The 55,688-nt window shown below is 74.5% G+C and carries 54 protein-coding genes, 1 pseudogene and 1 CRISPR repeat array (1 of these 56 running past the window's edge); of the genes and pseudogenes, 29 read left to right on the top strand and 26 right to left on the bottom strand.

Translation table 11 applies throughout. The features are described 5' to 3' along the window. Window positions 1-295: 295 nt before the first annotated feature. The gene (locus ACL02R_RS10675) at window positions 296-847 is read left to right on the top strand and encodes an RNA polymerase sigma factor (RefSeq protein ID WP_412796606.1); all 552 of its coding nucleotides are present in this window, start codon (window positions 296-298) and stop codon (window positions 845-847) included. Window positions 848-936: 89 nt separating this feature from the next. Further along, window positions 937-2,058 (top strand): zf-HC2 domain-containing protein, encoded by a 1,122-nt coding sequence (locus ACL02R_RS10670; RefSeq protein ID WP_412796605.1) that lies wholly within the window; start codon window positions 937-939, stop codon window positions 2,056-2,058. A 21-nt stretch (window positions 2,059-2,079) separates the two neighbouring features. On the opposite strand, the gene purU is transcribed toward ACL02R_RS10670, so the two are convergent. The 4 genes from purU to ACL02R_RS10650 form a co-directional block, all read right to left on the bottom strand. After that, window positions 2,080-2,961: a formyltetrahydrofolate deformylase gene (purU, locus tag ACL02R_RS10665; RefSeq protein ID WP_412796604.1), complete on the bottom strand. Its 882-nt coding sequence runs from the start codon at window positions 2,959-2,961 to the stop codon at window positions 2,080-2,082. A gap of 43 nt (window positions 2,962-3,004) precedes the next feature. Continuing rightward, window positions 3,005-3,451: an SCO4402 family protein gene (locus tag ACL02R_RS10660; RefSeq protein WP_412796624.1), complete on the bottom strand. Its 447-nt coding sequence runs from the start codon at window positions 3,449-3,451 to the stop codon at window positions 3,005-3,007. 80 nt (window positions 3,452-3,531) lie between these two features. Beyond that, window positions 3,532-4,773: a hypothetical protein gene (locus tag ACL02R_RS10655; protein ID WP_412796603.1), complete on the bottom strand. Its 1,242-nt coding sequence runs from the start codon at window positions 4,771-4,773 to the stop codon at window positions 3,532-3,534. 354 nt (window positions 4,774-5,127) lie between these two features. Then, a complete protein-coding gene (locus ACL02R_RS10650; RefSeq protein ID WP_412796602.1) occupies window positions 5,128-6,561 on the bottom strand; it encodes a transcriptional regulator in 1,434 nt (477 codons plus the stop codon). Window positions 6,562-6,713: 152 nt separating this feature from the next. On the opposite strand from ACL02R_RS10650, the gene ACL02R_RS10645 reads away from it, so the two are divergent. Together ACL02R_RS10645 and ACL02R_RS10640 are read left to right on the top strand one after the other, a co-directional pair. Continuing rightward, window positions 6,714-7,421: a bifunctional DNA primase/polymerase gene (locus ACL02R_RS10645; protein WP_412796601.1), complete on the top strand. Its 708-nt coding sequence runs from the start codon at window positions 6,714-6,716 to the stop codon at window positions 7,419-7,421. A 45-nt stretch (window positions 7,422-7,466) separates the two neighbouring features. After that, entirely contained in the window at window positions 7,467-8,270 is an 804-nt protein-coding gene (locus ACL02R_RS10640; protein WP_412796600.1) for an ABC transporter ATP-binding protein, read from the top strand. A 24-nt stretch (window positions 8,271-8,294) separates the two neighbouring features. Here the strand turns inward: ACL02R_RS10640 and ACL02R_RS10635 are convergent, their stop codons facing one another. Both ACL02R_RS10635 and ACL02R_RS10630 read right to left on the bottom strand, forming a co-directional pair. Continuing rightward, window positions 8,295-8,444: a hypothetical protein gene (locus ACL02R_RS10635; protein WP_412796599.1), complete on the bottom strand. Its 150-nt coding sequence runs from the start codon at window positions 8,442-8,444 to the stop codon at window positions 8,295-8,297. A gap of 284 nt (window positions 8,445-8,728) precedes the next feature. Further along, entirely contained in the window at window positions 8,729-9,421 is a 693-nt protein-coding gene (locus ACL02R_RS10630) for a metal-dependent transcriptional regulator (protein WP_362963840.1), read from the bottom strand. Between the two features lie 212 nt (window positions 9,422-9,633). Between ACL02R_RS10630 and ACL02R_RS10625 the strand changes: the two genes are divergently transcribed. After that, complete coding sequence (locus ACL02R_RS10625) at window positions 9,634-10,395, top strand: SIS domain-containing protein (protein WP_412796598.1); 762 nt, start codon at window positions 9,634-9,636, stop codon at window positions 10,393-10,395. Between the two features lie 98 nt (window positions 10,396-10,493). On the opposite strand, the gene ACL02R_RS10620 is transcribed toward ACL02R_RS10625, so the two are convergent. Continuing rightward, window positions 10,494-11,867 (bottom strand): PAS domain-containing protein, encoded by a 1,374-nt coding sequence (locus ACL02R_RS10620; RefSeq protein ID WP_412796597.1) that lies wholly within the window; start codon window positions 11,865-11,867, stop codon window positions 10,494-10,496. A 320-nt stretch (window positions 11,868-12,187) separates the two neighbouring features. Between ACL02R_RS10620 and ACL02R_RS10615 the strand changes: the two genes are divergently transcribed. Beyond that, window positions 12,188-12,724, top strand: a complete 537-nt coding sequence (locus tag ACL02R_RS10615) for a hypothetical protein (RefSeq protein ID WP_412796596.1) — start codon at window positions 12,188-12,190, stop codon at window positions 12,722-12,724. A gap of 584 nt (window positions 12,725-13,308) precedes the next feature. Here the strand turns inward: ACL02R_RS10615 and pdxH are convergent. Next, window positions 13,309-13,938 carry a pyridoxamine 5'-phosphate oxidase gene (pdxH, locus tag ACL02R_RS10610; RefSeq protein WP_412796623.1) on the bottom strand — a complete coding sequence of 210 codons (630 nt, stop codon included), beginning with the start codon at window positions 13,936-13,938 and terminating at the stop codon, window positions 13,309-13,311. 252 nt (window positions 13,939-14,190) lie between these two features. Between pdxH and ACL02R_RS10605 the strand changes: the two genes are divergently transcribed. Beyond that, complete coding sequence (locus tag ACL02R_RS10605; RefSeq protein WP_412796595.1) at window positions 14,191-15,273, top strand: citrate synthase 2; 1,083 nt, start codon at window positions 14,191-14,193, stop codon at window positions 15,271-15,273. Beyond that, entirely contained in the window at window positions 15,273-16,148 is an 876-nt protein-coding gene (locus ACL02R_RS10600) for a PhzF family phenazine biosynthesis protein (RefSeq protein ID WP_412796594.1), read from the top strand. The genes ACL02R_RS10605 and ACL02R_RS10600 overlap by 1 nt, the downstream gene beginning before the upstream one ends. 32 nt (window positions 16,149-16,180) lie before the next feature. Here ACL02R_RS10600 and ACL02R_RS10595 read toward each other — a convergent pair whose 3' ends face one another. Both ACL02R_RS10595 and ACL02R_RS10590 read right to left on the bottom strand, forming a co-directional pair. Beyond that, window positions 16,181-16,582: a DUF1992 domain-containing protein gene (locus tag ACL02R_RS10595; RefSeq protein ID WP_412796593.1), complete on the bottom strand. Its 402-nt coding sequence runs from the start codon at window positions 16,580-16,582 to the stop codon at window positions 16,181-16,183. A 414-nt stretch (window positions 16,583-16,996) separates the two neighbouring features. Continuing rightward, window positions 16,997-17,893, bottom strand: coding sequence for an SDR family NAD(P)-dependent oxidoreductase (locus ACL02R_RS10590; RefSeq protein WP_412796592.1), 897 nt, complete (start codon window positions 17,891-17,893; stop codon window positions 16,997-16,999). Window positions 17,894-18,015: 122 nt separating this feature from the next. Here ACL02R_RS10590 and ACL02R_RS10585 point away from each other — a divergent pair, with 122 nt between their 5' ends. Then, window positions 18,016-18,666: a TetR/AcrR family transcriptional regulator gene (locus ACL02R_RS10585; protein WP_412796591.1), complete on the top strand. Its 651-nt coding sequence runs from the start codon at window positions 18,016-18,018 to the stop codon at window positions 18,664-18,666. Between the two features lie 65 nt (window positions 18,667-18,731). Continuing rightward, window positions 18,732-19,460: a class I SAM-dependent methyltransferase gene (locus ACL02R_RS10580; RefSeq protein ID WP_412796590.1), complete on the top strand. Its 729-nt coding sequence runs from the start codon at window positions 18,732-18,734 to the stop codon at window positions 19,458-19,460. 55 nt (window positions 19,461-19,515) lie between these two features. Here ACL02R_RS10580 and ACL02R_RS10575 read toward each other — a convergent pair whose 3' ends face one another. From ACL02R_RS10575 to ACL02R_RS10565, 3 genes are all read right to left on the bottom strand, one after another. Next, complete coding sequence (locus tag ACL02R_RS10575) at window positions 19,516-21,051, bottom strand: sodium:solute symporter family protein (protein WP_412796589.1); 1,536 nt, start codon at window positions 21,049-21,051, stop codon at window positions 19,516-19,518. Between the two features lie 27 nt (window positions 21,052-21,078). Continuing rightward, window positions 21,079-22,338: a glucarate dehydratase family protein gene (locus ACL02R_RS10570; RefSeq protein WP_412796588.1), complete on the bottom strand. Its 1,260-nt coding sequence runs from the start codon at window positions 22,336-22,338 to the stop codon at window positions 21,079-21,081. A gap of 197 nt (window positions 22,339-22,535) precedes the next feature. Next, window positions 22,536-25,376 carry an FAD-binding and (Fe-S)-binding domain-containing protein gene (locus tag ACL02R_RS10565; RefSeq protein WP_412796587.1) on the bottom strand — a complete coding sequence of 947 codons (2,841 nt, stop codon included), beginning with the start codon at window positions 25,374-25,376 and terminating at the stop codon, window positions 22,536-22,538. Window positions 25,377-25,577: 201 nt separating this feature from the next. On the opposite strand from ACL02R_RS10565, the gene ACL02R_RS10560 reads away from it, so the two are divergent. The 9 genes and pseudogenes from ACL02R_RS10560 to ACL02R_RS10520 all read left to right on the top strand — a co-directional run bounded on the left by ACL02R_RS10560 (window position 25,578) and on the right by ACL02R_RS10520 (window position 34,075). After that, complete coding sequence (locus tag ACL02R_RS10560) at window positions 25,578-27,095, top strand: sensor histidine kinase (RefSeq protein WP_412796586.1); 1,518 nt, start codon at window positions 25,578-25,580, stop codon at window positions 27,093-27,095. After that, on the top strand, window positions 27,092-27,562 hold the full coding sequence (locus ACL02R_RS10555; RefSeq protein WP_412796585.1) for a roadblock/LC7 domain-containing protein: 471 nt from the start codon (window positions 27,092-27,094) through the stop codon (window positions 27,560-27,562). Before ACL02R_RS10560 ends, ACL02R_RS10555 begins: the two co-directional genes overlap by 4 nt. Beyond that, window positions 27,559-27,918, top strand: coding sequence for a DUF742 domain-containing protein (locus tag ACL02R_RS10550; protein ID WP_412796584.1), 360 nt, complete (start codon window positions 27,559-27,561; stop codon window positions 27,916-27,918). Before ACL02R_RS10555 ends, ACL02R_RS10550 begins: the two co-directional genes overlap by 4 nt. Then, window positions 27,899-28,507 carry a GTP-binding protein gene (locus ACL02R_RS10545; RefSeq protein WP_412796583.1) on the top strand — a complete coding sequence of 203 codons (609 nt, stop codon included), beginning with the start codon at window positions 27,899-27,901 and terminating at the stop codon, window positions 28,505-28,507. Before ACL02R_RS10550 ends, ACL02R_RS10545 begins: the two co-directional genes overlap by 20 nt. Beyond that, window positions 28,504-29,697, top strand: a complete 1,194-nt coding sequence (locus ACL02R_RS10540) for a cytochrome P450 (protein ID WP_412796582.1) — start codon at window positions 28,504-28,506, stop codon at window positions 29,695-29,697. Before ACL02R_RS10545 ends, ACL02R_RS10540 begins: the two co-directional genes overlap by 4 nt. Window positions 29,698-29,778: 81 nt before the next feature. Beyond that, a complete protein-coding gene (serC, locus tag ACL02R_RS10535) occupies window positions 29,779-30,897 on the top strand; it encodes a phosphoserine transaminase (protein ID WP_412796581.1) in 1,119 nt (372 codons plus the stop codon). A gap of 176 nt (window positions 30,898-31,073) precedes the next feature. Next, window positions 31,074-31,590: direct repeats of the CRISPR family, unit length 29 nt; unit sequence CTCTTCCCCGCGCGAGCGGGGGTGTTCCG. A 28-nt stretch (window positions 31,591-31,618) separates the two neighbouring features. Then, window positions 31,619-31,966, top strand: a pseudogene (locus tag ACL02R_RS10530) (TetR/AcrR family transcriptional regulator); the annotation flags it as partial. Window positions 31,967-32,116: 150 nt separating this feature from the next. After that, window positions 32,117-33,325, top strand: coding sequence for an NlpC/P60 family protein (locus ACL02R_RS10525; protein ID WP_412796580.1), 1,209 nt, complete (start codon window positions 32,117-32,119; stop codon window positions 33,323-33,325). A gap of 3 nt (window positions 33,326-33,328) precedes the next feature. After that, window positions 33,329-34,075: a hypothetical protein gene (locus tag ACL02R_RS10520; RefSeq protein WP_412796579.1), complete on the top strand. Its 747-nt coding sequence runs from the start codon at window positions 33,329-33,331 to the stop codon at window positions 34,073-34,075. Between the two features lie 61 nt (window positions 34,076-34,136). Here the strand turns inward: ACL02R_RS10520 and ACL02R_RS10515 are convergent, their stop codons facing one another. Continuing rightward, window positions 34,137-35,585, bottom strand: a complete 1,449-nt coding sequence (locus ACL02R_RS10515; protein WP_412796578.1) for an MFS transporter — start codon at window positions 35,583-35,585, stop codon at window positions 34,137-34,139. Window positions 35,586-35,749: 164 nt separating this feature from the next. Between ACL02R_RS10515 and ACL02R_RS10510 the strand changes: the two genes are divergently transcribed. Further along, window positions 35,750-36,205 carry a MarR family winged helix-turn-helix transcriptional regulator gene (locus ACL02R_RS10510; RefSeq protein ID WP_412796577.1) on the top strand — a complete coding sequence of 152 codons (456 nt, stop codon included), beginning with the start codon at window positions 35,750-35,752 and terminating at the stop codon, window positions 36,203-36,205. A 24-nt stretch (window positions 36,206-36,229) separates the two neighbouring features. Here ACL02R_RS10510 and ACL02R_RS10505 read toward each other — a convergent pair whose 3' ends face one another. The 4 genes from ACL02R_RS10505 to thpR all read right to left on the bottom strand — a co-directional run bounded on the left by ACL02R_RS10505 (window position 36,230) and on the right by thpR (window position 38,557). Further along, window positions 36,230-36,352 carry a hypothetical protein gene (locus tag ACL02R_RS10505; protein WP_412796576.1) on the bottom strand — a complete coding sequence of 41 codons (123 nt, stop codon included), beginning with the start codon at window positions 36,350-36,352 and terminating at the stop codon, window positions 36,230-36,232. Window positions 36,353-36,425: 73 nt separating this feature from the next. Next, window positions 36,426-37,253: an alpha/beta fold hydrolase gene (locus ACL02R_RS10500; protein WP_412796575.1), complete on the bottom strand. Its 828-nt coding sequence runs from the start codon at window positions 37,251-37,253 to the stop codon at window positions 36,426-36,428. Continuing rightward, window positions 37,250-37,843 carry a TetR/AcrR family transcriptional regulator gene (locus ACL02R_RS10495; protein WP_412796622.1) on the bottom strand — a complete coding sequence of 198 codons (594 nt, stop codon included), beginning with the start codon at window positions 37,841-37,843 and terminating at the stop codon, window positions 37,250-37,252. The genes ACL02R_RS10500 and ACL02R_RS10495 overlap by 4 nt, the downstream gene beginning before the upstream one ends. A 180-nt stretch (window positions 37,844-38,023) precedes the next feature. Next, entirely contained in the window at window positions 38,024-38,557 is a 534-nt protein-coding gene (thpR, locus tag ACL02R_RS10490) for an RNA 2',3'-cyclic phosphodiesterase (RefSeq protein ID WP_412796574.1), read from the bottom strand. 42 nt (window positions 38,558-38,599) lie between these two features. Between thpR and ACL02R_RS10485 the strand changes: the two genes are divergently transcribed. Continuing rightward, window positions 38,600-39,118 (top strand): N-acetyltransferase family protein, encoded by a 519-nt coding sequence (locus tag ACL02R_RS10485; protein WP_412796573.1) that lies wholly within the window; start codon window positions 38,600-38,602, stop codon window positions 39,116-39,118. Window positions 39,119-39,167: 49 nt separating this feature from the next. On the opposite strand, the gene ACL02R_RS10480 is transcribed toward ACL02R_RS10485, so the two are convergent. Beyond that, on the bottom strand, window positions 39,168-40,499 hold the full coding sequence (locus ACL02R_RS10480) for an MFS transporter (RefSeq protein ID WP_412796572.1): 1,332 nt from the start codon (window positions 40,497-40,499) through the stop codon (window positions 39,168-39,170). 95 nt (window positions 40,500-40,594) lie between these two features. After that, on the bottom strand, window positions 40,595-41,038 hold the full coding sequence (locus tag ACL02R_RS10475) for a MarR family winged helix-turn-helix transcriptional regulator (RefSeq protein WP_412796571.1): 444 nt from the start codon (window positions 41,036-41,038) through the stop codon (window positions 40,595-40,597). A gap of 167 nt (window positions 41,039-41,205) precedes the next feature. Here ACL02R_RS10475 and ACL02R_RS10470 point away from each other — a divergent pair, with 167 nt between their 5' ends. Genes ACL02R_RS10470 through ACL02R_RS10460 form a run of 3 tightly spaced genes read left to right on the top strand, consistent with a single transcriptional unit; the run spans window position 41,206 to window position 44,590 of the window. Beyond that, a complete protein-coding gene (locus ACL02R_RS10470) occupies window positions 41,206-41,472 on the top strand; it encodes a DUF2530 domain-containing protein (RefSeq protein WP_412796570.1) in 267 nt (88 codons plus the stop codon). 27 nt (window positions 41,473-41,499) lie between these two features. Continuing rightward, complete coding sequence (locus tag ACL02R_RS10465; RefSeq protein ID WP_412796569.1) at window positions 41,500-43,875, top strand: HAD-IC family P-type ATPase; 2,376 nt, start codon at window positions 41,500-41,502, stop codon at window positions 43,873-43,875. A 10-nt stretch (window positions 43,876-43,885) separates the two neighbouring features. Beyond that, entirely contained in the window at window positions 43,886-44,590 is a 705-nt protein-coding gene (locus tag ACL02R_RS10460; RefSeq protein ID WP_412796568.1) for an alpha/beta fold hydrolase, read from the top strand. Between the two features lie 17 nt (window positions 44,591-44,607). On the opposite strand, the gene ACL02R_RS10455 is transcribed toward ACL02R_RS10460, so the two are convergent. From ACL02R_RS10455 to ACL02R_RS10445, 3 genes are all read right to left on the bottom strand, one after another. Then, window positions 44,608-45,429, bottom strand: a complete 822-nt coding sequence (locus ACL02R_RS10455; RefSeq protein ID WP_412796621.1) for an endo alpha-1,4 polygalactosaminidase — start codon at window positions 45,427-45,429, stop codon at window positions 44,608-44,610. Next, a complete protein-coding gene (locus tag ACL02R_RS10450; RefSeq protein WP_412796567.1) occupies window positions 45,426-48,551 on the bottom strand; it encodes a sacsin N-terminal ATP-binding-like domain-containing protein in 3,126 nt (1,041 codons plus the stop codon). The genes ACL02R_RS10455 and ACL02R_RS10450 overlap by 4 nt, the downstream gene beginning before the upstream one ends. Before the next feature lie 124 nt (window positions 48,552-48,675). Beyond that, complete coding sequence (locus ACL02R_RS10445; RefSeq protein WP_412796566.1) at window positions 48,676-49,422, bottom strand: DUF3027 domain-containing protein; 747 nt, start codon at window positions 49,420-49,422, stop codon at window positions 48,676-48,678. A gap of 349 nt (window positions 49,423-49,771) precedes the next feature. Between ACL02R_RS10445 and ACL02R_RS10440 the strand changes: the two genes are divergently transcribed. From ACL02R_RS10440 to ACL02R_RS10425, 4 genes are read left to right on the top strand one after another with little or no spacing between them, the layout of a single operon-like run. Next, a complete protein-coding gene (locus ACL02R_RS10440) occupies window positions 49,772-51,220 on the top strand; it encodes an MFS transporter (protein WP_412796565.1) in 1,449 nt (482 codons plus the stop codon). Between the two features lie 28 nt (window positions 51,221-51,248). Next, window positions 51,249-51,833, top strand: a complete 585-nt coding sequence (locus ACL02R_RS10435; RefSeq protein WP_412796564.1) for a hypothetical protein — start codon at window positions 51,249-51,251, stop codon at window positions 51,831-51,833. Between the two features lie 22 nt (window positions 51,834-51,855). Beyond that, on the top strand, window positions 51,856-52,602 hold the full coding sequence (locus tag ACL02R_RS10430) for a futalosine hydrolase (protein WP_412796563.1): 747 nt from the start codon (window positions 51,856-51,858) through the stop codon (window positions 52,600-52,602). Further along, on the top strand, window positions 52,599-53,450 hold the full coding sequence (locus ACL02R_RS10425; protein ID WP_412796562.1) for a 1,4-dihydroxy-6-naphthoate synthase: 852 nt from the start codon (window positions 52,599-52,601) through the stop codon (window positions 53,448-53,450). Before ACL02R_RS10430 ends, ACL02R_RS10425 begins: the two co-directional genes overlap by 4 nt. Before the next feature lie 158 nt (window positions 53,451-53,608). Here the strand turns inward: ACL02R_RS10425 and ACL02R_RS10420 are convergent, their stop codons facing one another. The 3 genes from ACL02R_RS10420 to ACL02R_RS10410 all read right to left on the bottom strand — a co-directional run bounded on the left by ACL02R_RS10420 (window position 53,609) and on the right by ACL02R_RS10410 (window position 54,929). Next, on the bottom strand, window positions 53,609-53,992 hold the full coding sequence (locus ACL02R_RS10420) for a cold-shock protein (RefSeq protein ID WP_398846157.1): 384 nt from the start codon (window positions 53,990-53,992) through the stop codon (window positions 53,609-53,611). Window positions 53,993-54,177: 185 nt separating this feature from the next. Further along, window positions 54,178-54,480, bottom strand: coding sequence for a hypothetical protein (locus tag ACL02R_RS10415; RefSeq protein WP_412796561.1), 303 nt, complete (start codon window positions 54,478-54,480; stop codon window positions 54,178-54,180). A gap of 38 nt (window positions 54,481-54,518) precedes the next feature. Then, the gene (locus ACL02R_RS10410) at window positions 54,519-54,929 is read right to left on the bottom strand and encodes a hypothetical protein (protein WP_412796560.1); all 411 of its coding nucleotides are present in this window, start codon (window positions 54,927-54,929) and stop codon (window positions 54,519-54,521) included. Window positions 54,930-55,328: 399 nt separating this feature from the next. Between ACL02R_RS10410 and ACL02R_RS10405 the strand changes: the two genes are divergently transcribed. Next, window positions 55,329-55,688 carry the 5' end (the start) of a helix-turn-helix domain-containing protein gene (locus tag ACL02R_RS10405; RefSeq protein ID WP_412796559.1) on the top strand. It continues 468 nt past the right edge of the window, so the window shows 360 of its 828 coding nt (coding positions 1-360); it begins with the start codon at window positions 55,329-55,331; its stop codon lies beyond the right edge, outside the window.

Genomic DNA, 55,688 nt, shown 5'->3' with positions numbered 1-55,688 from the left:
GCCCGTGCCGGGCCCACTCTATGTGCGGCCTGCCCACTTCTCGTGCGGCCACGCGTACGCCGCCGTACCGTCCGCGCAACGATCCGGCCATCCGGCCACCACGTCCGGGCACGGGATGACGGAAAGCGCCACGTTCCGCTCGTCTTCTCCCCGTTCTCCCCCGTCCCGCCCCCCTCACCGGGTCCCGCCGTCCGGATCCTCACGTGGGGGCGCGCGCGACGGGGCAGCCGCACTACATTTGACGCACGCACGGGGCCGAGCACGGCCCGCCGGGCGGACGGAAGTGGAGAGCCGGATGGCGCACCTGACGCCACCACAGTGGGACCGCGACATACGCCGCCGCCTCGGGGACGGCGACGCCGCCGCCCTGTCCGAGCTGTACGACCGCTTCGCCACCCTCGCGTACGGCATCGCGCAGCGCATCCTCGGCGGCGACGAGGAGGCGGCGGGCGAGGTGACGCGCGAGGTGTTCGCCCGCCTCTGGGAGCGCCCCGACCGCTTCGACCCGGCGCACGGGCCGCTGCGCACGTGGATCGCCGACGCCACGCACCGGCTCGCCGTCGCCCGGCTGCGCGACCGGCCCGGCCCCGGCACCCCCGAAGAGGTGGCCGACCGCATCCGCAACGCCTCCACGGCCGCCCGCGCCGACTACATCGTCGCCTCCATGCCCGCGCCGCTGCACGAGGCCCTGCGCCTCACCCGCTTCCGCCGCCACGACTGCCGCGAGACCGCGCGGCGCCTCGGCATCACCGAGGCGGAGACACGGCGCCGGCTGCGCCTCGGCCTCCAGCTGCTGTCCTCGGCGTCCCGGTACGACCCCGACGCGGCGGGCGGGGCCGTACGGTGACCGCGCGCCCCGGCGGCCCCGGCGGACCGCGTGGCGGGACCGGGCACCCGCCCCTCACCACACCCCGGCAGCGGAAGGCGAGCGAGCCGATGTCCCCACTCCCCCGCGGCGCCGCCCGCCCGGACGAGGAGCCGGACAGCCACCAGGAGGTGGCGGCCCTGCTCGGCGCCTGGGCCCTCGGCGCCTGCGCGCCGGGGGAGTCGGCACGCGTCGAGGCGCACCTGGGGACGTGCCGGTCCTGCGCGGCGGAGGCCCTGCGGTTCTCCGACGCCGTGACGCTGCTGGAGCCGCCGCGCGGCCTGGACATGGACCCGGGGCTGCGCGGCCGGGTGCTGGCGGGCTGCCTGGCGCGGCGGCCCGCCGCGCTGCCGCTGCCCGGCTGGGCGGCGCCGCTGGACGCCGAGGCCGCCAGGCTCGACGCGCTGCTCGACGACATGGACGAGCACGAGTGGGACACCCCGGTCGAACTGCGCTGGTACGAGGGCGGGCGGCGGCACGGCACGGTGACGACGGCCGCCGGTGTGCTCGACCACCTGTTCGCCGTGGACGGGCTGCTGGCGCGGCTGGCGGGCCTGCCCGACCCGCTGCCCTGGCCGGGCGGCGAGCCGCCGCTCGACCCGGCGGAGCGCACCGCCGCCCGGTGGGCCGCGCCGGGGCCGGACGCGCGCGGGCCCTGGCGGGAGCAGATACGGGCGCTGGTGCGCGCGGCAGCCGGGCGGGAGGACGGCGGGGACGGTGACCGCGCGCTGCCGGACGCGTACGTGAGCCGCGCGTTCGCCTGCTGGACGCACGCGCGGGACATAGCTGAGGCGGTGGACTACCCGTACGGCGCGCCGGACGGCCCACACCTGCGGCGGTTCGTCGACCTGGCGGCGCGGCGGCTGCCGGGCCGCATCGCGCGCCGCCGCAGGGCGGGCGACGCCGCCTCGCCCGCGCGGCTCGCCCCGGCCGGTACGCCGGGGCGCGCGCTGCACCTGGAGGTGGAAGGCGCGGGCGGCGGGGACTGGTTCGTCCCCGTGGACATGCCGGACGCCGCGGTGGCCGCGACGTGGGACGACAAGCCGGTAGCCCGCGTGGCGCTGGACGACGTGGTGTTCTGCCAGCTCGCGGCGGGACGTGTCGCGCCGGACGAGGTGGCGGCGGGCGGGTACGGCGACGCGGACGTCATACGGGACGTGCTGTGCGCCGCCGCCGAACTGTCGCGGCTGTGAGCGCCCGGCCGGCCTCCCGCGTCAGGCGAAGACGACGGTCCGCGTCCCGTTGAGCAGCACGCGCCGCTCGCTGTGCCACTTCACCGCGCGGGCGAGCGCCTGGCACTCCACGTCGCGCCCGGCCGCGACGAGCTGCTGGGGCGTGAGGCCGTGCCCGACCCGTTGCACCTCCTGCTCGATGATCGGGCCCTCGTCCAGCTCCGCCGTGACGTAGTGCGCGGTCGCGCCGATCAGCTTCACGCCCCGGGCGTGCGCCTGGTGGTACGGCCTGGCGCCCTTGAAGCTGGGGAGGAAGGAGTGGTGGATGTTGATGATCCGGCCGGGCAGGCGCTTGCACAGGTCGTCCGAGATGACCTGCATGTAGCGCGCGAGGACGACCAGTTCGACCCGTTCGTCGTCCACGATCTCCAGCAGCCGCGCCTCCGCCTCCGCCTTCGTGTCGGGCGTGACGGGGAGGTGGTGGAAGGGGATGCCGTAGGACGCGGACAGCTCGGCGAAGTCCGTGTGGTTCGAGACGACGCCGACGACCTCGACCGGCAGCGCGCCGAGCCGGGAGCGGAACAGCAGGTCGTTCAGGCAGTGCCCGAAGCGGCTCACCATGATCAGAACGCGCATCCGCTCGGCCGCCGCGTGCAGCTGCCAGTCCATGCGGAACGTGTCGCCGACCGCCGCGAAGCTCGCGCGCAGCTTCTCCAGCGTGACCGGCTCGGTGGCGGAGAAGAGGACGCGCATAAAAAAGAGTCCGGTGTCCCGGTCGCCGAACTGCTGGCTGTCCTCGATGTTGCAGCCGGTCATGAACAGGAAGCTGGAGACGCCGTGCACGATGCCCGGTTTGTCGGGGCACGACAGCGTCAGGACGTACTGGCCGGAACGCTCGGCCGGCTCGGCGGTCGCGGGACTCATGCCCCCTACCCTGGCACAGTCGGGCGGCGCGCCGCACCCGTGCTCACGCGGAGCGCAGGGCGGCGGCCAGGTCGTCCAGGGAGCGCGGCGGCACGTCCGGGTCGTCACCGTCGGCGGCGGCCAGCCGTACGTGCGCCTCCCGCGCGGCGCGTACGGCCTCGGGCCAGCCGTGGTGCCGCAGGTAGGCGGTCGCGGGGGCGTCGGCGCCGACCTGGTGCATGATCCGCAGCACCCGCAGCACGGCGACGTCCACCAGCGCGGCCTCCTGGGTGTCCCGGAAGACCGTGCCGATGTACTTCTCGGCCGACCAGTTGTCCAGCCACGTGTCCTCGACCAGCCGGTATACGGCGTCGGTCACGTCACCGTACCCGGGGGTGGCGGGGACCCAGTGCTCCTGGTGGAAGGCGGGGTCGGAGAGCATATGCAGCGCCGAGCGCACGTTGGCCCGCCAGCGCCACCACGGCATGTCGTTGAGCGGCATGCCTGCCATGGTGGGGGAACGGCGGGCGTGGCGGGAAGACTTCTCCTGACTTTGCGTGTGCACGGGTCCCGATCGTACGGGGCTCTCGGTCACAGTGCGCTCGGCTCCCGCTCGGGGAGGCCGTAGCCGGAGGCCAGCGGGTTCCACAGGCCGGCGGCGCGCTGCTTGGCCTCGGTGGCGCGGCCGCTGGCGGCGTCGCCCTGGTTGGCGCGGTCGGTGTGCTGGGCGGTGCCGCCCTGGCAGACCTGCGGGTTCGTCCGCGCCTCCTCGGCCCAGACCGCGTAGTGCTCGTCGGCCTCGGCGGACGCCTGCCAGGCCTCGGTGAGGGCCTGGGACAGCTCGGCGCCGTTCTCCAGCGCGCCGATGTCGAGGGCCTGGAGCTGGGTGACGAGGTTGTTGCGCTGGTCGCGGGCGGCGCGCAGGTCGGTGGTGGCGGCCCCCAGTTGGCGGCAGCCGCGGATGTTCTCGACGGACCTAATGACGGCGTCGCGGCTGCTGTTGCTCTGCGCCAGCAGGTCGGACAGCGCGGTGGCCTGGGCGCGGGCCTCGGCGTCGTCCGCCTCCTCGGTGGGCTCCTCGTCGCCGCCCTCCGCGTCGTCGCCGCCCTCCTCGCCCTCGGCGGGGGCGTCGCCCGACGGCTCGGCGGACGGGTCGGCGGACTCGCTGCCGCTGGGGGCGGCCTGGTTGCCGCCGCCGTCGTCACCGCCGCCGAGCAACGCGCCCGCGGCGAGGCCGACGACGGCCAGCGCCACGATCACGGCGACCGCGACGAGGACCTTGGGGGAACGGCGCGGCTCGTCGTCATCGTCGTACGGGTACGGGGGGCCGCCGGGTCCTGGCGGGCCGGGGGGCTCGGAGGCGGAGCGGAAGAGGTTGTCGAAGGCGCCGGGCGGGCCCTGGGGTGCGGGCTGCTGCGGGGACCAGGCACCGTTCTGCGCCTGGGGGTTCTGCGGGTACTGGGGCTCGTGGGGGCGCGGCGGTTCCTGGGGGTGGCCCGCGGCGGGGGGTGTGTGGCCGGGGCGGACGGCGCGCAGCTGGGTCGTCGCCTCGGGGTCGCCTGCGGCGATGGGCGGGATCATCTGCGTGGGCGCGGCGTCGTCCCGTACGGGCGGGATCATCTGCGTGGCGCCCTCGTCGTCCTGCGCGCCCTGGTTGTGCTGGTTGTGCTGGCCTGGCCGGGGGGTGTGCCGGCCGGACGCGGCGCGGTGCGGGACGGCGCGGATCTGCGTCGTCGTCTCGGTGTCGCGCTCACCGGGAACGGGGGGCGCGGCGTCGTCGCGGATCGGGGGGATCATCTGCGTGGGCGCCGCGTCGGCGGAGTCCGGGGGCACGGAGGGCCGCGGCGGTGTCGCCTGCGGGGGCAGGGCGGCGGGCGCCGGGCTCGTGGAGTCCGGGAGCGCGGGACGGTCGTCACCCTGGGCGTGCTGCGCCTCCGGCCCCCAGGGCCGGCCCCACGGGGTACCGGACGACGGCGGCGCGGCGGGGCCCTGCCCACCACCCTGCGGAGGCCAGGCGTCACCACCCCCGGACGGCAGTATTACTCCCTCGCGGGGCTCGTCATCCGCTCCGTTGTGGGTAGTCACCCGGGCTCCTCGATCGCTGCTGGCCGTGCACCGGAACGTCACGGTACCGGCTCGGCGGCGACGGCGGCGCGCCGCCCGCCCGCCGCCAAGTCCCGCCGCCCTTCAGGCCGTCTGCCACCGCGCGGCGAACTCGCGGACCCTCGGCTGGCTCCGGTGCGGCTCCAGACGTGCCCTGAAGTCCGCGAAGTACGCGGCGCCGCGCCGCGACCGCAGACCGTCGAGCAGCGTCCCCGCCTCGTCGGCGGTGTGGCAGGCGTGTTCCAGATCACCCTCCTGCAACTGCCCCGTGGCCATGATGAGCAGTCCTATGGCCCGGCGGCGCGCGCGGCCGTGCGGATGCGCGGCGAGCGCCTCGGCGGCGCGCTGCTGCGCGGCGCGGCCCTGGCCGAGGTCGCGGTGGCAGTGGGCCAGTTCGTCCGCCAGGTAGGCGGAGTCGAAGTGCCGCACCCACGCCGGGTCGTCGCCCGACCCGTCCGACCCGCCTTCCGCCCCTTCCGCGCCTGCCCGTTCCAGCGCGGTGACGGCGGCGCCCGCCGTGCGGCGGCTGCCCTCCTCGTCGCCGAGCTGGGCGTAGCCGCGCGCCTCGGCGGCGAGGAACAGCGCCTCGGCCCTGGGCGTGACCCGGCCGCGCGCGCCCTCCTGGGCGGCGCGTGCGAGCTGGATCACCTCGCGGGGATTGCCCAGTTCGGCCGCCAGGTGGCTCATCCCGGCCGCCAGCACGTAGCCGCCGAAGCCGCGGTCGCCCGCCGCCTGGGCGAGCCGCAGCGCCTGGATGTAGTAGCGCTGCGCCAGCCCCGGCAGGCCGGTGTCGATCGCCATGTACCCGGCCAGCTCGGTGAGCCGGGCGGCGGCGCCGAAGAGCTCGCGGCCCACCGCGTCACGGTACGAGCCGCCGAGCAGCCCGGCGACGACCGTGTCCAGGTAGTGGACCACCAGGGGCCGCACGTGGCCCGAGCCCCAGCGGCGGTCGAGGTCCACCAGCGCGGTGGTGGTCGCCGTCACCGCCGCGACGTCCGCGCTGCCGACGCGCGGCCCTGACGCGCGCGCCACCTCCGCGTCCGCCGGGGTGATCAGCCAGTCGCGGCTCGGCTCGACCAGCGCGGCGGGCGCCACCTGGGCGCCACCGGGGCCGTACGGGCTCGGCGCGCCGGACGTCTCGCCCGCCTCGCGCCGCGCCACGTCCGAGCGCCACAGCTCGGCGGCCTGCTCGACGCCCTCGGCGAGCCCGGCCGCGAAGTGCAGCCCGACCGCGGCGGTGAGCTGGCGTGACGCGCCCATGCCGATGTCGTCGGCGGTCACCGCGCGGCCCAGCTTGCGGCCCAGCGCCTCGGCGATGACCTCGGGCGCCCGGCCGCGCGGCTGCTGCCCGCGGATCCAGCGCGCGACGGAGGTCTTGTCGTACCGGAAGTCGAGCCCGCGCTCGGCCGCGCACATGTTGACACGGCGGGCGAGCCCCGCGTTCGAACAGGCGGCCTCCCGGATGAGGGACAGCAGCCGTTCGTTCGGCTGGCGGGCGATCAGTGGTCTCGCGGTCATGTCGGCTGCTCCTCGCTGATGTGCCCGGGGACGATCCCCCGTCATCACTGCCCGTCAGCCTCCGGCTCCATCCGGTATGCACCCTGGGTGCACCGGTGCGCCCCGCGTGCGTGACCCCGGCGCGCACACCGGTGCGCGCCGGGCCGTAACCCATGCGGAGCAGTCGAGTTGAGTCCGGCGTGGAGAAGAGCACCGGAGTTGCCCCGGCCCCCGTCACCGTCTCGCCCGTCGCCAAGATCCCTCCCCAGCGCGCCGCTTCACTCGTGGAGCACGCGATGCGCTACACCGGGGAGCGGCACTGGGACGTCTTCCCCGGCACCTGGCTTGAGGACGGCGGGGGCGTGCTGCGCTGCTCGTGCGCCGTCCCCGGGTGCGGGGCGCCTGGCGCGCACCCCACCCGCCCGGACTGGACCGTGCAGGCCACGGGCAGCGCGTCCACGGCGCGGCGGCTGTGGACGGAGGAGCCGCGCGCGGCGCTGCTGCTGCCCACGGGGCGGACGCTCGACGTGGTCGAGCTGCCGGAGGCGGCGGGCTGTCTGGCGCTGGCGCGGATGGAGCGTACGGGGGCGTCCCTGGGGCCGGTGGCGGTGACGCCGTTCGGCCGGATGCAGTTCTTCGTCAGGCCCGGCGGGGCGGCGCGGCTGCCGGGTCTGCTGCGGCAGACGGGCTGGGCACCCGTGGCGGGGGCGATGACGGCGCGGGGTGAGGGCGACTACGTGGCCGCGGCGCCGACGCGGGTGGGCACGCGCGGGGGGTCCGTGCAGTGGGCGCGGCACCCCACGCCGGCCAACCGCTGGCTGCCCGAGGTGGAGGAGCTGGTGCCCGCGCTGGCCTACGCGTGCGGGCAGGACGAGCGCTGACGTGCGGGCCGCGGCGCGGCGGGGCGTTCGGCTTACAGTGGCGGCGTGGACAGCGCTGCGGACAGGGTGGACGGCATACAGGACGAGCGGTACGCGGTGCGTGTACGCGGCCTGTGGAAGCGCTTCGGGCAGCGGGTCGCGGTCGCCGGGATCGACCTGGACCTGCCCGCGGGGCGGTTCGTCGGCCTGGTGGGGCCCAACGGAGCGGGCAAGACGACGACGCTGTCGATGGTCACCGGGCTGCTCCGCCCGGACGAGGGCGCTGTGGAGATCGCCGGTGTCGACGTGTGGCGCGACCCGGCCGCCGCCAAGGCGCGGATCGGGGTGCTGCCCGAGGGGCTGCGGCTCTACGAGCGGCTGACGGGCCGGGAGACGCTGACGTACCTGGGGCGGCTGCGGGGGCTGCCCGCCGCCGAGGCCGGGCGGCGGGGCGACGAGCTGCTCGACGTCCTCGCGCTGTCCCCCGCGCAGAACCGGCTGATCAGCGAGTACTCCACCGGCATGCGCAAGAAGATCGGGCTCGCGGCGGCGCTGCTGCACAACCCGCGGGTGCTGGTGCTGGACGAGCCGTTCGAGGGCGTGGACCCGGTGTCGGCGCAGACGATCCGGGGGGTGCTGGAGCGGTACACCGCCTCGGGGGCGACGGTGGTGTTCTCCAGCCATGTGATGGAGCTGGTGGAGTCGCTGTGCGACTGGGTGGCGGTGCTCGTGGCGGGCACGGTGCGCGCCGCGGGGCCGCTCGCGGAGGTGCGCGGGGACGCGGCGTCGTTGCAGGACGCGTTCCTCGGCCTGGTCGGCGCCCCGGGGGGCGCGGGCGGGGCCTCCCTGGACTGGCTCGGCACACGCTGACGTCCGGCCCTGGGGACGGCGGGGTCAGGTCTGGGTGAGCAGCAGCACGCCCGGGTCGCCCACCGGGCGCAGGACGATGTGCGGCCGTATCTCGAACGGTTGGTCGCCGGGGGCGTGGAGGTCGTGCACGCGCTCCAGCAGGTCCCCATCGGCGCCGGGTTCACCGTACGGCACCGGGACGGGGCTTCCCCCTGCTCCCGCGCTGCCTCCGGGCCGCCGCTCCCATAGACAGCTCGTAGAGATGACAAGCAGATTATTCACGCTCTGAGGTGCGGGTATGGCGGAAAGAAGCCCCGTTCGGGTGACGGCCACTCAGGGTTGACCCCCGCTGCACCGGGGAGACATCCCACAGGGCAGAGGCCACCCCGGAGAGCTCGGGGCCCCGGGGCGGCCTCGCCCGCAGTATCTCGCCCGCGGGCAGTGACGGGACAGGGCGCCGGACCTGCCCGGCGGCCGGTTCAGCCCTTGGCGACGAAGACGTGCATCGCGACGGACGGCTCCAGCTCGGCCGCCTCCCCGCCGCTGCCGACCTGCACCGAGCCGCCAAGACCGGCGGACACGCTGACCGACGCCCCCGGCTGCACTCCCGCCCGCCGCAGCGTCTGCATCACCTGCGCGTCCGTCTGGATCGGCTCCCCGATCCGCCGGACGACCACCGTCTTCCCGTCCGCCGCGTCGAGGTCGGACAGCGCGACCATGCCCTCCACGAGGAACGGGTCGGCGGCGTTCTTCTCGCCCAGCTCGGCGAGGCCCGGGATGGGGTTGCCGTACGGGGACTCGGTCGGGTGGTTCAGCAGTTCGAGGACGCGCCGTTCGACGGCCTCGCTCATCACGTGCTCCCAGCGGCACGCCTCGGCGTGGACGTGCTCCCATTCGAGCCCGATGACGTCGACGAGCAGACACTCGGCGAGCCGGTGCTTGCGCATGACGCGCTGCGCCAGCCGCCGCCCCTCCCCCGTCAGCTCCAGGTGGCGGTCCCCCGCGATGGTCAGCAGACCGTCACGCTCCATGCGGGCCACCGTCTGGCTCACCGTCGGGCCGCTCTGTTCGAGCCGCTCGGCGATGCGGGCCCGCATCGGTACCACCCCCTCCTCCTCCAGCTCCAGAATGGTGCGGAGGTACATCTCGGTGGTGTCGATGAGTCCGGACATAAAGCGCCCCTCGATATCTCGTGCGGTGGCCCTGGTCCAATTCTGACGCACACCACCGACAACCGTTCCCGTTCCGGAACGCCCTCGTACGGACGCCCGCGGACACGGGGATCTTGTTTCCCGCTGGTCCAGACCTTTACGGTGAGGCCCGGCCGGACCGCCCCGAGCGGACCGGCGCCACCTGCGGATGGGCGGAAGGGGACCCACCACTCATGAGCGACAGCGCCGGCACGCTCGCCGACCAGTTCTTCGACGCCGCCATCGGTCTGCTGAACCGCGTCCGCGAGCAGGAGAAGGACCGTATCTCCCAAGCCGCCGACCGGATCGCCGCCACGGTGGCGGCGGGCGGCCGGATCTTCGTCCACGGCGCGGGGCACTCGGCCCTGCCCGCCCAGGACCTCGTCTACCGCGCCGGCGGCCTCGCCGTCGTCAACCTCCTCGGCGTCCCCGGCGCCACAGGGGTCGACGCCAGCCCCGCCACCCTGGGCAGCGCACTCGAACACGTCCCGGGGCTCGCCACGGCCGTCCTGGACACCAGTCCCGCCGGACAGGGCGACCTCCTCGTCGTCATCTCGCTGTCCGGACGGAACGTCCTTCCCGTCGAGATGGCCCAGCACGCCAGGGAGCGGGGTCTCACCGTCATCGGCGTGACCTCGGTCGGCTACGCCGAGCGTACGGCCTCGCGCCACCCGTCCGGAACCTTCCTCAAGGACCACTGCGACGTCGTCCTCGACAGCGGCATCCCGCTGGGCGACACGACGCTGACCCACGACGGCATCGGCGCCCCGTTCGCGCCCGCCTCCACGGTCGTCACGAGCGCGCTGCTCCAGGCCGTCGTCGCGGAGGCCGCCGGCCTGCTCGCGGCGGCCGGTACCGAACCGCCGCTGCTGCGGTCCGCCAACGTCGACGGCGGCAAGGAGTGGAACGAGAAGGTCTACACCGACCACGCCGACCAGATTCTCTGGCGGCGCTGACTCTGGCGGCGCCGACCCTGGCGGCGCCGAGCACCCCGCAAGGCGGTACGCGCCGTCCGCACGGCCCCGGCCCCGGGCCCCCGTACGGGCGGCGCGCCTCACGCACCCCCGCCGCGCAACGACAGGTCCACGGCGGCCGCCACCCGCAGCGCCACGTCCTCACCGAACGCCACGTCGTCCCGCCCGAAGGGCCGCCGCCCACCCGCCCGCAGGAACGTCACCACACCCAGGCTCCGGCCCCCGCTGCGCAGCACCACGCACAGCGCGTGCTCCGCGTCCTTCGGCCAGCGGTGGTCCACCGCCCAGCCGGAACGGCCCAGACCGCCCGTCGCCCGCACCGGCACGCCGCCGTCCAACGCCTGCGGCGCCGGATGCCCCGGCCTGTACCGCACGGGCACGCCCCGTGTCGCGGACGCGGGCGCCCCGAACGCGCCCGGCACCTCCGCCGTCCGCACCAGCGCGCCCGTCGCGGGCGCCCGTACGTCGAGCAGCGCGTGCTCGGCGAAGCCGGTGAGGGCGAAGTGCAGGTGCAGCACGGCCGCCTCCAGCGGGTCGGCGCACTCGGCCGCCGCCCGTGCCGCACGGGCCAGCTGGCTGTCGCGGAACCGCCTGCGGGCCGCCTCCTGGGAGCCCTGCCGTGACCGTGTGACGTCCTCGAAGAGCCACGCGACGCCGAGCGGCGCGGACCCCTCGCCGCGCCCACCGGTCGCGGCCAGTCGCAGGAAGCCGCTCTGCAAGCAGCGGCGCGGGGGCTCACCGAGTCCGCCCGCGGCGTGCACGGGGTCCGCGAACGCGTCCTCGTCCGCGTCCCTGGGGGTCAGCCAGAGGTCCACCGGGCCGTCCGGGGCCTGCCCGGCGAGGGCGTGCTCCAGCGCGCTGCCCAGCTCCTCGACGCCGCCGCGGAAGGACTCGGCGACGGGTTCGCCCAGGAGGTCGGCGGCGGGGAGGCCGAGGGCGGCGCAGGCGCGCGCGTTCACGGAGACCGTGCGCAGGTCCGGATCGACGACGAGGACGGCCCAGGGGGAGTCGCCGAGCAGCGCGGCGGCGAGGGCCGCGTCGCGCTCCGCGCCCTGCCGGGCGCGCGCCTCGCCGAAGGCGCACCAGACACCGGCCGGGCGGCCGTCGGCGTCGGTGTAGGCGACGGCGCTGCCCCGTACGAGCAGCCGGACGCCGTCCTGCCGCAGCAGCGGGAACTCCTGCGGTACGCGTACGCCCGGCTGCTGCCGCGCGGCGGAGGCGAGGCGGTTGTGGACGTCGGTCGTGTCGCAGTCGCGCACGGCCCAGCCGCCGAGCCCCGGGCGGCCGACCGCGTCGTCGCGTGGCCAGCCGAGGAGCCGTTCGGCCTGGCGGTTCCAGTGGGTGACGCGGCCCGTGGTGTCCAGGGCGAAGAGGGCGCTGTCCAGCCCGTCGAGCAGCGCGGGCAGGAGGGGCGCGGCGCCCTGGGCAGGGGAGAGGCCGGATGGAGTGGTCACCTGTATACCCCCATGCACAGGAGAGTGGGCGCCCGGCAGGGGCGCGCGGGCCCATTCAACTCCATCGTGCCGCTGGTCACCCAGGGTTCGGCGGTATCGGTCCGGGTGCGGCCGGGCGGCCCGGCGTGCGCCGGGTAGCGGAGGTGCGGCTCCCCTGCTCGGGAGGAGAGGCGCCGTACGCGCGGGCGACGCGGTCGCGCGGAGCGCGCTGACACCGTGGAGCGGCAGGTCCGTCCCGCCCGGTCGATGAGCCCACGATGCCTGATCCGTCCCGCTCGTCAGATGCTCCTCGCCGGACGGTCCGCACGGCAGGGGCGACGGTGCTCTGCACGGTGCCCTCGTGCGCGTGGCGGCTCGCTCTCGGCGCCGGGCTGGACATCGGCTTCACCGGCCGGCTCGGCTCCCTGTACACAGGGACCCCGGTCATGGTCCTCGTCCTCGTCCTCTCGGTACTCTCCCCGGCGGTGGCCTGTCTGACCTCCGCCCTGGTGAGCCCGTGGGGCGAACGGGTCCCGGGCTGGGTCCCGCGCCTGGGCGGACGCCGCGTCCCGACGCTCGCGGTGGCGGGGCTGTGCGCGGTGCCGACCCTGGCGCCCGGCGGACCGCTGGACAACCCGGACGTCGCGCAGGGCACCGCCGGCCTGGTCATGGGCGCCTGCTACGTGCCCCTGCCGGCCCGGGGGCCGCTGGTCGCCGCGCTCACCTTCGCCTGCGTCCGGCGGCATCCGCCGCGTGAGCAGGGCCGGGACGGGCGTCGTCTAAATCGCTTGTCGATGCCCGGGGGATGGTTTTACGGTGTGGGTACACGAGAAGGGAGGTGGTTCGGCAGATGTATGACAACCGGACGCGTGAGGTGACTGCGGCCTGACGGCCGACGCACCACGACACGTGGCGCCGGCTCAGCCGGCCAATTCCCAGCAGTCACCCGATCCGCGGGCCGCCGGTAAGTCCGGCCGGCTCCCTGGCGGCGCCCAGCGCCCCCGGGGACCAAAGGCCCGCGGATCGTCTGCGTTTGCAGACAGGCTCCCCGCCTTCGGCGGACGGGACGCGGCGGACAGCACTCAAGAATCACCCCTGAAACCCCTTGCGGAACACCCGGACACGGTTACACACTGTGACGAAGGGGTGGACCGGCGGTATCGCCGGTCGGGAGCGACAGGGGGTTTCCATGATGACTGCCACACAGACCACAGGCGTCCGGCAGGACCATGACCAGGACACGCCGCACTCGGGGACAGGTCCGTGCGGAACCGGCTCGACAGTTCCCGGGCCGACCGCCGCGCCGGTCACCCGCACGCGGTTCAAGGCCCTGATGCGGGTGACCGTTCCGATCGCGACCGGCATCCGCCCCCACAGCCGCCGGCCGGCACCGGGTCCCGGTCCAGCAGTCACCGCTCCCCGTACAGGGCGCGGGCCGCGCCTGCCGCCGTGTGTCCCGCGGTCACGGGCTCAGGCGCTCCACCGACCAGCCCCCACCGCCGGGCCGCCGTACGTACCGCAGCCGGTCGTGCAGCCGGTTGTCCCGGCCCTGCCAGAACTCCACCGCGTCCGCCACCACCCGGAAACCGCCCCAGCGCGGCGGCGCCGGGACGTCCTCGCCCTCCGGATAACGGCGCGCCAGCTCCGCGTACAGCCGGTCGAGATCCGCGCGCGAGCCGACGCGGGCCGACTGCTCGCTCGCCCACGCACCGAGCTGCGAACCGTGCGGCCGCGTCCTGAAGTACGCGACCGTCTCGTCCCTGCCCGTGCGCTCCGCGCGCCCCGCGACGATGACCTGCCGCGCGACCGGGTGCCACGGGAACAGCAGGGACACCGCCGCGTTCGCCTCGATCTCCCGGCCCTTCCGCGAGTCGTAGTGCGTGAAGAACACGAAGCCCCGCGCGTCGAAGTGCTTCAGCAGGACGGTGCGGGAGCTGGGGCGGCCCGCCGCGTCCGCGGTCGAGACGACCATCGCGTTCGGCTCGGCGAGGCCGCTGCCCGTGGCCTGCGCGAACCACCGGCCGAACTGCTCGTAGGGATCGTCCGAGAGATCCGGCTCCAGCAGACCGGCCGCCCGGTACCGCGCCCGCATGGCGGACGGGTCGGGCACCGGCCGTTCCGGGGAGTCGTCGGGAGCCGACCGGTCGGGTACGGGAACGCTGGCGTCATGGGACACGCGCCCATCTTGCAACAGCGCGCGGCCCCGCAGGACCGCCGGGCCGCGCCACCGCGCGCCACCCTCCCTGGCCCCGCGACCGCCGGACACCCGGAGTTAAGGTGACCGCCTGACTTTCCCGCACCAAGGGCGCGTTCCGCACGTGTCCCGTCACGAGGAGCAAGCCTCATGCCGGACTTCGTTCCCGGACTCGAAGGAGTCGTCGCCTTCGAGACGGAGATCGCCGAGCCCGACCGCGAGGGCGGCGCGCTGCGCTACCGGGGCGTGGACATCGAGGACCTGGCAGGCCGCGTCCCCTTCGGCAGGGTGTGGGGGCTGCTGGTGGACGGCGCGTTCTCACCGGGACTGCCGCCCGCGGAACCGTTCCCCATCCCCGTCCGCTCGGGCGACGTACGGGTGGACGTGCAGGCCGCGCTGGCGATGCTGTCACCGGTGTGGGGACTGCGCCCGCTGCTGGACATCGACGCCGCGCAGGCACGCGACGACCTGGCGCGCGCCGCCGTGATGGCACTGAGCTTCGTCGCCCAGTCCGCGCGCGGCGCCGACCTGCCGATCGTGCCCGAACGGGAGATCGACGCGGCCGACGGCATCACCGAACGGTTCCTGCGCCGCTGGCGCGGCGAGCCCGACCCCCGGCACGTGGCCGCGCTCGACGCCTACTGGACCTCCGCCGCCGAGCACGGCATGAACGCCTCGACGTTCGCCGCCCGCGTGATCGCCTCGACCGGGGCCGACGTCGCCGCGGCCCTGTCCGGGGCCGTGGGCGCCATGTCGGGACCGCTGCACGGCGGGGCGCCCGCGCGCGTCCTCGGGATGATCGAGGAGGTCGAACGCACCGGTGACGCGGCGGCGTACGTCCGGCGGGCCCTGGACGGCGGTGAACGCCTGATGGGCTTCGGCCACCGCGTCTACCGCGCCGAGGACCCGCGGGCGCGCGTCCTGCGGCGCACGGCGCGCGAGCTGGACGCGCCGCGCTACGAGGTGGCGGAGGCGCTGGAGCGCGCGGCGCTCGACGAGCTGGCCGCCCGCAGGCCCGACCGGGTGCTCGCGACGAACGTGGAGTTCTGGGCGGCGATCGTGCTGGACTTCGCGGAGGTACCGGCCAGCATGTTCACGGCGATGTTCACCTGCGCCAGGACGGCGGGCTGGTCGGCGCACATCCTGGAACAGAAACGTACCGGCAGGCTGATCAGGCCCTCGGCCCGCTATGTGGGGCCGGGGCCGCGCCGGGCAGAGGAGGTCATGGACTGATGCGGGAGTACGGATTCGTACTGGCCGACGTGTTCACGGAGCGGGTGTTCGGCGGCAATCAGCTGGCGGTCCTCCCGGACGCGCGGGGGCTGACGGACGAGGAGATGCAGGCGCTGGCGCGGGAGTTCAACTTCTCCGAGAGCGCGTTCGTCCTGCCGCCCGACGACGCGGCGCACACCAGGCGCCTGCGGATCTTCACGCCGGACGAGGAGCTGCCGTTCGCCGGGCACCCGACGGTCGGGACGGCCGCCGTGCTTGCGGCACGCGGCGCGGTGCGCGACCGGCTGCTCCTGGAGGAGGGCGTGGGTCTCGTCTCGGTCGAGGTGGACGGCACGTTCAGCCGGCTGACGCTGACGTCGCCGTACGAGACGCCGGACCACTACCCGTCCGTGACGGCCGTCGCGAAGGCGCTGTCCGTGTCGCCCGAGGACATCGTGGAGACCTGGTACGGCGGCGTGGGGCTGCGCTTCTGCTTCGTGCGGCTCGCGGACCGGGCGGCGGTGGACCGTACCGTCCTCGACCGGGCGGCGTGGCTCGCGGAACCGACGAGCGGCGAATGGTCCAGGAACCTCTACGTCTTCGCCGGGCACTTCAAGGACGGCGGCCGGCTGTACTCCCGGTCCTACGCCGACCTGCTGAACGGCGCCGAGGACCCGGCGACCGGCTCGGCGGCCGTCGGCCTCGTCGCCGCCATGGCGCAGCGGCACGGCTGCCGGGCGGAGGAGTACACGCTGCGGATCGACCAGGGCGTGGCCATGGGACGGCCCAGCGACATCCACGCCTCGGCCCGCGCGCGGGACGGCGCGCTGACGTCGGTCTCGGTCGGCGGGCACACGGTGATCGTGGGCGAGGGCACGCTGCGCCTGCCGGACTGACGCCCCCTCACCGCGTCACCGTGCGCGGCGGATCACCCGGCGCGGGCGGCGCGCCGCTCGGCCAGCACCTCCGCCACGTCGAACGGCGGCCGCCGCAGCGGCGGCCCCTCCGGCGGGCGCCGGGCCGCCGCGCGCAACTTCTCGTTGATGGCGTCGAGGACACGGCGGGCGGCCGCCTCGGTGGGCGCGGCGAGCGCCGCCGCGTGCGCGTCCTCCGCCTCCTTGCGCAGCGCGAGACTGGGCGGCAGGTGGGAAAGGCCCTCGGCGGCGGCCTTCCGGCGGACCCACCACAGCTCGTCGTACGGCTCCCGCGCGTCCGGCAGCGGCTTGCCCCGGCCGGGGAGGTCCGCGAAGTCACCGCGCTGCTCGGCCTCGCGGATCTGCTTGTCGATCCATGACTCGAAGGGGACACCGGGCGGCTTGCGTTCGGTCATACCCCCGACGGTACAGCCGCCGGCCGAACGGACACTTCGCCCTCCCCTCCCTCCCCCACCCACCCCACCCATCCCGTCGCCCGTGCCGGCGCCCCTGCGCGCGGGCGCTAGCGTAGTCAGGTCCGCGCTCCGCGCCTGCCCTTGCCGTGTGCGCCTGTCGCCGAAGGCCGTCCCCGCACCGGTCTCGGTCCCGATCGGCCGCTCGGGCCCTCCCGCCCGGCCGGTACGGCGGGGCCCCGCCGTACCGGCCGTATCCGCCCCGGGTCACGGCCCACGCCGATCACCGTCCGCGCCGCCCCCCGCGCCGGGGCGGCAGACCCGCCCGGGGCGGGGGTGGCCGCCCTTCCCGCGGTCGCAGGGGTCCCCGCGACCGCTTCCCTGTCATCCCACCGACCGGCCGCCCCCGGGGAGCGGTCAGGCATCGGTGGTCTCCAGGTAGTCCTCCGGCATCGGGACGGCCTTCTCGGCGGCGCGGGACACCTCCTCCCACGCCTCCCAGGCCTCCGCCCGGCGGCGGGTCGAGTCGAGCGCGTAGTCGAACACCGCGCTGCCGAGCAGCAGGCGCAGCGGCGGGTCGTCGCTGTCCACGAGCTTCAGGACCGCTTCGGCCGCCAGGTGCGGGAGGCTGTCGTTGCTCTCCCCCGCGTGTTCGGCGAGCTGGGCGCGCAAGGCGTCGTAGGCGGGGAGTTGCTCGGCCATGGTCATGCTCTTGTAGATGTTCGTCCAGTAGCCGCCGGGCTCGACGATGGTCAGGCGTATGCCGAACGCGGCGGCTTCCTGGGCCAGTGCCTCGCTCATGCCTTCGAGGGCGAACTTGCTCGCGCTGTACAGGCCGGTACTCGGGTGGCCGCCGAGGGCGCCGATGCTCGATATCTGGAGGATGTGGCCCGAGCCCTGTGCCCGCAGCACCGGCAGGACGGCCTGCGAGACCCAGAGGGCGCCGAAGAAGTTGACGTCGAACTGGGCGCGGGCCGCGGCCTCGTCGAACTCCTCGATCATGCCGAGGGCCATGGTGCCCGCGTTGTTGACGACGATGTCGAGGCGTCCGAAGTGCTGGGCCGCGCGCTGGACGGTGGCGGTGACGGCCTCGCGGTCCGTCACGTCGAGGGGGAGGACGAGGAGCCGGTCGCCGTGCTCGGCGGCCAGGTCGTCCAGGGTCCCGGTGGTGCGGACGGCGGCGGCGACGCGGTCGCCCCGGTCGAGGGCGGCCGTGGTGAAGGCGCGGCCGAGGCCACGGCCGGCGCCGGTGACGAACCAGACGCGGGGGGCGGAGGAAGAGGAGCTGGTGGCGGTCGCGGGGGTGGTGGTCACGGTGTGGCCTTCCGTTCGGGTGAGACGAGACGGATCGTCTTGCTCGATGTGCGGAAGCTTTGCATGGCGCGGGGAGTCTGTCAAGACGGTTCGTCTCGTCTCGTGGGGGGTACGCTTCACGCATGACACAGGACAGCCGTGACACCCGTGCAGAGGGGGCCGGGCCGCGCTCCCGGGCGGCCGGGCCCAACGCCGCGCGCCGCAGCGAGGCGTCGCGCCGCGCGATTCTGGCCGCCGCCTTCGAGCTGGTCGGCGAGGTCGGCTACGAGAAGCTCAGCATCGAGGGCATCGCCGCGCGCGCCGGCGTGGGCAAGCAGACGATCTACCGGTGGTGGCCGTCGAAGGGCGCGGTGCTGTTCGACGCGTTCCTGATGCTGTCGGAGGACGCCGAGACGGGGGCGGCCGAGCTGCCGGACACCGGCGACCTGGAGGCGGACCTCAAGCGGGTGCTGCGCGCGACCGTCACCGAGCTGAACGACCCGGCGTACGACGAGCCGATGCGGGCGCTCACCACCGTGATGGTGAACGACCCGGAGCTGTCCGCGACGTTCACCGAGCGCCTCGGCGAGCCGCAGAAGGAGATCAAGAAGCGGCGGCTGCGCAGCGCCCAGCAGGCCGGGCAGCTGTCCGGGGACGCGGACCTCGACCTGGTCGTGGACATCATCTGGGGTCCGCTCACCAACCGCTGGCTCCAGCGCGGCGGGCCGCTCACCGTCGAGTACGCCGACGCCATAGTGGAGACCGCGCTCGCCGGGCTGCGCCCGCGCGGCTGAGCAGCCGCGCGGGGGCCGCCGAAAACCGGTGGGCGCGGTCGTCCCCTCCCCGTACGGTCACCCGCATGGCCGAAGAACTGTTCAACGATCCCCGGCTCGCCCCGCTCTACGACCCCCTTGAGGACGAGCGCCCCGATCTGGACGCGTACCTGGGCATCGCCGGTGAACTCGGCGCGCGCAGCGTGCTGGACATCGGCTGCGGCACCGGCGCGTTCGCGCTGCTGCTGGCGGGGCGGGGCATGGCGGTCGTCGGCGTCGATCCCGCCGGGGCATCGCTGGACGTGGCGCGCGCGAAGCCCGGTGCGGAGCGCGTGACCTGGCTGCACGGCGACGCGACGGGCCTGCCGCCGCTGGCCTGCGACCTGGCCACCATGACGGGCAACGTCGCGCAGGCGATCACCGACCACGCCGTCTGGCGTGCCACGCTGGCGGGCGCGTACGGGGCGCTGCGCCCCGGCGGCCATCTGGTGTTCGAGACGCGGGACCCGGCGCGCCGCGCCTGGGAGGGGTGGAACAGGGCGGACACCCACCGGGTCGTCGAGCTGCCGGGCGTCGGCAGGCTGGAGACGTGGTGCGAGCTGACGGAGGCGGCGGGGCCGGTGGTGAGCTTCCGCGGCCACTACGTCTTCGCCGACGGGCGGGCCCTGATCTCCGACTCGACGCTGCGCTTCCGCGGGCGGGACGAGGTGGCGGACGACCTGGCCGCCCACGGCTTCACGGTGCGGGAGGTGCGGGGCGCGCCGGACCGGCCGGGCAAGGAGTTCGTGTTCGTGGCGCGGCGCCCCGGGGACTGACCGGGCGTGCCTCCGTCCGGTGGGCGCGCGCGGGCCCACCGGACGGAGGGGCGGTTCAGTTCGCCGGTACGCCGCCGGGCGCCTTGCCCTGCGGCGGGACGGCCGCCGCGCCGTGCGCGTCCTCGACCGGGTCGGTGCTCAGGGAGTCGATCAGCGCGTCACGCTCGGGGGTGCGCTCCGGCCGGAGCAGCCCGACGCCGATGTACAGCGCCAGCGACGTGAGCAGCGGCAGGCCGACGATCGCGGCCTGCGTGGAGTCCTCCGCGACATAGCGCACCACGTACCAGACCAGCAGCCCGCCCGCCCACGACGTGATGGCCGCCGTCGGCCCCACCCGCCGGAACCAGGGCAGCAGCCCCAGCATCAGCGGGATGGAGATCGGCCCCATCGTGGCCGCGACGAGTTCGACGACCGTCTTGAGGACGAAGCCCTCGCCGCCCGTCGCGATGGCCAGGGTCATGCTGACCGTCACGAACAGCACGGTCGTGATCCGCGCGAAGAGCAGCTGCGCCGCGTCCGTCATCCGGCGGACCCGGGGCACCAGCACGGGCGCGATGTCCCGCGTGATGACGGCGGTGATCACGTTCGAGTCCGACGCGACCATGGCCATGGTGTGCGAGAAGAAGCCTGCGAGCATCAGTCCGATCAGCCCGGCCGGGAGCAGTTCCTTGGAGAGCGCGATGTACGACTCCTCGCCGTTGCCGAGGCCGGGCACGATCAGCGGCGCCGCGATCATCGGCAGGAAGAGGATCAGCGGCCACACGAGCCACAGCACGCTGGACAGCGCCGCCGCGCGCCTGGCCTCCGAGCCGGACGGCGCGGACATGTAGCGCTGCGCGAGGTTCCACATGCCGCCGTTGTACTCGAACGTCTTGACCAGCAGGAACGCGAGGATCAGCCAGGTCGTCACCGATCCGCTGACCGGATCGCCGTGTCCGTCAGGCAGGTCGCCCCACATGGTGAACGGGAAGCCGACGCCCAGCTCGGTCATCACCGCGACGAGCATGGCGACGCCCGCGACCGCCTGGATGACGAACTGCCCCATGTCGGTGAGGACGTCGGCCCACAGCCCGCCGACCGTCATGTACGCCATGGTGGCGATGCCGGTGAAGATGATGCCGGTCTCCAGCGGGATGTCCGCGAAGCCCTGGAGCAGCACCGAGATGGCGACCCATTTGGCGGCGATGTCCACGACCTTGAGGGCCGCGCCGCTGTAGGCGAGGACCTGCTGCGTCGGCAGGTTGTAGCGGCGCGTCAGGTATTCGAGGGGGGACGCGACGCCGTGCTTGGCGCGCAGCCGGTTCCAGCGGGCGGCGAAGAGGAACGCGCCGACGCCGACGCCGAGCCCGATCGTCAGCGGCCACCAGAAGTAGACGGTGACGCCGTCGTTGTAGGCGACGGCGGCGAACGCCACGAACATCACCGCGCTGTACCCGGACATGTGGTGCGAGATGCCGGACAGCCACCAGGGGATCTGCCCGCGTGCCGTGAAGAAGTCGGCGACGCTGTGGATGCGGTTCTTCGACCACCAGCCGATGGCCACCACCACGAGGAAGTAGCCAGCGACCACGATCCAGTCCAACGCGGACATCCGCGGCTCCTTGAGAGTCGAAGGGACTTACCAGTGGGCGCGCTTGGGAACGAAGTCGGAGGTGAAGGTCCGCATGTACGCGGTGTCGTCGCGGCGCCTGATGCCGCAGTCGAGGTACTGCTGGTGCATGCGTGCGAGGGCGTCGCGGTCGAGTTCGACGCCGAGCCCGGGTCCTTCGGGTACGGGCACCGCGCCGCCGGTGAAGCGCAGCGCGCCGGGGACGACCACGTCCTGTCCGTCCTGCCAGGGGGTGTGCGTGTCGCAGGCGTGGGTCAGGTCGGGTGTGGCGGCGGCGAGGTGGGTCATGGCGGCGAGGCTGATGCCGAGGTGCGAGTTGGAGTGCATGGACAGCTCGATGCCGAACGTGCCGCACAGCGACGCGACATGGGAGGAGCGCAGCAGGCCGCCCCAGTAGTGGTGGTCGGTCAGCAGCACGCCGATGGCGCCGGCGGCGACGGCGGGCGGCAGGTGGTCGTGGGTGACGACGCACATGTTGGTGGCCAGCGGCATGGGGACCTGGCGGGCGACCTCGGCCATGCCGTCGATGCCGGGCGTCGGGTCCTCCAGGTATTCGAGGACTCCGGCGAGGGCCTTGCCGACGCGCACGGAGGTCTCCGGCGTCCAGGCGGCGTTCGGGTCGAGGCGCAGGGGCAGGCCGGGGAACGCGTCGCGCAGCGCGAGGACCGCCTCGATCTCCCGGTCCGGGGGCAGGACGCCGCCCTTCAGCTTGATCGAGCCGAAGCCGTGCTCCTCGATGAACAGGCGGGCCTGGGCGACGATGCCGTCCGGGTCGAGCGCCTCGCCGAAGCGGTCGGGCGCGGCGCCGGGGTGGGCGGCCCACTTGTAGAAGAGGTACGCGCTGTACGGGACGGCGTCGATCACCGGGCCGCCGAGGAGGTCGGCGACGCGCAGCCCGGCCGCCTTGCCGCGGATATCAAGGCAGGCGACCTCGAAGGGGGAGAAGACGGCGTCCACCGTCTTCTGCTGGGACCCGGCGCCGGTGAGGCCGTGCTGGTCGGTGACGACGTTGCCGCCGACGCTGGTGGCGACGGCGGCGTACAGGGCGTGGTGCGCGTGGACCTCGATGCCGATGAGCAACTGGGCGGCGGAGTGCAGGCGTTCGAGGTGGGCGAGGTCGCCGTACGTCTCGCCGAGGCCGGTGACGCCCTCGTCCGTGACCACCTCGACGACCGACCGCAGGGCCCACGGCTCGTGCACGCCCGAGGCGTTCAGCAGGGGTGGATCGCGGAAGGCGACGGGGGTGACGGTGATCTCACGTATGCGCATGGGCGGGACATCCACCTCGCCTAAATGTTCATGGATCTGAACGAGGGACATTATCTTGAACGGACGGAACGCAACTGTAGGAGTGCGCCCCAGGAGCGTCAAGGGTCCCGACACGCAGACGCGGGGATCGTGGCACGACCCCCGCGCCGACGCCCGTTCAGGCACGTGAACGCTGTGCGGCTCCGAAGCCGGGCGTCTCAGCGAACGCGCCCCGCTTCCGCCAGCCCTTCGGCGAGCACCTCCGCCAGGTGCCGCGCCCGCCCGCCGCCCAGCTGCCCGATCTGCGTCCGGCACGAGTAGCCGTCCGCCAGCAGCACCGCCCCCGGCGCCGCCGACCGCACCGCCGGCAGCAGCACCTCCTCCGCGCACGCGACCGACACCTCGTAGTGCCCGCGCTCGAAGCCGAAGTTCCCCGCCAGGCCGCAGCACCCCGCCGCCAGGTCCCCGGTGAGGCCCGCGCGCTCCCGCAGCCGCCTGTCCGCCGCGTCGCCGAGCACCGCGTGCTGGTGGCAGTGGGTCTGCCCCGCGACCGGCCGGTCCACGCGCGGCGGCTCCCAGCCCGGCGCGTACTCCTCCAGCGTCTCCGCGAACGTCCGCACCCCGTCCGCCAGCCGCCCGGCGCGCGGATCGTCCGGCAGCAGCTCCGGCAGGTCCGTGCGCAGCGCCGCCGCGCACGGCGGCTCCAGCACCGTGACGGGCAGCCCCGCGTCCACGGCGGGCGCGAGGCGGTCCAGCGTGCGGCGCATCACCGCGCGGGCCCGGCCGAGCTGCCCCGTCGTGACATAGGTGAGGCCGCAGCACACCGCGCGCGGCGGGACGACGGGCCGCAGCCCCGCGTCCGCCAGCACCACCGCCGCCGCCTCGCCCGCCTCCGGCGACAGGTAGTTGGTGAACGTGTCGGGGAAGAGCACGACCGGCCGCCCGCCCGCCGCACGCCCCGGCGCGCCGCGCCACCCGCGGGTGAACGGCCGCGCCGCCAGCGGCGGGACCGGCCGCTCCGGCGCCACCCCCGCCAGCCGCTTCGCCAGCGCCGCGAACGGGCCGACGCGCGCCCCCGCGTTCAGCACCGGCGCCGCCCGCAGCGCCGCTGCGGCCCGCAGCCACTCCGGCAGCCTGCCCAGCGCGTAGTGCGCGGCGGGCCGCAGCCGCCCCGCGTAGTGCTGGTGCAGGAACTCCGCCTTGTACGTCGCCATGTCCACCCCCACCGGGCAGTCACTGCGGCAGCCTTTGCACGACAGGCACAGGTCCAGCGCGTCCCGCACCTCCGCCGAACGCCACCCGTCCGTCACGACCTCCCCCACCAGCATCTCGTGCAGCAGCCGCGCCCTCCCGCGCGTCGAGTGCGTCTCCTCCCCCGTGGCCCGGTACGAGGGACACATGACCTCAGCCCCGGCCGCCGTCTCCCGGCACTTCGCGACGCCCACGCACCGCCGCACCGCCGCCGAGAAGTCCCCGCCGTCCCGCGGATAGGCGAACGCGACGGGCACCGCCCCCTTCTCCGGCATCCCCGCGAACCGCAACTGCTCGTCCAGGCGCGCGGGCCGCACCAGCACCCCCGGGTTCAGCCCCCCGTCCGGATCCCACAGGTCCTTGAACTCCCCGAACGCACCCACCAGCTCGGACCCGTACATCCGCGGCAGCAGCTCCGCACGCGCCAAACCGTCCCCGTGCTCCCCCGACAGCGATCCCCCGTGCGCCACCACCAGGTCCGCCAGCTCCCCGCTGAACTCCCTGAACCGCGCCACCCCCGCCCGCGTCAGCAGATCGAAATCGATGCGGATGTGAATACAGCCGTCCCCGAAGTGCCCGTACGGCGCCCCCCGCAGACCGTGGTCCCGCAGCAGCCCGCGGAACTCCCGCAGATACCCGCCCAGCCGCTCAGGCGGCACCGCGCAGTCCTCCCACCCCGGCCACGCCTCCCCACCATCCGGCATCCGCGTCGCCGTCCCCGACGCGTCCTCCCGCACCCGCCACAGCACCCGCTGCTCCCGCGCGTCCGTCACGACACGCGCCCCCGTCGACGCATCACCCGCCGCCCGCACCAGCGCACGCGCCGCCGCCTCCGCCTCCCCCGCGTCCGCGCCGCCCGCCTCCACGAACAGCCAGGCCCCACCCGGCGGCAGCGCCGCCCGCGCCACGGCGGACGGCACCAGATCCGCCGCCATCCCCTCCACCGTCAGCGGCCCGTGCCCCAGCAGCCCCGGCGCGGCCTCCGCCGCCGCCGACTCGTCCGCGTACCCCAGCACGGCGAGGGCCCGAGACCCGGGCGCCTCCACCAGCCGCACCGTCGCCGCCGTCAGCACGCCCAGCGTCCCCTCGCTGCCCGTGAACGCCCGCGCCCAGTCACGGCCCTTCTCCGGCAGCAGCTCGTCCAGCGCGTAACCCGAGATCCGGCGCGGCAGTTCGGGATAGCCCGTACGCAGCAGCGCGAGCCGCCCCGACACCAGCGCGTCCACGCCCCGGCGCAATCCCTCCGGCACCCTCGCGCCACCCCGCTCCAGACGCGCCGACTCGCCGCGGTACGTGAGGACCTCCAGAGCCCGCACGTTGTCCGCCGTCGTCCCCCACGCCACCGAGTGCGAGCCGCACGCGTTATTCCCGATCATGCCGCCTACCGTGCAGCGGCTGTGCGTCGACGGGTCGGGGCCGAACGTCAGCCCGTACGGCGCCGCCGCCGCCCGCAACGCGTCGCACACCACCCCCGGCTGCACCACCGCCGTCCGCGCCTCGGGATCGACCCGCAGCACACCGTTCATGTACCGCGTGAAGTCCAGGACCACCCCGGTGCCCGTCGCCTGCCCCGCGATGCTCGTCCCGCCGCCCCGCGCCACGACCGGCGCGCCGTGCTCCGCGCACACCGCCAGCGCCGCCGCGACATCCTCCGCGTCACGCGGCGCCACCACCCCCACCGGCACCCGCCGGTAGTTCGAGGCGTCCATCGTCGTCAGGGCACGCGCCGCCGTACCGAAATCGACCGTGCCGCGCACGGCGGTACGCAGCGCCGCCGCCAGATCCGTGGTGTCGTTGCTCGGCTCCATGACACCAGCGTGCACCCTGCGCCCGCCCGCCCCCGTGCCCTCTCGCCGCTGTATCCGATCGCGAACGACCCCCGCCGGAAAGAAACGCTCAGTCCGCGAAAGATCCGCGAAAGAAGAGTTGCCCTGTTGTGACCCCAAGCCGCCTATAGTGTGGGCCAATTGCACCAGCACCACCCGTCTCCCGGCCCCAGGGATTCGTTCATGACAGCGCACATCCCCCCGGCGCGCCGCTGGACGGCGCGTCCCCCGCTACGGCCCGTACTCCTCGCCTCCGCGCTCACCACCGCTGTCGTCACGGCCGCCTGGCTGGCCGCCGTGCTCACCGCGCCCGCCTCCCACGTACGGCCCCTCGCCGCCGGAGCGGGCGTCGCCGGGGCCGCGCTCATCACCGCCGTCACGGTCGCCGTCCGCGCGACCGGCGCCCACCGCGCCCTGCGCCGCGCCGTCACCGAGACCGACAGGGACGTGGCGACGTTCGTCGGCGAGACGGTCCCCGACATGGTCGCCAGACTGCGCGGCGGCGCCTCGCCCGAGACCGTCCTCGCCGCCTGCCGCGAACCCGCCGACGAGGGGTCCCGGCAGGTCATGCGCGTCCTCGCCACCGAGATCGGCCGCAGCGAGGCGAGCCGCGCCGCCGCCATGGCCGCCTGCGCCAACGCCGCCGGACGCATGCAGGCCCTCGCCACCAGCACCCTCGCCAGCCTCCGCGAGATGGAGCACCGCCACACCGACGACGCCGTCCTGGAGGACCTGCTCCTCCTCGACCACCGCACCGCCCAGGCCGGACGGCTCGCCGACAGCATCGCCGTCCTCACCGGCGCACGCTCCGGCCGCCGCTGGCCCAGGCCGATCGGCATGGAGAGCGTCCTGCGCGGCGCCATGGGCCGCATCGGCAGCTACCAGCGCGTCCGCCTCCACTCCGCGCTCGACGTCGCCGTCGCCGGGCACGCCGCCGAGTCCGTCATGCACGCCCTCGCCGAACTGCTCGACAACGCCGCCAACTTCTCCCCGCCCACCGCCGAGGTCCACGTCTACACCGAACAGGTCCAGGCCGGGGTCGTCATCACCGTCGAGGACAGCGGCCTCGTGATGAGCGAGACCGCCCTGCGCCGCGCCGAACGCGCCGTCACCAGCGACGCCATCGACCTCACCACCCTCTCCGGAACGCGCCTCGGCCTCGCCGTCGTCGGCGCGCTGGCGCGCAAGCACGGCCTGTCCGTGTCGTTCCGCCCCTCCGCGCGCGGCGGCACCGGCGCGCTGCTCCTCGTCCCCCAGGAACTGATCAGCGCCCACCGGGCCGACGAACCGCAGGGCGCCGCCGCGCTGGAGACCGGCCGCACGGTACGCACCCGCCGCCTCGCCGCCGCCCCCAAACCCGCCGAACTCCCCCCGGCCCCCGCCGCGCCCCGGCCCGCGCCCGTCGTCATCGAACCGACCGCCCCGGCACCCACCGGACCCACCGGACCCGCGGGACCCACCGGCCTGCCGCAGCGCCGCCGCGGCCAGACCCTCACCGGCGACCGCGCCCCCGGCGCCACCCCCGCCGCGAACCGCGCCACGCCCGCCCGGCAGCACTCCCCCGCCGAATCGGCCGCCCGCTTCGGCGCGTTCCGCCGCGCCGTCCGCAGCGGCACCCAGGACACCAGCACACACGACACCGGCACAGCGAGCCCCGACACCGACAAGCCCATCGCGCACCCGGAGGACGACACCCCATGACAGCCCCCTACCCGGGTGCCCCCCAGCCGCGGACAGGCGGCGCCACCGGCACCGCCGACGACCGCCTCGCCTGGCTGCTGACCAACCTGGTCGGCCGCACCCCCGGCGCCCGCCACGCCCTGGTCCTCTCCCGCGACGGCCTCAAGCTCAGCCGCACCCCCGACCTGTCCGAGGACTCCGCCGACCAGCTCGCCGCCATCGCCGCCGGCATCCAGTCGCTGGCGCACGGCGCGTCCATCGAGTTCGGCGACGGCACCGGCGGCGTACGGCAGTCGATGACCGAGTTCTACGGCGGCCTGCTGTTCATCGTCGAGGCCGGCTCGGGGGCGCACCTCGCGCTCATCGCAGACGACGACGCCGACGCCGGGCTGATCGGCCACAACATGACCGAACTGGTCGAACAGCTCGGCGAGTACCTCAGCGCGGCGCCCCGGCGCGGCACGGCAGCGGGCGGCGACGGAGCATGACCCCGGCGGGGCGGGACGACGACGACCCCGCGCGGCTCTACACCCTGATCGGCGCGCGCGGCCGGGCCGCCCGCACCGCCGCCGCGTCGTTCGACCTCGTCACGCTCGTCGTGAGCGAGACCGAGCCGGCGCCCGGCATGCAGTCCGAGCACGTCCGCATCCTGCGCCGCTGCCGCCGCCCGGCCGCCGTCGTCGAGATCGCCGCCGAGCTCGGCCTGCCCGTCACCCTCGTCCGGATGATGCTCGGCGAACTGCTCGTCTCGGGCGGCATCTCCGTACGCCGTCCCCGCGCCGCCGCCGCACGGCCCGACGCCCAGACCCTCGAACAGGTGCTCGTTGGACTCCGCAACCTCTGACTCCCCCGCCCCGCTCCCCGGCCCCCCGCCCCTGGGCCCCGCGGTGGACACCGGTCTGAAGATCCTCATAGCCGGGGGCCTCGGCGCGGGCAAGACCACGCTCGTCCGCTCCGTCAGCGACATCAGGCCGCTGGACACGGAGGAGATCATGACCCGCGCCGGGCAGGACCTGGACGACCTGACGGGCGTGGCCGCCAAGGCGGGGACCACCGTCGCGTTCGACTTCGGCCGCATCGCGCTGGACGAGCGGACCGTCCTCTACCTCTTCGGCGCGCCGGGGCAGGAACGTTTCCGGTTCCTGTGGGACCGGCTCTTCACCGGCGCGCTCGGCGCGGTCGTCCTCGTGGACACGCGCCGGCTCGCCGAGTCCTGGTACGCCATCGACCGCCTCGAACAGCAGGGCACGCCCTTCGTCGTCGCGCACAACGACTTCGGCGGGCCCCGGCACAGCCACGCGTCGATCCGCGAGGCGCTCGACCTGCGCGCCGGCGTCCCCCTCGTGGACTGCGACGCGCGCGACCGCGCCTCGTGCAAAAACGTCCTCATCACCCTCGTGCACCACCTGGCAGGCCGGGAGGCCGCCGTATGACGACCCACCCCGGCGCCGTCCCCCTCGACGGCACGCGCCAGACGGGCGACCCCGCCGCGTACCACCGCGACCTGCGGCGCCGCCACGGCGCGGTCGTCCCCGTGACGCTGCACGGCGGCGCGCCCGCCTGGCTGGTCATCGGCTACCGCGAGGTCCACCACGTCACCAGCCACCCCGAGGTGTTCGCGCACGCCATCCCGGCCGCGCCGGAGGGCGACGCCCACGAACGGCGCGCGGGCGCGCTGGCCGCCGCGCTGGAAGCCGTCGGGCCGCTGTGGCTGCGGCGCACGGCCGAACGGATCGCGGACGGCCTGGTGGACCGTTTCTGCGCCAGCGGGGAGGCCGAGCTGACGGAGCAGTACGCCGCCCCCCTCACCGCCCGCGTCCTCACCGTGGTCTGCGGCTTCCCCGACGCCGAGGCCGCCGTCCCCACCGCCGCGCTCGCCGGGGACGGCACCGGCCTCGCCGCAGCCGTCGCCGACCTCGTCGCCCGCCGCCGCACCACCGCCCCGCCCCCGGGTACGGGCAACGGCGCCGGGGCCGACGTCGTGTCCCGCCTCCTCGCCGACCCACGCGCCCTCACCGACGAGGAGGTGACGCGCGACGTGACCACCCTGTGCACCATGGGCCACCGCCCCACCACCGACTGGATCGGCAACACCCTGCGCCTGATGCTGACCGACGACCGCTTCACCGCCCCGTTCTCCGGCGGCCGGCACCACGTCGGCGACGCCCTCCAGGAAGTCCTGTGGGACGACACCCCTGTCCCCAATGTCCTGGGCCGCCGCGCCACCCGCGCCACCCACCTCGGCGGACGCGACATCGCCGCCGGTGACCTGCTGATCCTGGGCCTCCAGGGCGCCAACAGCGACCCCGGCATCCGCCAGCCCACCGGCCCCGACGCCGAGGCCGCCTTCTGGGTCACGGGACTCACCGGCATCAGCACCGCAGGGAACCGCGCCTACCTCTCCTTCGGACACGGCGCGCACCGCTGCCCGTTCCCCGCCCAGGAGATCGCCGAGACGACCGCCCGCACCGCCGTCGACATCCTCCTCGACCGGCTGCCCGACATCGCCCCCACCGTCCGCGAAACCGCCCTCACCCGCCGCCCCACCCCCTGGCAGCGCGGCCTCACGGCACTGCCCGTGCGCTTCCGCCCCACCGCCCCGCGGGCGGACGGCGCCCGCTGAACGGGCGCGCCGGAGCGCGCCCCTGTTCACCCCCTGGTCGCGATGTGCGGGAGGGGCGCCGGAGGGACTACGCTCCGGCTCGTGGCCGATATCGAGATCCCCGCTGACATCAAGCCCGCCGACGGCCGGTTCGGCGCTGGCCCCTCCAAGGTGCGCACCGAGGCGCTCGCCGCCCTGGCCGCCACCGGCAGTTCCCTGCTCGGCACCTCCCACCGGCAGGCTCCCGTGAAGAACCTCGTCGGCCGGGTGCGGGAGGGCGTGCGCGCCCTGTTCTCGCTGCCCGAGGACTACGAGGTGGTGCTCGGCAACGGCGGCACCACCGCGTTCTGGGACGTGGCGACGCACGGTCTGGTCGAGGCCAAGTCGCAGCACCTGTCGTTCGGCGAGTTCTCGTCGAAGTTCGCCAAGGCCGCCGCCAAGGCGCCCTGGCTGGACGACCCGACGATCATCACCGCCGACCCCGGCACCCACCCGCAGCCGCGCGCCGAGCGCGGCGCCGACACGTACGCCTTCACGCACAACGAGACGTCCACCGGTGTCGCCGCGCCCCTCGCGCGCGTGCCCGGAGCCGACGACGGCTCGCTGGTGCTGGTGGACGCCACCTCGGGCGCGGGCGGCCTGCCGGTGGACATCACCGAGACGGACGTCTACTACTTCGCGCCGCAGAAGGTCTTCGCGGCCGACGGCGGCCTGTGGATCGGCGTGTTCTCCCCGGCGGCGCTGGCCCGCGCGGAGCGGATCGCCGCGTCCGGGCGGCACATCCCCGAGTTCTTCTCGCTGCCGACCGCGATCGACAACTCGAAGAAGAACCAGACGTACAACACCCCGGCCGTCTCCACCCTGTTCCTCATGGCCGACCAGCTGGACTGGATCAACGGGCAGGGCGGCCTGGACTGGGCGGTCGAGCGCACCGCCGACTCGTCCGGGCGGCTGTACACGTGGGCCGACAAGTCGGAGTACGCGACGCCGTTCGTGACGGACCCGGCGCAGCGTTCGCAGGTCATCGGGACGATCGACTTCGCGGACGGCGTGGACGCGGCGGCCGTCGCCAAGGTGCTGCGGGCCAACGGCATCGTGGACACCGAGCCGTACCGCAAGCTGGGCCGCAACCAGCTGCGGGTCGCGATGTTCCCGGCGATCTCCCCGGACGACGTCGAGGCCCTGACGCGCTGCGTGGACTACGTGATCGAACGCCTCTGACCCACACGGTACGTGCCCACCGGTGCCCGGCGTCCCCCGTGGGGGACGCCGGGCACCGGCACATGCGGCCCCCAGCCCCACGCCCAGCCACCGACAGCGAAACACCGGCACTGATGACAACAACCATCCAAGGCAAAGAAACAGCAAAGCCCCTCTAACGCCCCAGCTCACAAAGCCTCTTCCCCGCGCGAGCGGGGGTGTTCCGTCGTCGCGTACGGGCGGGGGGACCTTGAAGCGCTCTTCCCCGCGCGAGCGGGGGTGTTCCGGCTGAGGACATGCAGGAGGCCCTGTGGAGCCTCTCTTCCCCGCGCGAGCGGGGGTGTTCCGTCCCGGTCGGCCAGGCCGGAGTCGATGACGTCCTCTTCCCCGCGCGAGCGGGGGTGTTCCGATCATCGAGCACGAGAACTGGCGGACGCACAACTCTTCCCCGCGCGAGCGGGGGTGTTCCGAGTCGGGATTGGGATGGTCTGTGCTGAGCGTCCTCTTCCCCGCGCGAGCGGGGGTGTTCCGGTGATGGTGTGCTCCAGAGCAGTGCGGCGGTTCTCTTCCCCGCGCGAGCGGGGGTGTTCCGTCGGCGCGGCACGGCGGTTCGCGCCAGCCGGGCTCTTCCCCGCGCGAGCGGGGGTGTTCCGGGGAGACGGCAGGGCCCGGCGCACGCTTGACGCTCTTCCCCGCGCGAGCGGGGGTGTTCCGCGAGGAGATGGCGGCCTGGCTGCCCAGCCGCGACGAGGCGCGCGAGGCCGTCACCGCCCTGATCCACCACCTCTCCGGCGGCGACCAGCGCGAACTGGTCCTCACCCACGAGCTGTACACCCTGGCGGCCCGTCAGCCCGCCTACCGCGAGCTGACGCACGCCTGGATGAGCCGCAGCCGCCGCATCCTGGAGCGGCACTTCGACCCGGCGACGGCCCGTCAGCTGGACGCGCTGATCGAGGGCATGTCGATCCACCGCGCCCTGGACACCGAGCCGCACGACCGTGCGCTGACCGCCGACGCCGTCGCCCGCATCGTGGCCGGCGCCCCCGGTCGCGAGCCCACGGTGTCGGCCGTCGCCGCGCGGAGCCGCTGACCCGCGGCGGGACGTCCGGCGCGACGCAGATCACACCGCAGATCACGAATCGGTTTCGGTCATATCGCACACCGGCCTTCACAAGACCGGTCCCGGGTGACTAGCGTGCAGCGCCAGTAGGCCCGCCGGAACGCTGAGGAGGCCACGGCCTTGGGTAACCACCGCAAGCCGCGCACCGGAGTGCTGGACACCCCCGCGGCCCGCCGTGGCGCGATCGGCGTGGGCGCCGCCGCGCTGGCCTCCGCGTCGCTGCTCGCCCAGCCCGCGTCGGCCGACGACGCCGATCCCCCGTCGGTCGAGGAGCAGCGCGAACGGGCCGACGACGCGCGCGCCCGCGCCCGCGACGTCCGGGCGGAGGTGGACGCCCTCTACCGCGAGGCCGGGACGGCGACGCAGCGGTACAACGAGGCGCAGGAGGCCGTGGACGAGCAGGAGGAGTCCGTCGAGCGGCTTCTCGGCGACGCGGCGGAGGCCGAGGACCGCGTGAACGAGGCGCGCCGCACCCTCGGCGCGTACGCCGCCGCCCAGTACCGGCACGGCACCGGCCTGTCCGACACGGCGCACCTGCTGCTGTCCGACGATCCGCGGAGCTTCTTCGCGGGCCGCCACACCCTCAACCGGCTGGGCGACGTGCAGCAGCAGGCGCTGGAGGACTTCACCGCCGAGCGGCGCGACGCCGAGACGCGCCGCCTGGACGCGGCGGACGCGCTGGCCGGTCTGGAGGACTCCCGCGCGGAGGCGCAGACGCGCAAGGAGGAGGTGCAGGGCCGGCTCGCGGAGGCGCAGCGGCTGCTCAACGAGCTGTCGGCGGAGGAGGAGGCCGAGCTCGCCGAGCTGGAGCGCCTGGAGCGCGAGGAGGCCGAACGCGCCGCCGCCGAGGCGGCCGAGGCCGCCGAGCGCGAGCGGGCGGCGCGCGAGGAGGCGGCCAGGGCGGCCGCCGCCGAGGAGGAGGCGCAGGGCGGGACGCCCGCCGACACCCCGCCGCCCGCCAGCGGCGACACGGGCACGTCGAGCCGTGCCGAGCAGGCCATCGCGTTCGCCGAGACGCAGCTCGGCAAGCCGTATGTGATGGGCGGCACGGGCCCGAACAGCTGGGACTGCTCGGGGCTGACGCAGGCCGCCTGGCGCGCGGCGGGCGTCGAACTGCCGCGCGTCACCTGGGACCAGGTCAACGCGGGCACCTCCGTCCCCCGCGACCAACTGCGGCCGGGCGACCTGGTGTTCTTCTACGCGGACATCAGCCACGTCGGCCTGTACATCGGCGACGGCATGATGATCCATGCCCCGAAGCCCGGCGCGTACGTGCGCTACGAGTCGATCGACTACATGCCCTTCCACAGCGCCCGCCGCCCCGCCTGACCCGTGGGGCAGGAGCTGGTGCTGGCCGGCGTGTCCGGTCTTGTCGCGCTCGCCGGTGTGCTGCTGAGCGCGCGGACGGCGCGGCGGCAGTCGGTGCTGACGGCGCGCATGGAGGACGAACGGGCGCGGCGCGCGCGGAGCGAGGAGCGCTCCGACCTGATGGCGCTGCACCGCGACCCGCTGCTGTGGGCGGCGTTCGAACTTCAATCGCGCCTCTACAACATGGTGGTGCAGGAGTTCGGCCCGTACACGGACAGGACGCGGGAGTACGCGCTGCGCAGCACGCTGTTCGTGTTCGCGCAGTACTTCTGCTGCGTGGAGATGCTGCGGCGGCGCATTCAATTCCTCGATCTGGGCGACAGGGCGGACAACCGGCGGATCATGCGGCTGATCTCCCGCATCGACGGGCTGGTGGGGGCGTACGACGTGGAGGACGCGCGGCAGCTCGTCGTGTTCCGGCACGAGCAGCGGGGGATCGGCGAGGTGATGGTCGTCGCCGACGGGGGCGACGGCGCCGGTCAACGGTGCATGGGGTACGCGGAGTTCTCGTCGCGGCTCGGCGATCCGGAGTTCGCGCGGTGGATGCGTCCGCTGGCCGACTACTGGGCGCTCTGGGCCGACGGGACCGCCGCGCGGGACAAACTCGTCGCACTCCAGCATTACTTGATGGACCTGATCGACTTCCTCGACCCCGGCATCGACCGCTTCCCCGACGCGCGGCGCTCTCGCGTCCCGTCCCCGGAGGGGTGAACGCACCGGTGTCCGGCGCCCGCGCGGCGGCGCGGGTGCCGGGCACCGGCGGTCCTGGACATCAGGCCGTGGCGGGGACCTTCGCGTCCGGGGTCTCCTCCGGCGCCGCGCCGGCCGTCGCGCCGCGTACGGGCGGGATCAGCGCCGCGACGGCCGCCGCGACGAGCGCGACGCCGCAGCCGATCAGCATCCCGGCGCGGAAGCCGTCCTCGGACGGCAGGGTGAAGCCGCCCAGGGAGACGGTCATCTGCGACAGCACGACGCCCACCACGGCGGCCGACACCGACGTGCCGAGCGAGCGCATCAGGGTGTTGAAACTGTTCGCTGAAGCCGTCTCCGACAGGGGCACGGCGCTCATGATGAGCGCGGGCATCGCGCCGTACGCGAGGCCGACGCCGCTGTTGCAGATCAGGGTGACGGCCAGCACGCCCCACGTGGAGCCGAGCAGCAGCAGCGAGCTGCCGTAGCCGGCCGCGATCACCAGCGCGCCCGTGACCAGCGTGAACTTCGGTCCGCGCGCCGCCGACAGCATGCCGCCGAGCGGCGAGACGACCATCATCATCAGCCCGGCGGGGGCCATCCACAGGCCCATGGCCAGCATCGACTGCCCGAGCCCGTAGCCGGTCTCGTCCGGCAGCTGGAGCAGCTGCGGGACGATCAGCGCCTGCGCGTACATGCCGAAGCCGACGAGGACGGACGCGGCGTTCGTCAGCAGGACGCGCCGCCGCGCGGTCACGCGCAGGTCCACGAGGGGGTCGCGGGTGCGCAGTTCCCAGGCGCCCCAGGCGAGCAGCAGGACGGCGGCGGCGGCGAAGAGGCCGAGCGTCAGCCCGTCGCCCCAGCCCCAGTCGGCGCCCTTGGAGACGGGCAGCAGCAGGCAGACCAGGCCGGCGCCGAGGCCGAACGCGCCGACGTAGTCGAAGCGGCCCCGGTCGCGGACCGGTGAGGCGGGGACGAACGACCAGACCATCGCCGCGATGGCGACCGTCAGCGCCGCCGAGCCCCAGAACAGGGCGCGCCAGTCCGCGTACTCGGCGACCGCCGCCGCGATCGGCAGGCCGAGCCCGCCGCCGATGCCCATGGACGCGCTGACCAGCGCGATGGACGACCCGAGCTTCTCCTGCGGCAGCACGTCCCGCAGCAGGCTGATGCCGAGCGGCACGATGCCCATCCCCATGCCCTGGAGGCCGCGCCCGGCGATCATCGGCACGACGGACGTGGCGACCGCGCAGACCAGCGACCCCGCCAGCAGCGGCACGCAGCAGGCGAGCAGCACGCGGCGTTTGCCGAGCAGGTCGCCGAGACGTCCGCTGATGGGGACGAAGACGGCGCCGGACAGCAGGGTCGCGGTGATCACCCAGGAGGAGTTGGAGGGCGAGGTGTCGAGGATGCGCGGGAGGTCGCCGATCAGCGGGGTGACGAGCGTCTGCATGATCGCCGCGACGGTGCCCGCGAGGGCGAGCGTGGCGACGATGCCACCCGTACGGGTGGCGGTCTTGGGGCCGTCCATGGGCAGGGAACTCCTCGGTCGGTGGTACGTGCGTACGAGCGCGACGGTGCACTCTACACGCTCAATGCATCATGCACGTTGCATGCACGATGCACGCCACTGGCATACTGAGGAGACGTGAGACGTGCGCGCGGGCGCACACCCCGCCGGAGAGGACGACGGACATGCCGGGCCCCACGCACAGAGTCGAGTTCGAGCAGATGGTGCTCGGACGGCACACCTTCCTGCGGCCCGGCGGCACGCGCCCCAAGGGCACCGACCTCGACCGCAGCGCGTACATCCTGCTCAGCCGCCTCGACATGCAGGGGGCGATGTCGATCGGCGAGCTGAGCGACGCGTTCGGCCTCAACCACTCGACGCTCAACCGGCAGACCGCCGCCGTGGTGCGGGACGGCCTGGTCGAGCGCATCCCCGACCCGGCGGGCGGCATGGCGCGCAAGTTCCGCATCACCGCGCGGGGGCGCCGGGAGCTGGAGACCGCGCGCCAGGCGCACGTGGCGGCGCTCGACCGCGTGATGGCGGACTGGAGCGACGACGACGTGGCGGCGTTCGCCACCTACCTCCAGCGCTTCAACACGGACATTGAACGCCTCGACGGCCGCCCCTGGCCACGCCCCTGACACGACCCCACGGCCGCCCCCGCCTCAGCTCCTGCGCAGCATCATGACGACGGCGACGATGATGACGATCAGCAGGATGGTTCCCAGGCTGACGTACATGGGCGTGCCCCTTTCTCCGGTCCGACGGACACCCTCGGTGCCACGCAACCCCTGGTGCCCCGGCTCGCCGATTCCACCAGCCCGGCCCGTATCCTTTGCCCGCCCATGACCCGCCCGGGGGCTACGCGGCGAGGGCCTGGAGGAGGCTGTTCGCGAAGGCTGTCGGAATTTCGACGGCGCCCAGGTGGCCGCCCGGGAATTCGGACAGGTCGCGGCCCGTCAGTTCGGCCAGGCGTGCGGCGGGGCCGTAGAGCGGGGTGATGCCGCGCGACGCGTGGCCCGCCGCCGGGACGAGGCGGTCGGCCGCCGCCGCCAGCGCGTCCACGTCGGGCGTGCTGCCGGTGAAGGGGCAGAGCACGTGTTCCAGGAAGTAGGGCGTGTTCGCGTGCATGCGCGGCGCCATCTCCGCGATCCACGGCGGCAGTTCCGTCACCTCGGCCGCCGTGCGCCCCCCGCCGCCGAGACCGGCCGCCATCCGTTCCATCGCCGCCCCGGCGCCCTCCGCGCGGAACGTGTCCCGGACGCCGGTGAACAGCGCGCGGTGCGGCGCCGGTTCCGCCAGCAGTTCCACGAGCGGCGGCTCGTGCGCCACGACCCGCCGCAGTCGTTCCGGGTGCCGGGCGAGCAGGCCGAGCGCGGCGATCGCGCCCGAGCTGCTGCCGAAGACGGACGCCTCGGCGCCCGGCGCCACGTGGTCCAGCAGCCGGTGCGCGTCGTCCGCCCAGACGGACACGCGCTGGTCGCCCGGCGGCCCTTCGAGGGGGCTGCGCGACATGCCGCGCGGGTCGTAGGTGACGACGGTGTACGAGGCGGCGAGCAGCGGCGCCATGCCCGCGTACATCCCGGCGTCCCCGGCCCCGCCGGGTATCAGCAGCAGGACGGGCCCTTCGCCGCGCACCTCGTGGTGCAGGGCCGCGCCGGGCACGGCGAGGGTGTGGGGGGCGTTCATGGGCGTGCGCTCCGTTCCTGGGCGGTGGACGGCCAGTTCTCCAGCAGGACGTGCAGCGCCTCCAGGGACCGGGCCCATGAGTCGTCGAGCCGCCGGGTGTGCTGGAAGCCGCCGCCGAGTTCGAGGTGGATGAAGCCGTGGAACGCGCTGCGCAGCAGCCGTCCCGCGTCGGTCAGGTCGGGCTCGGTGAGGCCGTAGGCGCGGAGCATGCCGTACGTGAGGTCGATGCTGCGCAGCAGCTCGGCGGTGTCGGTGATCTCCTCGGGCGTGATGCGCAGCTGGGTGGCGGCGTAGCGGCCGGGGTGGGCGAGGGCGTAGTCGCGGTACGCGTCGGCGAAGGCGGTCAGGGCGTCCTTGCCCGCGCGGCCCGCGACGGCGGCGGCGATGCGGTCGTTCAGCTCGGCCGAGGCGGCCATGGCGACGCGGACGTGCAGGTCGCGGACGTTCCTGACGTGCGCGTACAGGCTCGCGTCCTTCACGCCGAAGCGGCGGGCGAGCGCGGACAGGGTGACCTTGTCGATGCCCTGCTCGTCGGCCAGCTCGGCGGCGGCCGCCGTGAGCCGGGCGGGTGTCAGTCCGGCGCGGACCACGGGCGCCACCTCCTCGAACCTGGGGCTTGCAGGCAGAAACCTAACATGCCTAGGTTTGTGAGGGCGCGCCGAAGCGGGGGGGGTGTGGGGAGGGGGGTCAGCCGATGGCCGCCGCGACCACGACGACGGCGAGCAGTGCCACCAGCGCTGCGGTGACGATGCGGGTCCTGGTCCTGGCGTTCACCCGTCCAACGGTACGCCCAGCCGCCACTCCGCCTCCGTCGTGTACGGGAGTCCGTCCGTGCCGCCCATCAGCAGCAGCCGCTCCACGCGCCACTCCCCCGTCCGCAGCCCGGCCAGCGCCGCCGTGTACGGGGCGAGGACGCCGCCGCGCCCGCCGCGCGCGAGGGTGAGGTGCGGCCGGTACGCGGGGTGCCGTTCGTCTTCCTGGCGCGGCACGGCGCCCGCGAGCCGTACGAGCGCGCCCGTGTCGCCCGTCACCCCGGCCCACAGCACGCGCTCCCCGAACGCCCCGGCGCCCGCGAGCCCCAGCGTGAACGGGCCGGTGAGCGCCGCCGTCCGCGCGAGCCCGGCGAGCAGCCGGGACCGTTCCTCCGGGGTGCGCTCCCCGTAGAAGGCGAGGGTGACGTGCCAGTCGGCCGGGTCGTTCCAGCGGAGCGTGTCCGCGCCCGGCAGGCCGCGCAGCCCGGCGACCCGCGCCCGCAGTTCCCGGACGACCTCCTCGGACGGCACCACCGCCGCGAACAGCCTCATGCCCCGGATCATCCCCGCCCGCCGCCCGTATGATCAACCGCCATGCAGATCAGACGAGGTGGGCCGGACGACGTACCCGCGATGCTGGGGATGCTGGACAGCGCGGTGGAGTGGCTCGTCGCACGCGGCCGGACGGGGCAGTGGGGCACCGAGCCGTGGTCCACGCGCGAGGGGCTGCCGGAGCGCGTCGCCGGGTACGTGCGGGACGGCGAGACGTGGATCGCGGAGCTGGACGGGGTGCCCGCCGGGGCGATGGTGCTGCTGCCCGCGCCGCGCGCCCACGTGCGCCCGGCGGACGAGCCGGAGGTCTACGTGCAGCTGCTCGTCGCGCACCGGCGCTTCGAGGGCCGGGGCGTCGGGGCGGCGCTGCTGCGGCACGCGGTCGGGGAGGCGCGGCGCAAGGGCGTGGACCTGCTGCGGGTGGACTGCTACGCGGGGGGTGACGGCGCGCTGGTGGCGTACTACACGGGCCAGGGCTTCGCGCCCGTCGAGACGTTCGCGGTCGGCGAGTGGCAGGGCCAGGTGCTGGGGCGGCGCGTCCTCACGGGCGGCCAGGTCTGACGGAACGGCCCGGCGCACCCGCGGGGGTGTGCCGGGCCGTCGCGCGCCGTCAGGCGGTGGCGGTCAGCTTGCCGCGGTCGCGCGGGACGAACGCGACCCGCCGCCGCCCGGCGCGCAGCGAGATCTCCAGGCGCAGCCCGCCGATCCTGGCGAGGACGAGCGCCACGCCCATCGCGGACAGCAGGCAGATGACGCCGCCCGACGCCATGCCGAGGCGGGCGCCGAACTGGTCGGTGATCCAGCCCGTCAGCGGTCCGCCGATCGGGGTGCCGCCGACGAACACCATCATGAACAGGCTGATGACCCGGCCGCGCATGGCGGGGTCACTGGCCAGCTGGATGCTGGAGTTCGCCGTGACCTGGAACGTGAGCGACGCGATGCCGACCAGCGGCATCACCAGGGCGAAGACCCAGAACGAGGGCGCGAGCGACGCCGCCGTCAGCGCGACGCCGAACAGCGCGCCGGCCGCCACCGTGAACCGCATCCGCCGGCTGCCGCGCCGCGCGGCGAACAGGGCGCCGACCACGGACCCGGCGGCCATCAGCGAGTTCAGCAGGCCGTACGTCCCGGCCTCGGAGTGGAACACCGTGTCGGTGAACGCGACCAGCCAGATCGCCGCGTTGAACCCGAAGGTGCCGATGAAGCCGACCAGGACGATCAGCCACAGCAGGTCCGGGCGGCTGCCGACGTAGCGCAGGCCCTCGCGCAGCTGGCCCTTGCCGCGCGGGGTGCGCTCGGCGGGGTTCAGCTCGGCGGTGCGCATCATCAGCAGGCCGATGACGGGCGCGGCGAACGACAGGCCGTTGAGGAGGAACGCCCAGCCGGAGCCGACCGCGGAGATCATCACACCGGCGACGGCGGGGCCGACGAGGCGGGCGGACTGGAAGTTCGCCGAGTTGAGCGAGACCGCGTTGCGCAGCAGGCGCGGCCCGACCATGTCGGAGACGAACGTCTGCCGCGCCGGGTTGTCCACCACCGTGACCATGCCGACGACGAACGCGACGGCGTAGACGTGCCAGACGTTGACGACGCCGGTGAACGTGAGGACGGCCAGCGTCAGTCCCGTGACGCCGAGCGCGACCTGGGTGCCGAGCAGCAGGCGCCGCTTGTCGAGGCGGTCGGCGAGGACGCCCCCGTAGAGGCCGAACAGCAGCATCGGGAGGAACTGGAGCGCCATCGTGATGCCCACGGCGGCGGCGGAGCCGGTCAGTTCGTGGACCAGCCAGTCCTGGGCGATGCGCTGCATCCACGTCCCGATGTTGGAGACGGAGGAGCCCAGGAAGTGGATCCGGTAGTTGCGGACCCGGAAGGAGCTGAAGGTGGATATCTTGTCGGTCGTCAGGGGTGCGGGTGCGGAGTCTGCTCCGGGTCCCGGACTCAAAAGTCAACACTCCTTCGTGCGAAACAGTCGTGCGGTGTTTCGGCGGTGCGGTGGTTCTGCGGTGCGGTCGTCCTGCGGTCCTTCTTCGGTGCGGCTCAGAGGTGCGCGAGCTTGTGGAGCACGGGCGCCGCGTCGCGGAGCGCGGCCCACTCCTCCTCGTCCAGCTCGGCGGCGAGGCCGGCCAGCCAGGCGTTGCGCCGGCTGCGGCTCGCCTCCAGCACCTCCTCGGCCTGGTCGGTGACGGCGACGAGCTTCTGCCGCCGGTCGTCCGGGTGGGGTGTCAGCTCGATCAGTCCGCGCTCCTGGAGGAGCGTGATGATGCGGGTCATGGACGGCGGCTGGACGTGCTCCTTGCGGGCCAGTTCGCCGGGGGCGAGCGGTCCGCAGCGGGCGAGGGTGCCCAGCGCGGACAGTTCGGCCAGCCCCAGCGTGCGGTCCCCGCTGAGGTGCCGCATCCGCCGGGAGAGCCGCAGGACGCCCATCCGCAGCGCGTTGACCGCCTCGGCGTCCTCGGGATCGTCCAGCTTCAGCTCGGGCATGCACCACCGCCATCACTCATTAGCTTGTCTAACGAAAGATATTACGCCCATATGACTGCGTACATTCCTGTTCGGCCGTCGGAGTGACGCATCGCACGAGACCTCCACGCCGCGCACACCCCCGGCGGCCCCGGGGACCCCGCGCATCCCCCGAGTACGCTTGCGCCATGCGCTGGGCGAATCTGACCGACGGCAAACGCGAGGCCCCCGAGCCCCTGGAGGGCCCGGTGGTCGGCACCATCGTCACCGGCACCGCCGTCTGGGCCGTCCTCTTCGTCGCCCAGCTCCCCTTCTACGGCTGGTTCGACGACCACGGGCACACGTGGTGGCTGTGGTGCTGTCTGGCGGGCGCGGGCCTCGGCACGTTCGGCATCTGGTTCGTCCGCCGCCGCGACGCCGCGATCCGCGCGGCCCGGGAGCGTCAGGCCGACTGAGCGCGACCGCCCGGCTACCTTCGTCGCATGACGGAGAACGGGGCGGCGCCCGGACTGTCCGCGGCCGAGGTCGCCGAACGCGTCCGGGACGGCCGGGTGAACGACATCCCCACCCGTTCCTCCCGCTCCGTCGGCGAGATCGTCCGCGCCAACGTCTTCACCTTCTTCAACGGCCTGATGGGCACACTGTTCCTCGTCGTCCTGGTCGTCGGCCCGCTCCAGGACGCGCTGTTCGGCTTCATCGTCATCGCCAACGCCGCCATCGGCATCGTGCAGGAGCTGCGCGCCAAGCACACCCTCGACAGCCTCGCCGTCGTCGGCGAGTCACGCCCCGCCGTACGCCGCGACGGCCGCACCGCGCGCGTCGCGCAGCACGAGATCGTGCTCGGCGACCTGATCGAGCTGGGCCCCGGCGACAAGGCGCCGGTGGACGGCACCGTGACCGAGGCCGACAGCCTGGAGATGGACGAGTCCCTGCTGACCGGCGAGGCCGACCCGGTCGTCAGACGGCCGGGCGACGCGATCCTGTCCGGCAGCTTCGTCACCTCGGGCGGCGGCGCGTTCACCGCGACCCGCGTCGGGCGCGAGGCGTACGCCGCCCGGCTCGCGGACGAGGCGTCGCGCTTCACGCTGGTCCACTCCGAGCTGCGCACCGGCATCGGCCGCATCCTGCGCTACTGCGTCGGCATCATGATCCCGGCCGCGCTCGGCCTGATCCTGAGCCAGCTGCTGGTGGAGCGCGCCGACGTGCGCGAGGCGATCCGCCGGATGGTCGCCGGGATCGTCGTCATGGTGCCGGAGGGCCTTGTCCTCATCACGTCGGTCGCCTTCGCGGTGGGCGTGGTGCGGCTCGGGCGCCGCCAGTGCCTCGTGCAGGAACTGCCCGCGATCGAGGGCCTGGCGCGCGTGGACACGGTCTGCCTCGACAAGACCGGCACGCTCACCGAGGGCGGCATGGACCTGGCGGAGCTGCACGCGCTCGGCGGCACGTCCGAGGAGTGCGCGCGCCGCGTCCTCGGCGCGCTGGGCGCCGCCGACCGGCGTCCGAACGCGAGCCTGCGCGCCATCGCCGACGCCTGCCCGCCGCCGGACGGCCTGCGGGCGGCGGACACCCTCCCGTTCTCCTCGGCCCGCAAGTACAGCGGCGCGGTCCTCACCGGCGGCGACGGCGCCGGCACCTGGCTGCTCGGCGCGCCCGACGTGCTGCTGCCGGAAGGCCATCCACAGCTTGTGGAAACCGAACGGCTGAACGCGCGGGGCCTGCGCGTCCTCCTCCTCGCCGCCAGTGACCGCGCCCTGGACGCCCCGGCGGACGCCCGGCGGCACCCGCCGGAACCGGCCGCGCTCGTCGTGCTCGAACAGCGCGTACGCCCCGAGGCCGCCGCGACACTGCGGTACTTCGCGGACCAGGACGTCGCCGCCAAGATCGTCTCGGGCGACAACGCCGTGTCGGTCGGCGCGGTGGCCGCCCGCCTCGGCGTGCCGGGCGCGGACCACCCGGTGGACGCGCGGACGCTGCCGGAGGACGACGGCGGGGACGGCGAGGCGGCCGTCGAACGGGCCACCGTCCTCGGCCGCGTCACCCCCGAGCAGAAGCGCGCCCTCGTCCACGCCCTCCGCGCACGCGGCCACACCGTCGCCATGACAGGCGACGGCGTGAACGACGCGCTGGCCCTCAAGGACGCGGACATCGGCGTCGCCATGGGCTCGGGGTCGGAGGCCACCCGCGCGGTGGCGCAGATCGTGCTGATGGACGACGACTTCACCACCCTCCCCTCCGTCGTCGCCGAGGGCCGCCGCGTCATCGGGAACATCGAGCGGGTCGCCGGCCTCTTCCTCACCAAGACGGTCTACTCGGTGGTGATGGCCGTCGCCGTCATCTGCACGGCCGTGCCCTACCCGTTCCTCCCCCGCCACCTGACGCTGCTGTCCGCGCTGACCATCGGCATCCCCGCCTTCTTCCTGGCGCTCGCGCCCACCACGGAACGGGCGCGGCCCCGGTTCGTGCGGCGCGTGCTGCGGATCGCCGTGCCGTTCGGCCTGATCGCGGGCGTCGCGACGTTCACCGTCTACCTGCTCGCGCGCGGGCACTACGCGGGGCGGACGGACGGCGCGCTGCGGGCCGAGACGAGCGCGGCGACGCTGACGCTGTTCCTGATCACGCTGTGGGTGGTCGTGATCATCGCGAGGCCGCTGACGTGGTGGCGCGTGCTGCTGGTCGCGGCGATGGGCGCGGCGTTCCTGCTGGTGATGGCCGTGCCGTGGCTCCAGCGGTTCTTCGAACTGCGGCTCGCGGGCTGGTTCCTGCCGTGGACGGCCGTGGGGGTGGCGGTGGCGGCGTGCGTGCTGCTCGAAGTGGTCGTTCGGGTGCGCCGCGCCCGCGCGGACCGGAATCCGGAGTAGTCTCCCCGCCATGACGCAATTCGTACTGGTGTCCGGTGCATGGCTGGACGAACGGGCGTGGTCGGACGTCGTCCCGCACCTGCGGGCGGCCGGGCACGGCGCCCATCCGCTGACGCTCTCGGGGCTCGGCGCGCGGCAGGGCGTCCCGGCGGGGCAGCGGACGCACGTCGAGGACATCACCGGCGCGATCGAGGCGCGGGACCTGCGCGAGGTCGTCCTCGTCGGCCACAGCTACTCGGGCATCCCGGTCGGGCAGGCCGCGGCGCGGATCGGCGACCGGCTCGCCCGCGTCGTGTACGTGGACGCGAACATCCCGATCGACGGCAGCGCCTTCGCCAACCCGTCGGGCAGGGGGGCGGAGATCTTCGCCGCGATCGAGGCGCACGACGGCGTCTGGCCGCCGCCCGCGCCGGCCGAGTTCGGAGGCCAGGGCCTCACCGAGGCGCAGCTCGCCCGCCTCCTGGCCGAGGCCGCGCCACACCCGGGCGCCCCGCTGACCGAACCCGCCGTCCTGGACCGTTCACTGTCCGAACTGCCCACGACCTACGTGAAATGCCTGCTGGACTGGCCCGAACCGTTCCCCGAGGTCGTGGAGTTGCTGACCGGCCCCCGGTGGGAGCTGGTCGAGATGGACACCGGCCACTGGCCGATGTACTCGCGGCCACGCGAACTCGCCGACGTCCTGCTCGCGGCGGCCGCGAGGAAGCGCCCCTGACCGTCGCGCCGCCGGGCTCAGGCCGGGCAGGGGTCGCGCCAGGCGTCCAGGTCGAGGCGCTTCACCATCGAGCTGAAGCCGAGCGCCGTCGTCTCCGCGCAGAACTCGTCGGCCGCCAGGTCGTATTCGACGTGGAACACGGCTTTGTCCTGCTCGATGAACGGCAGCAGCAGCGCGCACTCGCCGAACGCCGCGCACTCCTCGCTCACCGCGAAGTCGAAGTCGTCCACCAGCTCGGCGGCCTGCGCGCCGTCGTTCTTCAGGCCGACCGACAGGCCGCGCTCGTGGGCGAGTTCCGCGACCATGCGGTTGAACGCGAGCTGGTCGTCCGCCGTCAGCGGGAAGCCGGTGTCATTCGTCCAGCCCTCCAGCAGGTCGGGCTCCACCGCGTCGAAGCCCTTGTCGCGGCACATGTCGAAGCGTGCGGCCAGCAGCGGGCGCAGCGTGTCGAGTGCGCGGATGTCGAACCAGCGCTCGCCCGGCCAGCCGTTGCCCTCGCCGAGCAGTTCCTCCGGGAACGCGTCGGCGTCGGGGCGGAAGTCCTCCCAGGCGCCCGCGTTGACGTAGCAGATGACGCGGGTGCCGCGCTCGTGCAGCTCGGCGACCTGCGCGGCGCTCGTCTCGAAGCCGTCCACGTCGTACACCGGCACGTCCACGGTCGTGTCGAGCGTGCCGGACAGCTGCCACTGCCAGGGCGTGCCGGGCGCGGGCCGCCAGAACTCCGCGACGGCGGACTCCGGTTCGGGCTCGCGCTCGGGCTCCGGGTCACTGTCTCCGCCGCAGGCCGCCAGGGCGAACGCCGGCAGCGCGGCGACCAGGGCGGCCCGCGCGCCGGTCAGTCGAACCACCGGGCCGTCTCCAGTTCCGCCGCCCGCGCCGGGTCCTCCAGCAGCGCCGCCAGCTCGAAGCGGCGCGGCCAGCGGCCCGTCGCCCAGGCGAGCCCGGCCGCGAGGCCCTCGAACGTCGCCGCGTGCAGCACGCCGTCCGCCGTCAGCCGCCACTCGATCTCCGTGCCGTCCACGACGAGTTCGTCGTGCTCGACATAGGTGGCCGGGGTGTCGGTGCCCAGCAGCTCGCGGGCCGCCTCCGGCACCTCCCGTTCCGTGCCGTCCTCGGGCGGCGGCGCGGGCAGCGCGGCGCTGAGCGGCCGCACGTCCAGGACCGCCGCCAGGTCGGCGGCCAGCTCCGGCGGTACGGGCAGCAGCGCCCGGCCCGTCGCCAGCGGCAGCAGGTCGGGGGCGTCGGCGACCAGCGCCGACGCCGCGGGGACGACGCGGGGCTCGCCGTCCACGACGGCCCGCAGCTCGTCGGGCAGCGTGACGGCCTCCGGGTCGAGCTCGGCCACCAGGGCGTAGAGACCGTGCAGTTGGGCGGGCGTCACCGCCACGTCCGGGTCGGCCAGGCGCGCGAGCAGGTCGGCCGCGCCGCCCGGCTCGGCGAGCAGCGCGCGGGCGCTGGTCCGCACGCCGAGGGCGTGCAGCACCTCGTCGTCCACGTCGGCCGTGTCCGCGTCCTCGTAGAGCCCGGCGAGCAGCGGGTCTCCCCCGGCGGCGCGCAGCCCCGCCGGCCGCCGCCCGTCGAGGACGGGCGCCCCACGCAGCCACCAGGCGGTGTACGAACGCGCCCGCTCCACCGTGCCGTCCGGCATGCGTACGCGCAGCGGCGTCGTGAGGGCGGCGCGCAGCGCGGGCGAGCCGGAGATCAGGGCGAGGGCCCGCGGCCAGGCGGCGTCGTCCACGAGTTCCAGGTCGCGGATGCCGACGACCTCGGTGGCGACCGGCGGCAGATCCGCGTCGGGCAGGGCGTCGAGGACCTCCTCGCACCAGACGTCCACGGAGTCGAGCAGTCCGACGTCGTCGGGCTCGTCCCAGGAGGAGTCGCGCGGTTCGAGGTCGTCCGGGTCGAGCACGACGTCGGAGGCGCGCACGGTCGCGAAGTCGGCCTGCACGCCCACGGCGGCCAGGGTCACGGCGCCCCACTCGGCCGCCAACGCGTCGTCGCAGGCGGGCAGTTCACCGGCACGCATGATCCCGGCGAACGGGCTGCCGGGCAGCACGAGGTCGGCGGCGGGCGACAGTTCGCCGTCCTCGTCGGGCAAGGCGAGCGCGGACAGCCACGGCTCGTCGCCGGGCCCGAGGCCCGCGTCCCGCACCAACGCCAGGACGATCCCGGCCAGTTCGGCGGCCGGTACGGCGTCCTCGTCCCACACGTCCGGGTCCGGGTCGGCCGACGCGGCGACGGCGGCCCGCACCTGAGGGCTCGTCAGGACGGCGCGCGGCGTCGCGGGCGCGGCGCCGAGCTTCTCCAGCAGCGGGTGCGCCGCCTCGGGGTGGGCGATCCTCAGCCCGAGCCGCCCGAGGTCCGCCGGGTCGGTCCCCGGCACGGGCAGCAGGACGCGGCTCGGCCCGATGGTGGTGCGGCCGTCCGCGAGCGGCACCGGGAGGCCCGTCAGCAGTTCCGGATCGACCCCGGCCAGCGACTCGTACAGCCGCCACCACCACTCGGCGGGCCGCTCCACGCCCACGAGCCGGTCGATCGCCTCGCCGAGCGGTACGCGCGCCACCTCCAGGACCCGCAGCTCCGCGCGCCGTTCGAGCCCGGCGGGCAGCAGGACGGGGAACAGCTCGGCGAGCACGGCGACGGTCTCCGCGCCCGCCCGTTCCACCAGCTCGGCCTCCCTGGGCCGCAGCGCCTCGGGCGCGCCCTCGGCGTGCGGCGCGGCGCCCGGGAGGAACGCGGCGCCGGGCAGCCGGTCGAGCAGCGACGCCCGCAGCGCGCCGTCGAGTTCGCCGCGCCCGAGGGGCCCGGGGACGAGGGCGAGCGTCCCGGTGGTGACGGGCCGCCAGTCGGTGAGGAGGGAGACGTAGGTGTCGGCGGCGCGTTCCAGCAGGAAGTCGGTGAGGGGGCCGGGCGCGACGTGCCGCCGCGTCGGTTCGAGGGGGAAGCTGGCGATCAGCAGGGCGGGCAGGCCGAGCGCGTCGTCGGTGGGCGTCGGGGCGTGGACGACGGGCGCGCTCGCGGGCGCGGCGGGGGCGCCCTCGGCGTCGACGGGGACGGCCCAGGTGACGGACCAGTGGGTGCGTTCGCGCTCTTCGAGCGGCCGGTCGGCCATCAGCTCGGGTGCGGCCTCCCCGCCGGCGGTGGCGACGCGCCAGCGGGTGGACCGTACGGCGCTGCCGGCCGGTCCCGGCTCCTCGGTGATCTGCGTGTACGGGCCGAACTGGGCGCGGGTCAGGGTACGTCGGCCGCTCGGGGTGGTGACGGTGATCTCGGTCAGCCCGGGGAGGGCGAGCAGCAGCGTGTCGTCCACGGCGTCGAGCAGCCGGTTGGCGAGGTCCTCGGCGGCGGCGTCGCGCAGGGGCAGGCGGACGGCCGTGTCGTAGCCCTGGGGGACGGCCGCGTCCGGGTCGGGGAACGGCAGCCGCAGCAGGGGTACGGCGTGCCGCTGCCCGGCGCGGCGGTCCAGCTCGGCGTGCAGCGCGTCGTTGTCCTCGGCGGTGGCGCGGGCCAGTTCGGCGGCCTCGCGCAGCGACCAGCGGATACCGCCGCCGCCCGCGCTGGCGACGGCGGGCTCGTCGCTGACGGTGAGGACGGCGGCGAAGCCGACGCCGAAGCGGCCCACGGTGCCGCCTGGTCCCTCAGGGTCGCGCTTCGCGGAGGCACGCAGGGTGGACAGGGACTCGGCGCCCGCCGCGTCGAGGGGGGCGCCGGTGTTGGCGGCGGTGAGGACGCCGTCGCGCAGGTCGAGCAGCAGGCGGCCCTCCGCGTCGGCGCGGGCCGCGGCGTCGGCGGCGTTCTGCGCCAGCTCGACGACGAGCCGGTCGCGGTAGCCGCCGCGCGCCAGGTCCTCCTCGGCGTTGGCGTCCTCGCGGAACCTGGCCGACGAGGCGGTCCATGCGCTCAGCACACCGGAACGCAGGCGTCCGGTGCCGAAGGGATCGTCGTGCTGGTCGGTCGTCACGGGAGCGACAGTACCGGGTACGCGGACCCCCGCCGGATGCCGGTGCGCGGCCCCACCTGCCGCCCCTGGTCAGCGCCCCGGCCACCCCCGGGACACCCGCCCGCGGCACGCGCGGGCGAGGGCGTCAGAGCGGGTCGGCGCCGAGGTGGTCGATGACCGGCGGCGGGGGCTGCTGGTGCTTCGGCTGCTCCGCGTCCGAGTGGGCGCCGCAACCGTAGGCGAGCGACACGACCCGCCCGTCCGCCGGGGAGTACTCGTTCGCGCACACCCCGAACGCCTGGCGCAGCGAGCCCGCCAGCGGCAGCAGGAAGCCGCAGCTGACGCACCCGGCGGGCGCCGCCTGCGCCATCGCCGTCTCCGGCCCGAACGCCTCCTCCCACCGGTCGGCGGCCTCCTGCGCGCCGAGCCACGACAGGACGCGCGGGCGGCCGAAGCCGAGCTGGAGCGCGACGTCGGTGACGGTGGCGCGTTCGGCCGTCTCCTGTTCGGGGGCCGTGGCCTCCCAGCCCGGTTCGAGGCGGGGGTCGTCGTCCTCGGCGGGCAGCAGGTCGCCGGGGCCGAGGTCGCCGGGGCGCAGCCGTTCGTGCCAGGGCACCCAGGCGGGCGCGAGCAGCGAGTCAGGGCCGGGTGTGAGCGTGACCTCGTCCACCGTGACGTACTTGGCGCGCGCCGCGCGGGTGACGGTCACGCCCCAGCGCCAGCCGGAGTAGCCGGGGTCCTCGGCGGCGAAGAGGTGGGTCACCAGCCGGTCGCCCTCGGCGACGGCACCGAGATACGCGCCGAGCGGCTGCGGGTGCGCCGCCTCCGCGGCTGCTTCGCGGGCCACGTCCACCGCCTCGGCGCAGAGCCGGTCGGGCGTACGGCTTCGCATCCCAGCATTCACGAGAACTCTCTCTCCTCCGCCGTCGTACCGGTGCGGGCGCCTGAGGGCGAACGGAGCCGACGGAGCGGACGCTGGGGACCGCTGCGACGTCATGCTGAACGAGGCAAGGCGCACCGGACGCCCACGCTACCGCACACCCCGACCGGCCGACGCGCGCGTCCCGCGACGGGGGGACGGGCGCCCGGACGGCTGTAGCGGACCCGTACGGATGCGTGACGGGCGGCGGGGTAGACGGAACGGCACAACACGCCGCCGGTTCCCCGGCGGAGGCGGGCGGCGTGCCCTGTCGGCCCTCTCGAACAGCGACGTACCCGCCGCGGAAACCCAGGTAAATGCCATGCGCGAAGCACGAACCGCCGGGCCCGCTGCCCGTAGGCTTGAGGCCGTGGCTGGTGGCAGCTCGTCCGACACCCAGAACAAGACCGGCTCGGGCCGCCTGGCCCGCACGGCCCGGGTGGGCGGGCACGCCCTGCGGGCCTTCCCCGTGTTCGTCGGCCGCCGCATCAGGCGGGCGACGACGGCCGAGGGCGCGGGCGAGTCGGGCCTGTCCAAGCTGATCGAGCTGCACGCGGTGCACTCGGCCGGGGACATGCTCATCACGATGGCGCTCGCCTCGACCATCTTCTTCTCCGTGCCGACGGCGGAGGCGCGCGGCCGGGTGGCGCTGTACCTGGCGATCACGATGGCGCCGTTCATCCTCCTCGCGCCGGTCATCGGGCCGCTGCTGGACCGGGTGCCGCACGGCCGCCGCGCGGCGATGGCGGCGGCGCTGCTGGCGCGCGGCGTGCTGGCGCTGGTCATCGCGGGCGCGGTGGCGGGCGGTGGCCTGGCGCTGTATCCGGCGGCGCTCGGCGTCCTGGTGTGCTCGAAGGCGTACAACATCGTGCGGGCCGCGGTGGTGCCACGGCTGCTGCCGTCGCGCGTCTCCCTCGTCAAGGCGAACGCGCGGATAACGCTGACGGGTCTGATCTCCGCCGGCGCCGCCGCGCCCGTGGGTCTGGCGCTGGGCGCGCTGGGCTCGCGGTGGCCGCTGTACGCCGCCTGCGCCGTCACCGTGACGGGCGCGTTCCTCTCCTTCCGCCTCCCGGGGCAGGTGGACCTGGCGCGCGGCGAGCGGACGTACCACCTGGCGGAGCTGCGGGAGACGCGCGCCGCGCTCGCGCGGGAGCGTGACGACGGCGCGCGGGGCGGGCTGCTGCGGGCGCCGGGCTCGTCGGTGGCGAAGGCGCTGCTGGCGAACGCGTCGCTGCGGGCGCTGTCGGGCTTCCTGCTGTTCTTCATGGCGTTCCTGCTGCGCACGGAGTCGCTGCCGGGGCTGTCGGCGGCGTTCTCGCTTGGCCTGGTGGGCCTGGCGGCGGGCGCGGGCAACGCGGCGGGCAACCTGCTGGGCAGCTGGCTGCGCGACCGGGCGCCCGAGCTGATCCTGCTGACGATGCTGCTGACGGCGCTGACGGTGACGACGGCGGCGGCGGTCGCGTACAGCGCGGTGACGGTGGTGGCGGTCTGCGCGGTGGCGGGGATCTGCCAGGCGATGGGCAAGCTGTCGCTGGACGCGATGATCCAGCGGGACGTGCCGGAGGTGGTGCGGACGTCGGCGTTCGCGCGGTCGGAGACGGCGGTGCAGATGTCGTGGGTGGTGGGCGGCGCGATCGGCATCTCGCTGCCGCTGGACGGGACGCTGGGCATGGCGGTGGCGGCCGTCCTGGTGCTGGTGGGGACGGTGCTGGCGACGCGCGGCCTGCTGAGCGCCGCGCGGCGCGGCACGCCGCACCCCCGCGTCCGGTGACGTCCCGGCGCGCGGGTACCCTGCCCGCATGACTGCGATCTCCACGAGCCGGGGCCGCCGGGCCATCCGCACCACTGTTGCCGTCGGCGCTGTTTCGCTGGGATTCGTCGTGCTCGCCGCGTGCCAGAAGCCGACGCCGAGCGCCCATTTCACGCTGAACACGCACACCGACTCGTTCGAGGCGGACCACGACTGCTACCACGGCGACGGTATCGACGCCGACCGCGCGGACGACTGTGTGACGCCGGACGACAGCCCGGAGTTCGCCACCAGGTCGGGCGACACGTTCCGCATCGGCGTGGACCCGGAGGTCGCGGACGACGGCTGGGTGCTGCTGCTCAACGGGATGCCGCACCAGCAGCAGGACCCGTACACCAGCACCTACCAGACGTTCGACACGGACGAGCTGTTCGCCGAGGCGCGGCAGTGGGAGCAGTACGGGGTGGCGATGCCCGAGGACGGCTCGCTCGACCTGACCGTGGGCCAGTTGCAGGACGATTCGGACGGCGACCTCGGGCAGGCCGCCACCGCCGAGGAGCTCCAGGCCAACGCGCTGGGTCTCCTCCAGGGCACGTGGAGCGTCCGGCTCGCGCCCGAGGACCACGAGGACTGAGAAACCGAGAGAGGGGCCCGGCATGCGTGTCCTTGTCGTGACGGCGGTCGACGCCGAACGTGACGCGGTGCTGGCCGCCGCCGGTGCGGACGCGGCGGTACGGCGCCAGGCGTCGCCGGGCGCCGGCGGCCTGGACATCCGTGACGTGGCCGTGCCGACCGGGCCCGTCACCCTCGACGTGCTCGCCTCCGGCGCCGGTCCCGCCGCTGCTGCCGCCGCCACCGCGACGGCCCTCGCCCTCGCGCCCGGCGACTACGGGCTGGTGGTGTCCGCCGGGATCGCGGGCGGCTTCGCGGACGTGGTGCCGGTGGGCGGCAGCGTCGTCGCCTCCCGCGTCGTGGCCGCCGACCTCGGCTCGGAGACGGACGAGGGCTTCGCCGACGCGGCGGCGCTCGGCTACGGCACCGTCGTCCACCACCCCCCGGCCGCCCTCGCGCGGGTCGTCGCGGAGACGGCGGGCGCGGTGCTCGCGCCGGTGCTGACCGTCTCCACCGTCACGGGTACGGCAGCCCGCGCCGCCGAGCTGGCCGCCCGGCATCCGGGCGCGGCCGCCGAGGCGATGGAGGGCTTCGGGGTCGCGTCGGCCGCCGTGCTGCACGGGCTGCCGTTCCTGGAGATCCGCGCGGTGTCGAACGCGGTGGGGCCGCGCGACCGCGCCGCCTGGCGCGTCGCCGAGGCGCTCGCCGCCCTGACCAGGACCTTCACCGCCGTCGCCCCCGTCCTGCGGGACGGCGTGGACGACCACCCTCTGCACGAGGAGCAGCCGTGACCGTGAACGCCTCGCCCCTGCGCATCAGTTACTCGCCCTGCCCCAACGACACGTTCGTCTTCCACGCCTGGGCGCACGGCCTGGTGCCGGGGGCGCCGCCCGTGGACGTCTCGTTCGCGGACATCGACATCACGAACGGGCTGGCCGAGCGCGGCGAGGGCGACATCCTGAAGGTGTCGTACGCGGTGCTGCCGTACGTGCTCGACGAGTACGCGCTGCTGCCGTGCGGCGGCGCGCTCGGCCGGGGCTGCGGCCCGCTGGTGCTGACGCGCGGCGCGGCGTCGCCGGAGGACCTGACGGGCCGGACGGTCGCGGTGCCGAGCGTGAAGTCGACGGCCTACCTGCTGTTCCGGCTGTGGGCGGCGGCGCGGGTGCCGGGCGGGGTGGGCGAGGTGCGGGTGATGCCGTTCCACGAGATCATGCCCGCCGTGCGCGACGGCCGGGTGGACGCCGGTCTGGTGATCCACGAGGCGCGTTTCACGTTCCAGGACTACGGGCTCCACCGCGTGGCGGACATGGGCGAGTTCTGGGAGGACACGACGGGGCACGCCATCCCGCTCGGCGCGATCATCGCGAAGCGGTCGCTGGGCGAGGAGCGGCTGCGTGCCGTGACGGACGCGATCCGCGCCTCGGTGCGGCAGGCGTGGGCCGACCCGGCGGCGAGCGCGGACTACGTGCTGGCGCACGCGCAGGAGATGGACCCGGACGTGGCGAAGCAGCACATCGCGCTGTATGTCAACGAGTTCACCGCCGACCTGGGCGACACGGGCCAGGCGGCGGTACGGGAACTGCTGGCGCGGGCGGCGGCCGAGGACCTCGTGCCGCCCACGCTGCCGGGCGCGTTCTAGTGCTGTGGCCGGGAAGGTTTGCCGGGTCACGGCGTTCGGTGCGGTGCATCGCAAGGCACCGGATCGCAGCTCGTACTCGGCCGTACTCGCGCGATTCGGTAACGCAGCGAGGGGCCGTGCCGGGCGTCGTGAGTCGGTGAACCTTTCCGGTCACAGCACTAGACGTCGAGCTGGTCGGCGACCGCGCGGAGCATGCCGGCGACCTTCCGGCCGCTGGCCTTGTCGGGGTACCGGCCGCGTTCGAGCTGCTGCGAGATGCCTTCGAGGAACGTCGTCAGGTCCTGCACGATGCCCGCCAGCTCGTCCGGCTTGCGGCGCTGCGCGGCGGCGACGGACGGCACGGGGTCCAGCAGGACGACGGACAGCGCCTGGTCGCCGCGCTGACCGGCGACGACGCCGAACTCCACGCGCTGACCGGGCTTCAGGGTGTCGAGGCCGCTGGGCAGGGCGGACGAGTGGACGAAGACGTCGCCGCCGTCGTCGCGGGAGAGGAAGCCGAAGCCCTTCTCGCTGTTGAACCACTTCACCTTGCCGGTAGGCACGTGTCCCCGTCCTCGCGCTCGTCACAACAGTTCGGCGGGCCGCCGGACCCGCCTCGCAGCCAAGGCTAACCGGCCCTGGCCCGGTGACAAGATGCCGCCGGGCCGTTTCGGAGGATGACTGCCCCCAACCGCCCGCCGGTATGCCCGCCGCCCCTCTCCCGCGCCCGGGACGGCGGGCCGACCGGTCAGCCGCCGTGCGGGTCGGCGACGTCCCACGAGCACGGGCCGCCGTGCCCGGCGAAGAAGCAGCACACCTCCTGCCGGACGCCCGGGGGGCCGTTGCGGCTCGGGCAGTCGGGCAGCACGGTCAGGCCGAGCGGCTGCCCGGACTGCCAGGCCGCCCAGATCGCGCCGGAGTCGGGGCCGTCCAGGTCCGCCACGTACACATGGTGCGCACCGCCTTCATGCGCGGCCAGCTCGCACCGCACCACACCGGGCGGAAGCTCCTCGGCGTGCTCCCCGAGCAACGCGGCCAGCCTCCCCGGCACATACACCCACCCGCGACACATCCGTACACGCGTCGTCGTCATATCGCCGCCCACTCGGCTTTCCTCCCTCTCTTCTCGATGAACCGCTCCCGCCGCGCCATCTGCCGCGCGAGCAGCACGTACCAGCAGCCGTCGCCGTCCTGCACGGCCAGGCGGAACTGCACCCCGGCCGCGAGGTACCACGCGGCCTGCTCCTGCCGCCCGAGGTCCGCCGCCCACCGCCGCAACATGGTCGGCGCATCCCGGCCAGGCACCGAGGAGACAACGGCCATCGCCCCGGGGTACCGGCCGCGCGCGGGATCGGGATCGAGTCCGTCCGCCACCCGCAGCGCCTGACCGCGCAGCCACCACAGGACGAGCCGCCGCGAAACAGCGGCGTGCGCGCCGAGTTGCACGCTCCTGGCGGCATCGCCGCCCCAGACTTCAGCCTCATAACGCGGTTCGATCATCGCCGCCTCAACATGGCCAGGTGGGCGACGATCTCCGCATTCAAACGTTCGAATTCAGCATGCAGGACAGCGCCCCGCCGCTTACATTCCGCGATATCCCCCAGCTCGGGCGACTCACCCGACTGGCCGTCCCCGACCACCGGTTCATCACATTTCCGCTGGTCCCCCACATTCTCCGACCCCGGCCGCCCCCCGGCGGCTTGGGGCAGCTCGCTCACCGCGCCATTCCCCTGCGTGACATGGCACCTCTCCTCACTCCAGCGGCCAACCACCGACCGCAAGTTGTCCGGTACCCAGAGCAACGCAGATGTGCTTCTCTTGGCGACACTTCAGCCGAAACCGTAAAGGCGCTCAGCAGCAAGAGCGTCAGCGTCACGCGCAAAGCAGGAGGTCAACAGCATGAGCGAGGCACCTGACTCCGAAGACTTCAGAACTCCCCTCCAGCGCTTCGGGGCCGATGTCCGCACCGTGCGCCTCGGGCGGAATCTCACGCAGAAGCACCTCGGCAAGGCGGCGGGCTACACGGAGTCCTACGTCAGCCAGGTCGAGTCCGGAAAGCTCAGCCCCAGCGCCGCGTTCGCGGCCGGATGCGACAAGGCGTTCGGCACCAACGGCCTGTTCGCCCTCATGCGCCAGCGGATGGAGGAGGGCGATCACCCACAGCAGTTCATGCCGTACGTCCAGTTGGAGCGGACGGCATCGGGCATTCTCGGCTTCGCAACGACGACAGTCATCGGGCTTCTCCAGACACCGGAATAC

The organism is Streptomyces sp. MS19, from assembly GCF_047200595.1.
GTDB lineage: Bacteria > Actinomycetota > Actinomycetes > Streptomycetales > Streptomycetaceae > Streptomyces.
This window is presented reverse-complemented; position numbering and strand designations above follow the sequence as displayed.

Coding starts and splice junctions, on each gene's coding strand:
- ACL02R_RS10675 (WP_412796606.1), top strand. CDS start 296: ATGGCGCACCTGACGCCACCACAGTGGGACCGCGACATACGCCGCCGC.
- ACL02R_RS10670 (WP_412796605.1), top strand. CDS start 937: ATGTCCCCACTCCCCCGCGGCGCCGCCCGCCCGGACGAGGAGCCGGAC.
- purU (WP_412796604.1), bottom strand. CDS start 2,961: ATGAGTCCCGCGACCGCCGAGCCGGCCGAGCGTTCCGGCCAGTACGTC.
- ACL02R_RS10660 (WP_412796624.1), bottom strand. CDS start 3,451: ATGGCAGGCATGCCGCTCAACGACATGCCGTGGTGGCGCTGGCGGGCC.
- ACL02R_RS10650 (WP_412796602.1), bottom strand. CDS start 6,561: ATGACCGCGAGACCACTGATCGCCCGCCAGCCGAACGAACGGCTGCTG.
- ACL02R_RS10645 (WP_412796601.1), top strand. CDS start 6,714: ATGCGGAGCAGTCGAGTTGAGTCCGGCGTGGAGAAGAGCACCGGAGTT.
- ACL02R_RS10630 (WP_362963840.1), bottom strand. CDS start 9,421: ATGTCCGGACTCATCGACACCACCGAGATGTACCTCCGCACCATTCTG.
- ACL02R_RS10625 (WP_412796598.1), top strand. CDS start 9,634: ATGAGCGACAGCGCCGGCACGCTCGCCGACCAGTTCTTCGACGCCGCC.
- pdxH (WP_412796623.1), bottom strand. CDS start 13,938: ATGCGGGCGCGGTACCGGGCGGCCGGTCTGCTGGAGCCGGATCTCTCG.
- ACL02R_RS10605 (WP_412796595.1), top strand. CDS start 14,191: ATGCCGGACTTCGTTCCCGGACTCGAAGGAGTCGTCGCCTTCGAGACG.
- ACL02R_RS10600 (WP_412796594.1), top strand. CDS start 15,273: ATGCGGGAGTACGGATTCGTACTGGCCGACGTGTTCACGGAGCGGGTG.
- ACL02R_RS10595 (WP_412796593.1), bottom strand. CDS start 16,582: ATGACCGAACGCAAGCCGCCCGGTGTCCCCTTCGAGTCATGGATCGAC.
- ACL02R_RS10585 (WP_412796591.1), top strand. CDS start 18,016: ATGACACAGGACAGCCGTGACACCCGTGCAGAGGGGGCCGGGCCGCGC.
- ACL02R_RS10580 (WP_412796590.1), top strand. CDS start 18,732: ATGGCCGAAGAACTGTTCAACGATCCCCGGCTCGCCCCGCTCTACGAC.
- ACL02R_RS10575 (WP_412796589.1), bottom strand. CDS start 21,051: ATGTCCGCGTTGGACTGGATCGTGGTCGCTGGCTACTTCCTCGTGGTG.
- ACL02R_RS10570 (WP_412796588.1), bottom strand. CDS start 22,338: ATGCGCATACGTGAGATCACCGTCACCCCCGTCGCCTTCCGCGATCCA.
- ACL02R_RS10565 (WP_412796587.1), bottom strand. CDS start 25,376: ATGGAGCCGAGCAACGACACCACGGATCTGGCGGCGGCGCTGCGTACC.
- ACL02R_RS10560 (WP_412796586.1), top strand. CDS start 25,578: ATGACAGCGCACATCCCCCCGGCGCGCCGCTGGACGGCGCGTCCCCCG.
- ACL02R_RS10555 (WP_412796585.1), top strand. CDS start 27,092: ATGACAGCCCCCTACCCGGGTGCCCCCCAGCCGCGGACAGGCGGCGCC.
- ACL02R_RS10550 (WP_412796584.1), top strand. CDS start 27,559: ATGACCCCGGCGGGGCGGGACGACGACGACCCCGCGCGGCTCTACACC.
- ACL02R_RS10540 (WP_412796582.1), top strand. CDS start 28,504: ATGACGACCCACCCCGGCGCCGTCCCCCTCGACGGCACGCGCCAGACG.
- ACL02R_RS10515 (WP_412796578.1), bottom strand. CDS start 35,585: ATGGACGGCCCCAAGACCGCCACCCGTACGGGTGGCATCGTCGCCACG.
- ACL02R_RS10510 (WP_412796577.1), top strand. CDS start 35,750: ATGCCGGGCCCCACGCACAGAGTCGAGTTCGAGCAGATGGTGCTCGGA.
- ACL02R_RS10500 (WP_412796575.1), bottom strand. CDS start 37,253: ATGAACGCCCCCCACACCCTCGCCGTGCCCGGCGCGGCCCTGCACCAC.
- thpR (WP_412796574.1), bottom strand. CDS start 38,557: ATGAGGCTGTTCGCGGCGGTGGTGCCGTCCGAGGAGGTCGTCCGGGAA.
- ACL02R_RS10485 (WP_412796573.1), top strand. CDS start 38,600: ATGCAGATCAGACGAGGTGGGCCGGACGACGTACCCGCGATGCTGGGG.
- ACL02R_RS10475 (WP_412796571.1), bottom strand. CDS start 41,038: ATGCCCGAGCTGAAGCTGGACGATCCCGAGGACGCCGAGGCGGTCAAC.
- ACL02R_RS10470 (WP_412796570.1), top strand. CDS start 41,206: ATGCGCTGGGCGAATCTGACCGACGGCAAACGCGAGGCCCCCGAGCCC.
- ACL02R_RS10465 (WP_412796569.1), top strand. CDS start 41,500: ATGACGGAGAACGGGGCGGCGCCCGGACTGTCCGCGGCCGAGGTCGCC.
- ACL02R_RS10460 (WP_412796568.1), top strand. CDS start 43,886: ATGACGCAATTCGTACTGGTGTCCGGTGCATGGCTGGACGAACGGGCG.
- ACL02R_RS10445 (WP_412796566.1), bottom strand. CDS start 49,422: ATGCGAAGCCGTACGCCCGACCGGCTCTGCGCCGAGGCGGTGGACGTG.
- ACL02R_RS10440 (WP_412796565.1), top strand. CDS start 49,772: ATGCGCGAAGCACGAACCGCCGGGCCCGCTGCCCGTAGGCTTGAGGCC.
- ACL02R_RS10435 (WP_412796564.1), top strand. CDS start 51,249: ATGACTGCGATCTCCACGAGCCGGGGCCGCCGGGCCATCCGCACCACT.
- ACL02R_RS10430 (WP_412796563.1), top strand. CDS start 51,856: ATGCGTGTCCTTGTCGTGACGGCGGTCGACGCCGAACGTGACGCGGTG.
- ACL02R_RS10410 (WP_412796560.1), bottom strand. CDS start 54,929: ATGATCGAACCGCGTTATGAGGCTGAAGTCTGGGGCGGCGATGCCGCC.